The organism is Paenibacillus sp. RS8 (assembly GCF_041956825.1).
GTDB lineage: Bacteria > Bacillota > Bacilli > Paenibacillales > Paenibacillaceae > Paenibacillus_AQ.
Genome location: NZ_CP168131.1, coordinates 2,355,137 through 2,412,807, shown reverse-complemented (window position 1 = coordinate 2,412,807; position 57,671 = coordinate 2,355,137). Strand labels below are relative to the sequence as shown.

General features: G+C 40.9%; 40 protein-coding genes and 1 pseudogene (2 of these 41 running past the window's edge). 6 read left to right on the top strand and 35 right to left on the bottom strand.

Annotated elements, in window-relative coordinates; all coding sequences use genetic code 11:
* A protein-coding gene (locus ACDZ28_RS12125; RefSeq protein WP_042124149.1) for an ABC transporter ATP-binding protein crosses the window boundary here: on the bottom strand, positions 1-535 show its 5' portion. It extends 167 nt beyond the left edge of the window; only the first 535 of its 702 coding nucleotides appear in the window; its start codon is at positions 533-535; its stop codon lies off the left edge, out of view.
* A 238-nt stretch (positions 536-773) separates the two neighbouring features.
* On the opposite strand from ACDZ28_RS12125, the gene ACDZ28_RS12120 reads away from it, so the two are divergent.
* A complete protein-coding gene (locus ACDZ28_RS12120; protein ID WP_231574028.1) occupies positions 774-2,579 on the top strand; it encodes an ABC transporter ATP-binding protein in 1,806 nt (601 codons plus the stop codon).
* A complete protein-coding gene (locus ACDZ28_RS12115) occupies positions 2,566-4,341 on the top strand; it encodes an ABC transporter ATP-binding protein (RefSeq protein WP_375104783.1) in 1,776 nt (591 codons plus the stop codon). Before ACDZ28_RS12120 ends, ACDZ28_RS12115 begins: the two co-directional genes overlap by 14 nt.
* Positions 4,342-4,422: 81 nt before the next feature.
* Here the strand turns inward: ACDZ28_RS12115 and ACDZ28_RS12110 are convergent, their stop codons facing one another.
* The 18 genes from ACDZ28_RS12110 to ACDZ28_RS12025 all read right to left on the bottom strand — a co-directional run bounded on the left by ACDZ28_RS12110 (position 4,423) and on the right by ACDZ28_RS12025 (position 28,143).
* On the bottom strand, positions 4,423-7,788 hold the full coding sequence (locus tag ACDZ28_RS12110; RefSeq protein WP_375104782.1) for a HEAT repeat domain-containing protein: 3,366 nt from the start codon (positions 7,786-7,788) through the stop codon (positions 4,423-4,425).
* A 165-nt stretch (positions 7,789-7,953) separates the two neighbouring features.
* Positions 7,954-8,715, bottom strand: coding sequence for a peroxide stress protein YaaA (gene yaaA / locus ACDZ28_RS12105; protein WP_375104781.1), 762 nt, complete (start codon positions 8,713-8,715; stop codon positions 7,954-7,956).
* 102 nt (positions 8,716-8,817) lie between these two features.
* Positions 8,818-9,066: a hypothetical protein gene (locus tag ACDZ28_RS12100; protein WP_341110426.1), complete on the bottom strand. Its 249-nt coding sequence runs from the start codon at positions 9,064-9,066 to the stop codon at positions 8,818-8,820.
* Between the two features lie 31 nt (positions 9,067-9,097).
* A complete protein-coding gene (locus ACDZ28_RS12095) occupies positions 9,098-10,654 on the bottom strand; it encodes a glycosyltransferase family 39 protein (protein WP_375104780.1) in 1,557 nt (518 codons plus the stop codon).
* A 192-nt stretch (positions 10,655-10,846) separates the two neighbouring features.
* Positions 10,847-11,722: an aminoglycoside phosphotransferase family protein gene (locus ACDZ28_RS12090; protein WP_375104779.1), complete on the bottom strand. Its 876-nt coding sequence runs from the start codon at positions 11,720-11,722 to the stop codon at positions 10,847-10,849.
* A 35-nt stretch (positions 11,723-11,757) separates the two neighbouring features.
* Positions 11,758-12,144 carry a VOC family protein gene (locus tag ACDZ28_RS12085; RefSeq protein ID WP_076120119.1) on the bottom strand — a complete coding sequence of 129 codons (387 nt, stop codon included), beginning with the start codon at positions 12,142-12,144 and terminating at the stop codon, positions 11,758-11,760.
* A gap of 144 nt (positions 12,145-12,288) precedes the next feature.
* Positions 12,289-12,582: a hypothetical protein gene (locus ACDZ28_RS12080; RefSeq protein ID WP_042124136.1), complete on the bottom strand. Its 294-nt coding sequence runs from the start codon at positions 12,580-12,582 to the stop codon at positions 12,289-12,291.
* Positions 12,583-13,036: 454 nt separating this feature from the next.
* Positions 13,037-15,355: an FtsX-like permease family protein gene (locus ACDZ28_RS12075; protein ID WP_375104778.1), complete on the bottom strand. Its 2,319-nt coding sequence runs from the start codon at positions 15,353-15,355 to the stop codon at positions 13,037-13,039.
* Complete coding sequence (locus ACDZ28_RS12070) at positions 15,345-16,010, bottom strand: ABC transporter ATP-binding protein (RefSeq protein WP_094869983.1); 666 nt, start codon at positions 16,008-16,010, stop codon at positions 15,345-15,347. The genes ACDZ28_RS12075 and ACDZ28_RS12070 overlap by 11 nt, the downstream gene beginning before the upstream one ends.
* Entirely contained in the window at positions 16,007-17,251 is a 1,245-nt protein-coding gene (locus tag ACDZ28_RS12065; protein ID WP_339289214.1) for a hypothetical protein, read from the bottom strand. The genes ACDZ28_RS12070 and ACDZ28_RS12065 overlap by 4 nt, the downstream gene beginning before the upstream one ends.
* 5 nt (positions 17,252-17,256) lie before the next feature.
* On the bottom strand, positions 17,257-18,642 hold the full coding sequence (locus ACDZ28_RS12060; protein WP_375104777.1) for a radical SAM protein: 1,386 nt from the start codon (positions 18,640-18,642) through the stop codon (positions 17,257-17,259).
* A 195-nt stretch (positions 18,643-18,837) separates the two neighbouring features.
* A complete protein-coding gene (locus ACDZ28_RS12055) occupies positions 18,838-19,458 on the bottom strand; it encodes an ATP-binding protein (protein WP_339302271.1) in 621 nt (206 codons plus the stop codon).
* Positions 19,459-20,111: 653 nt separating this feature from the next.
* Entirely contained in the window at positions 20,112-20,840 is a 729-nt protein-coding gene (locus ACDZ28_RS12050; protein ID WP_375104776.1) for a LytR/AlgR family response regulator transcription factor, read from the bottom strand.
* 193 nt (positions 20,841-21,033) lie between these two features.
* Positions 21,034-21,795, bottom strand: a complete 762-nt coding sequence (locus ACDZ28_RS12045; protein WP_339289211.1) for a hypothetical protein — start codon at positions 21,793-21,795, stop codon at positions 21,034-21,036.
* Between the two features lie 209 nt (positions 21,796-22,004).
* Complete coding sequence (locus ACDZ28_RS12040; protein ID WP_339289210.1) at positions 22,005-23,615, bottom strand: Na/Pi cotransporter family protein; 1,611 nt, start codon at positions 23,613-23,615, stop codon at positions 22,005-22,007.
* Positions 23,616-23,790: 175 nt separating this feature from the next.
* Complete coding sequence (locus ACDZ28_RS12035) at positions 23,791-24,678, bottom strand: hypothetical protein (protein WP_375104775.1); 888 nt, start codon at positions 24,676-24,678, stop codon at positions 23,791-23,793.
* 270 nt (positions 24,679-24,948) lie between these two features.
* The gene (gene gnpA, locus ACDZ28_RS12030; RefSeq protein WP_375104774.1) at positions 24,949-27,111 is read right to left on the bottom strand and encodes a 1,3-beta-galactosyl-N-acetylhexosamine phosphorylase; all 2,163 of its coding nucleotides are present in this window, start codon (positions 27,109-27,111) and stop codon (positions 24,949-24,951) included.
* Between the two features lie 12 nt (positions 27,112-27,123).
* Positions 27,124-28,143 (bottom strand): glycoside hydrolase family 105 protein, encoded by a 1,020-nt coding sequence (locus ACDZ28_RS12025; RefSeq protein ID WP_375104773.1) that lies wholly within the window; start codon positions 28,141-28,143, stop codon positions 27,124-27,126.
* Between the two features lie 455 nt (positions 28,144-28,598).
* Here ACDZ28_RS12025 and ACDZ28_RS12020 point away from each other — a divergent pair, with 455 nt between their 5' ends.
* The gene (locus ACDZ28_RS12020) at positions 28,599-29,540 is read left to right on the top strand and encodes an AraC family transcriptional regulator (RefSeq protein WP_076120131.1); all 942 of its coding nucleotides are present in this window, start codon (positions 28,599-28,601) and stop codon (positions 29,538-29,540) included.
* A gap of 16 nt (positions 29,541-29,556) precedes the next feature.
* Here ACDZ28_RS12020 and ACDZ28_RS12015 read toward each other — a convergent pair whose 3' ends face one another.
* The 4 genes from ACDZ28_RS12015 to ACDZ28_RS12000 all read right to left on the bottom strand — a co-directional run bounded on the left by ACDZ28_RS12015 (position 29,557) and on the right by ACDZ28_RS12000 (position 34,980).
* A complete protein-coding gene (locus ACDZ28_RS12015) occupies positions 29,557-29,913 on the bottom strand; it encodes a hypothetical protein (protein ID WP_339289205.1) in 357 nt (118 codons plus the stop codon).
* 239 nt (positions 29,914-30,152) lie between these two features.
* A complete protein-coding gene (locus ACDZ28_RS12010; protein ID WP_375104772.1) occupies positions 30,153-32,072 on the bottom strand; it encodes a hypothetical protein in 1,920 nt (639 codons plus the stop codon).
* Positions 32,073-32,533: 461 nt separating this feature from the next.
* Positions 32,534-33,700, bottom strand: coding sequence for a DUF4317 domain-containing protein (locus tag ACDZ28_RS12005; protein ID WP_341110409.1), 1,167 nt, complete (start codon positions 33,698-33,700; stop codon positions 32,534-32,536).
* Between the two features lie 158 nt (positions 33,701-33,858).
* Positions 33,859-34,980: an NAD(P)/FAD-dependent oxidoreductase gene (locus ACDZ28_RS12000; protein WP_375104771.1), complete on the bottom strand. Its 1,122-nt coding sequence runs from the start codon at positions 34,978-34,980 to the stop codon at positions 33,859-33,861.
* A 218-nt stretch (positions 34,981-35,198) separates the two neighbouring features.
* On the opposite strand from ACDZ28_RS12000, the gene ACDZ28_RS11995 reads away from it, so the two are divergent.
* Both ACDZ28_RS11995 and ACDZ28_RS11990 read left to right on the top strand, forming a co-directional pair.
* Positions 35,199-36,386, top strand: coding sequence for a YhgE/Pip domain-containing protein (locus ACDZ28_RS11995; protein WP_375104770.1), 1,188 nt, complete (start codon positions 35,199-35,201; stop codon positions 36,384-36,386).
* A gap of 46 nt (positions 36,387-36,432) precedes the next feature.
* Positions 36,433-36,972 carry a helix-turn-helix transcriptional regulator gene (locus ACDZ28_RS11990; RefSeq protein ID WP_341050338.1) on the top strand — a complete coding sequence of 180 codons (540 nt, stop codon included), beginning with the start codon at positions 36,433-36,435 and terminating at the stop codon, positions 36,970-36,972.
* Between the two features lie 76 nt (positions 36,973-37,048).
* Here ACDZ28_RS11990 and ACDZ28_RS11985 read toward each other — a convergent pair whose 3' ends face one another.
* The 6 genes from ACDZ28_RS11985 to ACDZ28_RS11960 form a co-directional block, all read right to left on the bottom strand.
* Positions 37,049-37,909 (bottom strand): hypothetical protein, encoded by an 861-nt coding sequence (locus ACDZ28_RS11985; RefSeq protein WP_375104769.1) that lies wholly within the window; start codon positions 37,907-37,909, stop codon positions 37,049-37,051.
* Positions 37,902-38,480, bottom strand: coding sequence for a sigma-70 family RNA polymerase sigma factor (locus ACDZ28_RS11980; RefSeq protein WP_375104768.1), 579 nt, complete (start codon positions 38,478-38,480; stop codon positions 37,902-37,904). The genes ACDZ28_RS11985 and ACDZ28_RS11980 overlap by 8 nt, the downstream gene beginning before the upstream one ends.
* 477 nt (positions 38,481-38,957) lie before the next feature.
* Positions 38,958-41,372, bottom strand: a complete 2,415-nt coding sequence (locus ACDZ28_RS11975) for a DUF2357 domain-containing protein (protein WP_375104767.1) — start codon at positions 41,370-41,372, stop codon at positions 38,958-38,960.
* Complete coding sequence (locus ACDZ28_RS11970) at positions 41,344-43,533, bottom strand: McrB family protein (RefSeq protein ID WP_375104766.1); 2,190 nt, start codon at positions 43,531-43,533, stop codon at positions 41,344-41,346. The genes ACDZ28_RS11975 and ACDZ28_RS11970 overlap by 29 nt, the downstream gene beginning before the upstream one ends.
* A gap of 46 nt (positions 43,534-43,579) precedes the next feature.
* Positions 43,580-44,266: a nuclease-related domain-containing protein gene (locus ACDZ28_RS11965; RefSeq protein WP_375104765.1), complete on the bottom strand. Its 687-nt coding sequence runs from the start codon at positions 44,264-44,266 to the stop codon at positions 43,580-43,582.
* A gap of 248 nt (positions 44,267-44,514) precedes the next feature.
* Positions 44,515-45,012 carry a hypothetical protein gene (locus ACDZ28_RS11960; RefSeq protein WP_375104764.1) on the bottom strand — a complete coding sequence of 166 codons (498 nt, stop codon included), beginning with the start codon at positions 45,010-45,012 and terminating at the stop codon, positions 44,515-44,517.
* 151 nt (positions 45,013-45,163) lie between these two features.
* On the opposite strand from ACDZ28_RS11960, the gene ACDZ28_RS11955 reads away from it, so the two are divergent.
* Positions 45,164-45,409 (top strand): helix-turn-helix domain-containing protein, encoded by a 246-nt coding sequence (locus ACDZ28_RS11955; RefSeq protein WP_375104763.1) that lies wholly within the window; start codon positions 45,164-45,166, stop codon positions 45,407-45,409.
* Between the two features lie 411 nt (positions 45,410-45,820).
* Here ACDZ28_RS11955 and ACDZ28_RS11950 read toward each other — a convergent pair.
* The 6 genes and pseudogenes from ACDZ28_RS11950 to brxC all read right to left on the bottom strand — a co-directional run.
* Positions 45,821-46,939, bottom strand: a pseudogene (locus ACDZ28_RS11950) (IS256 family transposase).
* Positions 46,940-47,042: 103 nt separating this feature from the next.
* Positions 47,043-49,103: a protease Lon-related BREX system protein BrxL gene (gene brxL / locus ACDZ28_RS11945; protein WP_375104762.1), complete on the bottom strand. Its 2,061-nt coding sequence runs from the start codon at positions 49,101-49,103 to the stop codon at positions 47,043-47,045.
* 12 nt (positions 49,104-49,115) lie between these two features.
* Positions 49,116-51,638: a BREX-1 system phosphatase PglZ type A gene (gene pglZ, locus ACDZ28_RS11940; RefSeq protein ID WP_375104761.1), complete on the bottom strand. Its 2,523-nt coding sequence runs from the start codon at positions 51,636-51,638 to the stop codon at positions 49,116-49,118.
* Between the two features lie 14 nt (positions 51,639-51,652).
* Positions 51,653-51,991: a DUF4357 domain-containing protein gene (locus ACDZ28_RS11935; protein WP_375104760.1), complete on the bottom strand. Its 339-nt coding sequence runs from the start codon at positions 51,989-51,991 to the stop codon at positions 51,653-51,655.
* A 12-nt stretch (positions 51,992-52,003) separates the two neighbouring features.
* Positions 52,004-55,543 carry a BREX-1 system adenine-specific DNA-methyltransferase PglX gene (gene pglX / locus ACDZ28_RS11930; RefSeq protein ID WP_375104759.1) on the bottom strand — a complete coding sequence of 1,180 codons (3,540 nt, stop codon included), beginning with the start codon at positions 55,541-55,543 and terminating at the stop codon, positions 52,004-52,006.
* An 18-nt stretch (positions 55,544-55,561) separates the two neighbouring features.
* Positions 55,562-57,671 carry the 3' portion of a BREX system P-loop protein BrxC gene (gene brxC, locus ACDZ28_RS11925; protein ID WP_375104758.1) on the bottom strand. It continues 1,511 nt past the right edge of the window, so only the last 2,110 of its 3,621 coding nucleotides appear in the window; the start codon falls outside the window, past its right edge; it ends in the stop codon at positions 55,562-55,564.

Sequence of the window (57,671 nt, the reverse complement as noted above, 5' to 3'; positions counted from 1 at the left end):
TGAGCACTTGCTTGCCGGTATTGTAGTCTAGTGCACCTGTTGGCTCATCGCATAGGAGCAGCTTCGGCTGTTTAGCTAGCGCTCTGGCAATAGCGACACGTTGCTGCTCGCCACCAGACAGCTGAGCCGGAAAATTATCCAGCCGCGCGCCCAGTCCCACATCCTCCAGCACCTTACGCGCATCTAGTGCACGCGGGGAAATCTGAGAAGCAAGCTCAACATTCTCTAGCGTGGTAAGATTCGGCACTAAGTTGTAGAACTGGAACACAAAACCCACATCATTGCGGCGGTAGCCTGTCAACTCCTTGGCACTGAACTTGGCTATGTCCGTACCGTCCACAATGACCTGGCCTTCGTCGGCAGAATCCATCCCGCCAAGAATATTAAGCACCGTCGATTTACCTGCACCGCTGGGACCGACAATCACTGCAAACTCACCTTTATTTATCTCAAAATCAATTCCGTCGTTGGCAACAATCACACTTTCACCCATTTTGTAACGCTTGTACTCCCCTTTTACAGCAACAAAGCTCATTCCTCATCCTCCTGTCTCTATCCAAACCAAGCCTAATTACTTTACATTGTTTCAGTTTATCATAATTAGAACGCCCAAGCCCGAATGGCAAACCCTCATAACGCAAGGTAAAATTCACATCATTAATAAGTTCATTTTTTTGTAACAATAATGTAACAAGGAAATTTTTCCGTAAACGATACTTAGTCATTTGATAGTGTTATAATCACCTTGATTTATTCATTCTTTTCAGGCAAGAGTGAAAGAACAAACAGAAACAGGTGATCAGATGTTCGAACTGAAATGGCTTTGGCAGAACTTAGAGGGGAACCGGACACGGTATATTCTGGCGCTCTGCCTCTCGGTGGTGGGCTCAAGTCTTACGATCGTGAACCCGTACATCAGTCAGCGCATTGTCGATACGTTTATTGCGGGTGACAATGCCCTGCAGAATCTTACACAAGAACGGCAATTATTAATTATGCTCTGCCTAGGCATGATTGGATTTTCTCTACTGCGTACAGGACTTGCTTATTTTACAACCATGCAGTATGAAAAGTCCTCGCAAAACATGATGTACAATATCCGTATTTTTTTGTACAACAAGATTCAAGGACAGGACAGAGAATATTACGACCATAACCGAACCGGCGATCTCATGACCAAGATGACCGGGGATCTGGATATGGTTCGGCACTCGATGGCATGGATTTTCAAAACGATCATTGAATCGCTAACGATCTTCATCGCCGCTGTTATCTATTTTTTCACTATAGATGCTCAGCTGACGTTGTGGATGCTAATCCTGTCACCGCCCATTTTTATTGTGGCTTACATATTTGCTAAACGCGTTCGCCCTATGTATATCGACCTGCGTGAGCGGTTGTCCCAGCTTAACACGACAACTCAGGAGAATATTTCAGGAAACCGTGTGGTTAAGGCTTTTGCCCGCGAGGAGTTCGAGGTCCAAAAATTCACAGAGAAGAATGTCAACTATTCCACGGCGAACAAAAAGGCCGCCCTTGTATGGCTTGATTACTTTCCTTATCTGGAATCCTTCGCTCAGGGCTTCAACGTAATTCTTATGTTGGTGGGTGGTTTGTTCCTAATGAACGGCCGGATCACCTTCGGTGAATTCACGGCTTTCTCGTCACTGATCTGGGCTGTATCCAACCCTATGCGCAACATCGGTATTATTATCAACGATATTCAGCGCTTTTTTGCGAGCTTATCCAAAATTGTTGATATCTATTACGCCAAGCCAAATATTATAAATGAGCATAAATCCACTACTAAACGCCGTTACGAAGGCCGTATTGAGTTCGATCATGTTCGTTTCAAATATGACAGCGCTATCGTACTTGACGATGTTAGCTTTACCGTTGAACCTGGTGAAACTATAGCAATCATGGGCTCGACCGGATCAGGCAAAACAACAATCATCAATCTGATTCCTCGATTCTATGATGTAGCCGAGGGGCGCGTACTTGTCGACGGCGTTGATGTCCGAAAGCTAGAGCTCGATGAGCTCCGCGATAATATTGGTATGGCGACCCAAGATGTACTCTTGTTCTCTGATACTATTGATGGAAACATCGCCTATGGCGATCCTGATCTTCCGGAAGAAGATGCAAAAGGCTATGCCGAGCTCGCGGCCGCACACGACTTCATTACCAAAATGCCTGAAGGTTATGATACCGTTGTCGGGGAACGCGGAGTCGGTCTATCCGGAGGTCAAAAACAGCGTATCGCTTTAGCACGTGCCTTGGCCGTACGCCGTCCGATCCTGATTCTGGATGATACGACCTCTGCTGTCGATTTGGAGACGGAGGAACATATCCAGAAAAGTCTACGCGAGCTGGATTACCCTTGCACGAAGATTATTATCGCGCAGCGTGTATCTACGACCGCGCAGGCTGACCGCATTCTCATTCTGGATGGCGGGAAGCTGGTTGAAGAAGGTACCCACGCCGAACTACTGGCGAAACGGGGCTACTACTACGATGTGTTTAAACTGCAGAACGAGGGTATTGGAAGGCAGGTGACCGCAAGTGGCAAGGAATAAATTCGACGTCGATGAGAATCTGGAATCGCCGTTTAATATAAAACACTTCCGGCGTGCGATGGTATACATCAAACGTAAGAAAACGCCAATGATTGTTGCATTTATACTCAGTGCGCTTTCAGCGGCTATATCCCTATCGGCTCCACTGATCATGCAGCATGTGATCGACGTAACTATTCCGGCAAAAGCCAAGCTTGCGCTGCTGGGCTGGGCTGGACTGATGCTTCTGACCATTGTGGTCAGTGTTTATCTGGCTACTATACGATCACGCATCATGACGAGTGTTGGGCAGGATATTATTTTTGATATCCGTACAGATTTGTTTAAGCATCTGCAAGAGTTGCCCTTCAAATATTATGACGACCGGCCGCAGGGCAAGATTCTCATCCGGGTCGTAAACTATGTCAACGCCGTTTCCGATGTACTGTCCAACGGTATTATCAACTTTATTCTAGAAATCGTGAATTTGCTCTTTATTGCAGCCTTCATGTTCGCCGTTGACGTACGTCTATCATTTGTCATCCTTGCAGGACTGCCGGTATTCTTTGGCATCATGATGCTGATCAAAACTCGGCAACGCCGGGCTTGGCAAGCGGTATCCAATAAGAGCTCCAACCTGAACGCCTATTTGCAAGAAAGCATCAGCGGTATTGGTGTGACGCAAATGTTCTCCCGGGAACAACGTAACGAGGGAATCTTCACACGTCTGGCGGGTAATTTCCGTACAGAATGGATGAAGGCTCTACGTTACAACATGCTTATTCCATTCTCGGTAGACAACTTGTCTACGATCGTTACATCATTGATTTTCCTTGTAGGCCTACTAACACTTAGTCCACAAGACATGACCCTCGGTGTCATTCTGGCGATGAGCAGCTACGCTGTCCGCTTCTGGCAGCCGATTCTGAATCTTTCGAACCTGTACAATAACTTCATCAACGCCGTTGCCTATCTTGAGCGTATCTTCGAGACGCTGGATGAACCAGTTACCGTCAGTGATATTCCGGACGCGAAGACACTGCGACCTGTAGAGGGCCATGTCACTTTCGACGATGTGACCTTTGCCTATGACCCAGGACTCAATATTCTGGAGAATATCTCCTTTAAGATCAAAGCGGGAGAAAGCATCGCTCTGGTGGGACCAACAGGTGCAGGCAAAACTACGGTCGTCAATCTGATCTCGCGCTTCTATAATATTTCCAGCGGTAAGATTCTTATCGACGATCAGGATATCTCGCAGGTTACACTGAAGTCTCTGCGCAGCCAAATGGGAATTATGCTACAGGATAGTTTCATCTTCTCCGGTACGATCTTGGACAATATTCGTTACGGTAAACTCGATGCCACCGAGGAAGAAGTAATCGCCGCAGCGAAAGCCGTCTGTGCCGATGAATTCATCCGTGAATTCGATCAAGGCTACCTGACAGAGGTCAACGAGCGCGGCTCCAAGCTATCTCAAGGACAGCGGCAGCTCATCTCGTTCGCAAGAACGCTTTTGGCTGATCCGAGAATTCTCATACTAGATGAAGCCACTTCATCGATCGATGCGAAGACTGAGCGTTTGCTGCAAAAAGGTCTGAATGAGCTCCTTAAAGGACGTACCTCGTTCATTATCGCGCATCGCCTGTCCACCGTAAAAAACTGCGACCGTATTATGTATGTATCTAATAAAGGTATTGCGGAAAGCGGCTCACATGATGAGCTTATCGCACAAAAGGGGCTTTACTACCGCCTCTACACGGCACAGAAGATGGAAGCATAACTCAATAAACACCAAAAAAAGCTCAGGCTGTAAATCGCCCTGAGCTTTTTTGGTGTTTATATGTTCTTAAAAATATGAAAACTAATCTATCACTGTCCAAATATTTAGCGCCAGTGAGCGAATCGCAATATTCGTGTGATTTCTGTACACCCTCAAACGCTCTGCAGGCTCTGAACTCCAGAGTAGAGCACTTCCGGCAACCTCAAGCAACGAAAGTCCAATATACTGAGATTCGTAACTACCCTCAGACCCTAGCACATCTATAATTTCCAATAACGTCTCCGGACTCCAGTAGCCTGTGCTGTCTTTTAAATTATACGCAACCTGCTTGTAGGCATCGCTCAACAGCTGCGGTTGATATGAGGTACTGTTAACCATCTGATTCAGATACGTGGCGGATTCCTTCACATTATTCCAGTCTATTACTGCTATATAAAGCTTCATCACAACTTGCTGTAAAGTCTCCTCCGATGTTAGACACTCAATCAATCCCGTATACAAAGGTTTAAGGTGTACCCGGGTGATTGTTGGCAAAGCGTTCAGCTGGTTGATAAGTTTCAGGAGACGTTGCCGATGAGGCAAATCTCTACTGGTAGTTGCATTCCATTCATCGCTTATCGCCGCACTAGCTAATTTCTGACAAACGCCGATTACAACCTCATTGATCTTACCATCGCGGCAGGTTTGTATTAGCGTGTTCATGGCAAATTCCCATCTAGTGCTGTCTTTCAAATCCGTAATAGCCTGAGCAGTGGCAGCTGCAACAATGCCTTCATTTCCATTGGTCCACCAAATCATAGAACTGAAAGCATACTTGCCGACAAACCCATCCGGATGATTTCCGATTTCAATGATTAATTTTAAATAGCGAAGTCTATAGTCTAGCGGAAGATCATTAGGCTGTTGGGATAACAAGCTCCTTGCGATATCACTTTCTGATGAAGCGGCCATTGCACTTAAAATCTTCCAAGCGCGCTCATCATCTAAAAGCTGTTTCGCAGCATGCCCTATGGCAATGATTACATCCTTGTGTCCATTTGGTTTCTCGAACTCGTTTATCAATAGTGGAATGCTGTCATCGCTTCTATAAGCACCCAGTAAGCGGATGGCCTCTTTTCTGACAGTGATCTTCAGCTTATCCCGATTCAGCAGCTCTTTCAGCATGGATACCAGTAACACTGGATTCACTCTACGGATGCATCTGGGTATCGAGTACATGGCTACACGGGCCCGGTCCCCATCCAGATTCTCCAGCAGAACGGAAAGTGCCTTCTCCGGTTCTTCCATAAGTGAAAGGGCATGAAGTGCAGCTTCTACTACAGTTACTTCCTTATCCTGTAAAAGCTCAAGTAATCTATCCGGACCAAGATCAGGCATACTTGCCATGATCTTAATAACTCTCGAACGCTCCCAATGGTTACGCTTAGCATCGAATGCGATTTTTTCTAATAAGGAACTTAATGCTTGCTGCTGGCGCGGCAGCCACCTGTTGAATCCGTCCGTAGCTGGCACAAGATAGATCGTTTTACCTGATAAGAATTTACCTTTGATGGCAGCCCCCGAAATAAAGGGATCGAGCCATTCTTGACGTTTTTGATGCAGATGCTGGAATACTTCATGGATCGTAATATACGATTTATCCAAAGCTAATAGTTCCTTAACTCTGGCATCACGGGTTGTATGAGGCGAAAGCCAATGTCTGACTGCTTGTATAGCTGTAGAATCTGCCTTTGCTCTCGTTGCTTCCTTTAACAAATTTTGAAGTTTTACAATACCGTAGCCTCTTTTACCAAATGAGCTGGCCAGGCTAAGCACTAGATTGTAGTCTTCTCTTTTGTTGCCCTGTACAGCTAATGTATAGATTTCATCAAAGATGACCTCTTCCACTCCTTGGGGTAAATTCTTCTCCAATGATGGAAGTGAAAGCTGTCCGTTTTGCTGGGCCAGTTTCCGGATCGTATTTAAAGAGAACTTGAACAACTCACTGTGAGGATTTAATGCGTTATGCCGGAGAATAACAAATGCCAGTTGTTGAACGGAAAACTTCGTACCATATGAAGTATCTCTGGCATCTATAACACTATCAACAAGCCTAGTAAGTTCTTGTACATGGGCATCGGTGAACACAGACGCAGGACTTTCAGAAAGCTCCTTAAACACAAAACCTCGAACAGGATCCTGCTCATTTCTAATCCGGCTCAAAAATACCAAAGTCTCATGCATACCCTGTCTCGACAGAACCGTACTTCTTATCAGTTGCATAAGCGCCGTGGAACGTTCTTCTGAACTGGATACCTTTGTTGCTTGTTCAAGCCCCGCTCTTGAATGAAGAATAGAACGGCAAGCAGTGAGTCTGATTGTTCTCTCCCGGTCATCATTGATTTCACGAAGGCCAAGCATCCGGGTGGCTTCCTTGTCACGCAAGGCATGTGGTAATACATATAATAATCTTTCTGGAAAAACGCGTTCACGGCGCTTATCTTCTTCATACACGGCATCAAAAATCACTTTACGGTTGGAAGGTGCAATATTATGCAGCAACTTCGCTAAATGCATCGGGTGATCTGCGAGTAATTTCGCTATCTCAATCCATTGATCCATGGATAAATATTTTTTTCTTTTTAGTACCCCTTCAGGCACACCATAAGAAATCAGATCGCTCCGCGACTCCGTTCGTGTCAGCAGCTGATACACCTTATTCGGATTTTGGCGTACAAGCGTGCCAAGTTGCTCCTTTAACGCAGGATGTATGACACCCTCGGGTCCATGATTCATCGCACACGCAAGTACCAGATCCGCCTTCAGATTGCATAGGATCTCCATAGCTGATGAGAACCTCCACCAGACATATCCCTTTTCCCTGGGTGGTGTGCTTTCTAGCGTTGTTTCGAAGTATTTCGCTACTACGTCAAAATGCCGGCTGGATAATTTCTTCCAGTCTTTTATGGCATATCCGATATCAGCAAGCCATTTACTTACCGTTGCCGAATAACAGGCCTGCAATATAATCGCGGCTTCCTCCGCTCCCCACCGGGCATACACTACAGGTAATAAGCGTTCCGCTAATTCCTGACGGTTAATCTGTGAAATACTGTGCAGCAGCTTGCGGCGGCAATCATGGGATAAATGGGGGAGCTCACGTTCAATATCAGCATCTGAAGCCACCTTTGCCAAAAGACCCGCAGCCGTATTTCTGATACTTGCCATGGGATGCCGCAGTGCTGACAGAATAATAGGGGCATCATGTGTTGCAATCGCACCGATTAAAGCAAGACGTGCTTCATAAACGCCATCCTCCAGTAAAGAGGCTAGTAATTGGGAGTATTGTGCAGATCCAAGATGATCACGGCCTAATATCGCTACTTTTTTGACTCTGTCGGAATAGCCTAGTGAATCCAATTCTTTAAGTAAGCTCTGTTTGTCCAATGGATCTCTTTTAAAAATCATAAGCCCTCCTCTTTCACCTGTTCTTATTCCATCCGAACATTATTCTCTACACCGCAATCTTTCCCCTTCAACAATCCTAAAATTTAACAACTCGTTTGGTGAGCAAAAAATAAAGGTAACCCTGAAGCTGGTCGTTCAACCGTCTTCAAGATTACCCACCGTATACTACTTACTCTCTTCATTCTTTTTCTGTATAAACACATACGTACTCTCATCCGACAGCTCATCCGCATAGCTGAAATCAAACCCGTCGAAGCCTTTGATATCCTCCACACAGGTGATTTGCCGCTCAGCCATGAAGCGTACCATCTCACCTCTGGCCATCTTGACTAGAGTCGCTCTCTCAACGATCTTACCGCCGATTTCCTGCCCAAATACACAACTAATCATTCGAACGTTTCCGCCAACATACGGGGAGATGCACTTGTTGTATTCCTTGGAGGCCAGATTCAGAATGATGTCAGTTTCCGAAAATAGCTGATCTGCCAGCTTCCTGTTCCAGAACTCGTAGATAGATTTGAAACCTGGTCCGCTAAGCTTAGCCTGCATCTCCAGCCTGTACGGAACAACGCCGTCAAACGGCCGGACGATTCCATAGAACCCGGACAATATCCGTAAATGCTGCTGAAGATATTCGAGCTCCTCCATTTGAAGTACCCCAGGTGCCATGTACTGATACTGGATACCCTCATAAGAAAAGATAGCCGGTGTAAGATTCCGTGTTACATCCATCTCCCGAATCCGCTCTACATTTAACGTGGCGATGGCATCATTGCATTTCCATAGCGATTTGGCTTCTTCATAATTCAACTTTTGTAATAAGGCCAGAAGAGTCTGTGACTCGCTTATGAATTGCGGCAGCTGGCGGCAATCCATAAAATCCGTATCCATCTTCATCTTCTTGGCAGGCGATATAATGATTCTCATGATGCTCCCTTTTCTCTTTTCTTACCCCTGCGGGGAATTTATACGTAACTTTATCCTATCACACTTAATCTTCGTAGGCTTGGGGCAAGTTCATGAAATTTTTCACTGCCGCCCGCTTTGCCCGCTACCACCATCCGTACCCTGGCTGCCATTTCTTCTTGTCCCGCCATTCATACCGGGAGAGACACCTCCATCTTTACCCCGACCACCGTTAAAGCCCTGTCCCCCGTTCGCCCTCGAACCAGAATCTGTACTTGATATCTTCTGCGCGGTGATGGCATCGCAAGAGACGAGCACCATGGAACAACTTAGCACTGCTATGAGCAAAGCGAGATATCGCTTAATTCGCATCTTTGAACCCCCTCTTTCCGAGCAAAAATGGTCAACGTGAAAAATATCTTTTTAACATATAATCATATACATCTTTAAAGCCCATGTAGGATAACACGATCAGCAGCGGATACACCGGGTAAATATACCGAGACTTAATCTCCCATAGCAGATAGAATCCAATAAAGCCTAGCACCACAAGAATCAAAGAGGACTCCCCATATCTTTTCGCTCTTATTCCACCGATTAAACGAATAAGTATACAAACATACATCAGGAAATTTAGAACATACAGTAACCACAGCAGCCCGCTTCTGTAACTTGAGTCCGCCTTAAACAAATCTGTTGCAGCGTTAGTGTAGCTATAACGATCCATGACAAAGCCCATTCTTCCGCCGTTACTGGATGATCCGTCGTTTCCCAGCCCATATCGTTCCATCTGGTATGTGCCTTCCGTCCAGGTCCAAACGATCTTTTTATAATACATTTTCACTAAGTCGCTTAGGCTCGCCTCGGAGAGTTTATTACTGATTTCCTCTTTAAATAGCTCCGTACTTTCTGCATTATTATAATTTGCCTCCTGCTGATAGATCGTATAGCTCTGCCAGTTATCCCAGAACCCAAACGTCTCCAGATTGATCCCCATATTTAGCCACATATAGACAGGTGCGGAATTTGTAGTAATCGGTTCATCTACAACACTCGTCGCCTGCAACACAGCATTTTGCATCCAGCTCGGAGTATTGAACAATAAAATCGTGATAAACAAAGCGCTTAGAGCTTTTTTCACCCCGATCGCACGCATGTTGAACAAAAGACTGACCACCACAGCAATCAGAACAATAACACCGATGCTTCGGAAATAGTTGCCGACTGCCAGAAGGATGGCTGCGAAGAGGATATCCTTTATGGACTTTCTTTTTATAAATCTCACAGCGAAATATAAAGCACTTGTTAGAAAGGCTGTAGCAATCACATCGTTATAGATTAAATTACTCATAAACAAAGAAGGGATATAGGTTGCAGCAAACACGAGAATACCATAGTCACGATCCTTCGACTTCTCATTGAGCTCTTTATACAGCAGGTAAATCATTAACGAGGTTAAGAGTGTAAATAGAATATTGAATATTTTGATCACCAAATAATTATCCGGAAATAACTGTAGTAACGTTTTTAAATACACAACAATCGAGAAATTAAACGGGAACATATGCAAGTAACCCGTCGTGTCAAAAGATGAATAATCATTCCTGTACAGCATTTCGAGTGCCAGTGAAAGCACCGTCTGCGAATCATCCGTCGGCAAGCGAGGAAACAGAAAAATGATCACGATCTGAATGGCAAAAGAACACAGCAATGTGGCTGGAATGACGATTTTCCAACTGTACGGATTAAGCTTCAGGCATATTTTATACAAAATAACGCTTAACGCCAGCACCACCACAATCCCTAGAATAAAAAGGCCCAGCTGTTGCTTCTCCAAAACTGGCGTGTCCCCATATACGAAATAATTATATTTCGCTCGGATAAAAAAGGAGGAAGCGATAAACAGTCCAATGAAGAATGCAAAGATGAGATATAATGATTTTTGAATTGCCCTTACCATGGAAACCCTCCTTTTCACAGTCGAAGTCCTATACAAGAACATCCTCTGATTCATAAAAGCATTATAAATACCCAAACTGAATATTCAATGAAAATTGGGTATGCCGGGACCCCGCAGTGAACAAACGCAAATAGACCGCCCTCCATGCAAAGGGTTGCGGTCAGTATTGTTAAATATTCATTGCGGAAAAGATCATTCAAACCCTACGAATTCCAAATCCTTTAGGAATCGATTACTTCCTATTAAACTCTTTACCCTCTTCGTTACATTAGGTCCTTTAGGTGTACTACCACGTCTATTCAGCAAGATCCATCTAAGACAAGCCCATGCTTCAAAGACCTCAAGCTCTTCTTGCTCGATGTCATTCTCCAATAGATAAGCAGAACGAAACACACGGGCATAACGCTCAGATAGGTGGATTTTCAGCAGAATAAATGACCATGCAAAATCATATCTTGGGTCTCCCAACTGGCCGTTCGTCCAGTCAATGACGGTAAACTGCTCTTGTTCCTCAACTATATTTCCTAAGTGAAAATCTCCATGAATGATACGGTCCTGTTTCATTGGCGTTTGCTTTACTAGAGAAATCAGTGCTTGTTTAAGATCTGCGTGCTCACTCACTTCAGGAAAAAAGTAATCGACGAAGTCGTACTTAGGTAGTTGTATATGTTCAAGCTCAGCAATATCTATTTGATGAATTCTGGCTAAAATGCTCGCGAGCTTCTTCATTGTCTTATCATTCACTTTAAGAATTGGCGTTCCGTCAAAGCTTGTTAACAACACCTTATCCCCATCGGGATTAATCCCCCAGCCCACTGGCTTAGAGACGGCTACTCCTCGTTCGGACAGGACCTCCAATAATCGATATTGAAACTGAACATCTGGTTTGGAGATCTTACTCCATGTTTTCAAAACAAAGCTTTCCTGGCCTGAACTGATCTTTAGAACCTCAGCTTCAAAGCCATCATCCATCGGATAGGTGGTTAAAGTGGCTTCTTGAATGAGTAAGTCGTGCATGATGATTTCTTGGTGTTCTAACCAGTTTACGTTAGTTATTGGGGTTCTCAAAAGTGTCCCTCCTTTCGATCGGTTGTTCGCAGATATTAATTTTCTGGAATGCCCGCTACGATCTCAAGCAAATTGCCTTCTGGGTCAGCCACAACAGCTTCACGCAACCCGTAAGGCTGCGAAATAGGTTCTTTTATAGGCGTTGCACCGGCAGTCACCAGACGATCAAATTCCTTGTCGACCTCCTCAGGCGAGGGAACGCCAAATGAGACCTCCATTGTCCCATTCAACCCGTTAGGATAACCTAGCCCTGAGATACTAAGCGCATCCCGCTGGCATAAATTAAAGAACACACCACTCTTAAGCTGGACCCCGGTAAATACGCCGCCATCCCATTCCAAAGCCATGTTCATGACATCCCGATAGAATGTAACCATCTTTTCCATGTCTTTTACAATAAAAGTAATCGCACCGATTTCCATAAAACCCTCCTACGATTCAAAATTATTCCTTTTAGATCGTAGACATAGTAACATAGCCGGTAAAATAATGAAATGAACTATACAATAATAAAAAGCTCTGTAGAAACTCTACAGAGCACTCTCAGCTAAATCTAACTGTACTACTTATGTCACTGAATAAAATGCCAATCCGATACTTGAAAAGATAAGCAACAGAATGGTAATAAAAACCGCAGATCCTATATACTTATTCTTTATAGACTTACCCGTAATTGATATTCCTCTTTTTCCGATAAGCGAATATAAAATGAATCCCAATATGGGAGTGGTCGCAATCATTAATAATACCCAAATCCAAGGATTTATCCCTCGATACAAGCAATCGTTGTAGAGCCATAAACATGATAGCGTTATAGTCAACAAAGCAAATACAACAACTAATACAACTAATGGAATCATAACTTTCGCCCTCCTTACTTTTCACCCAAAAAAAATAATTAAGCAGGTTCAAGTTAACTCCCCTTGCTCCTGCTTAAAAGTACTAACATACTGCTTTCTTCATATTTCTAACTGGTTAATTACTTTGAACGAATATCACAACTATTGTTACCAAGAAAACCTAACCAGTTAGAAATATTTAGTTTAAATTAGAAACAGAAACAGAAGCATAGTGAGAAACAAATGGAGAAGCAGAAACAACCATACTCTTCTCTCGTTTCCAAATTTTCTACGGATTCATCAGTCCAAAGGGATTCTGTGGCGTTTAAAGAATGCATTTACCTTCCACTCCTTTCATTTTGAATTAGCGGAAACAATTGATGGCATAAATGAATTCACATATAACATTCATATTTATTTAGTTACTGTAGAAAAGTAACAATAGTTGTCGCAGTTGTCATATGAATAATTAGTTTCATTCTCTAATCACTTCTAAATCATTATATTTTCCACTGAAAAGAGATATATTTCCTACAAGTACAAACAAAACAGATATAACAATGATAAATACATACATACTTCCATCAATAATTGCATTTCCTTTAGAAATAGCTGAAACAGCAACGGATATAACTACAGAAAATAGAACCAATGACATCGTAAGCGAACATATTATGCTAATTATGGCTTTGATCATATATTGCTTCACAAGAATTTTCTTACCAATGCCTAAAGACCGGATGATTGCATACTCTTTTCTATTGAGATCATTCATTAAGCTAAGTAAATTAACGTTAAATATGACTGCTGCCACGATGAAAAGAAAACAGATATATTTAAAACTAGTTAAGAATGAATCCATTTTAGATAACAGGTAATCTCCAACTACATTCATGTTAGCAATATAGCTATCCTTCACTTCATTAAGGAATCCATCATCAATTGCTCTTACCAAATAAATTGTATCGCTATATTGATTTTCGGAAGCTTTCAACATCCAATTATTATTGATACCAGCAGAATCGTAGGTTCCCTTTACTCTATAATTCACAGTTTTCTCTTCGTTCGTAATTTCTAGGGTATTTCCAATATTGATTTTATAGGCGTCTGCATATGCTTTTGAGATGAGTATTTCTCTTGGATTTCCTTCAAAGACATCTTGCCCCTCGGTAATTTTAAATTTTGAGGTATAGTTCTTTTGGTCAATTTCATTGATACGAACTTGTTTGTTGGAGACCTCATCATTTTCTATCTTTGCATCCATATAGTGCATTATCGTGAATGTCTTTATATCACCGGAGTTAACCAACACCTGATTTAGAGCCTCTTCATCACTTGTCTTCATTAAATAGTTATAGGGTAAGGATTGTTGATACCCCATATCAACAGATTCCTTTAAGGTGTTTGCTAACCCAAAGCCTATTAGAATAAACCAAAGCATCATGGTTAAATTTAAAATCCCTATTACAAAAACGAGCTTATTTTTTTTAATTTCTTTAAATGTATATAAGGTACTACGATGATATTTCCATACTGGAAGTCTTGTAATCAGCTCAATGAGCAGTAATATCCCTATAAAAATAGCGCATAACGTAATTAATAAAATAAAGTTACTCGCCATGGATGTACCACTACCCAATAAAACTGCATATACGGAAAAGACAACTGGGAGAGATAGCATAATCCCAAAATTTCTTAGCCTATTCCTTTTAGGGAGACCATGATCTCCTTTGACAATAAGAACAGGATCTAGATTGACCATATACTTTAGTGCAATATTTCTGTACAAAAGGAATACAAAAATATTAAAGACTACAAATTTAAGAATATTTATCATATAAGCGGCTGTGTAATTAACACTAATATTTTCTGCAGCTAAAATCATTTTTGCGAGTGGAATGCTGAAAATAACGGACAAAATTAATGGGGTAAAGATCAAAATATTGATCTCTAATTTCATTGCCTTAATAATGTCCTTCATCTTGATAGGAATTAGCATTAACACAGCAATATCTTTTTGGCTTCTCACAATCAACATCGTAATCCCACTAATCAACACGGCGATTGCTAATAAGTACCCTACAGTACTAATCAAATTCAAAGCCATAATCTGTTTATCTAAGTCTGAGAATAATTCATTTCTTCTATCTTCAATTGTTTTGTATTTATAACCAGACTCCAGGGTTTGCAGTTCTTGTTTCAATAACTCTCCGGATTTACCGGAAATAAATACTAATCCAGCGTCAGAATGATAGGAGGATTCTAAATTGTTAGTCTTGATATAACCAGAAACCTGGGCATCATCCACAACATCAATAGGGAGATATTCTATTCTCGTGATCTTTAAAGCTTTATCTTGTTCCTTAATTCCTATTAGATGGATTGTATCTCCTACATTTAAATGCTGCTTGTTCGCCAATCCTTCAGAGATTACAACCTCATCCTCGGATAAATTTTCGTAACCGGATAGAAGATAGAGCATCATTTGGTTATTTTCATTTTTAAGATAGACAGGGGCTGAATGAACATAGGAGGTTTGAATTCCTTCCTGCTCATATGCGCTTATAGCTTTATCAAAGCTCTTAGAAGGAAAAGATTGTGTGACTACAAGATCAGCAGGGTTAGATTCTTGCATAGCCTGATTAATGTATTCCTGCTTACTTATTCTTATTTGAGGCAAAATAAGCGAAACGGTCATTGTAATTACGATTGAAAGGGCTATAAAAAACATTGACCATTTATTTTGGTTTAGGTTTTTAAGATTATAGAGTTTAAATAATTCTCTATATTTCATTTAACAACCCCTCATTCATTAAATATTGTCGTTTACCCAAGCTTCCAATGGAATGATCATGAGTAACTATCACTAATGCGCTGTTATAAGAAGCACTTACTTCTAGAAGGAAGTCCATTATGCTCTTGCCGGTGGCAGCGTCTAAAGCTCCTGTTGGTTCATCACATAGAATCATCTTGGGATTATTAATTAAGGCCCTCGCAATGGCGACTCTTTGCATTTCCCCACCAGAAAGTGTCGGTGTCTTATGACTATGTTTGCTTGTTAATCCCACTCTTTCTAGCATTTCCATTGCACGACTCTTTTTCTTTGCATACGATAAATTTTCATGAATAGCAATAATCAAATTTTCTAAGGGTGACAAACAAGGGATTAGATTTGAGTTTTGAAATACAAGTCCAATGTAATCTTGCCTGATCTGTTCGATCTCTTTTCTATTCTTGGTATCAATGGATCTTCCATCCACTAAGATCTGACCCTCTGTTACATCTGTTAACAATGAAATACAATTTAAAAAACTCGTTTTTCCACTTCCCGATTTCCCCATTATGGTAATGAAGTCGCCTTGCTCAATGGTTAAATCAATTCCCTTTAGAACATGCTGCACATTTTTATCAGTGCTAAAATCTTTTTTAACATTTACACACTCAATCATTGTGCCTTCAAGCCTCCTTTAATTTTCAAAGTGAGGTAAAGTCTTTTTAAGAAGGATGCCAACAGGCTAACAACAAAGATCACCGGTATAAACAGAATAAATAGGTTATTTAGATCAACTAAAACATTAGATATATTTCCATGTATTATATTTTGCTGTAAGGATATAAATTTGTTGATTAACAAATCATGATTTTGAATTAAGCCCATGACAGAGTACAGAAGAGACAGAATAATCAAACATGTAGTAAGTACATATACACTACTGTAAATACCATACACATATACAGACTTACTGATTGAATAGTGTTCATCCATTTTTCTTGCTCTCTTTGCATTTATTAATTCTACAGTCATCTCTTTGATTGACTTAAACGCTTTGACCTGAATATTTTGAACATTTAGATAATCCGACAACAGCCAGTATCCATCCATTCTTAAGAATGGTATAAGGTTCATCGCCGACGTCATTAGAATAAGAACAATGCCGATAAGTAAAGAAATATTATGTGATATCATATAACACACGAATATTGGAATTGTAGTGAGTACTTGAAAGTACATCCCACTGACATCATTGATAATTCTTTTGTTTTTATCTAAACGCCAAGTATTTGTCATATCAATAAAGAACACAAAATAGGTTAAATAAATTCCGATACCTATTTTTCCAACGTTAACATCGTACTTATAAGCTGCTGTTGCATGCCCCAGCTCATGAATAAACATGGAGAGATACACTAAAAAAATAACAAGAATAGTGTTCAGGTTATTAAAAATATCCGTTGGATATTTTGAAAGATGCATCACCGAAAATACTCCACAAATACTTACAATGATCAGCAATGGGATAACAACCCATCGACTATAAAGTAGATATTTCAGTATTGAATATAGTCCACGGAACTTCGATGACTCAATGATCGGAAGATGTAACCAAAGGTAGCTTTTTTTTTTCTCACCAGATTTGTTAGAGGAATTTGTCATCATATTTTTAGGAACAAGAAATTTTTTAATAAAATAATCAAATTCCTTATCTGTAATACTAATACCTTTTGCATTGAGATCATTAATAATCTCTTCATTACTGTTCGTTCCATCTAACTTATCAATGATTTCTTTTGCTCTAGGTGATACTTTGATATGGCTGGATTGATCAAACGATAATATATAAAAGCTATTGCCGTCTACATCAAGCTCTTGTCTAGTTTCATATTGCTTTACTTGTAGCAGCCCCTCCATGCTCATCACACCTTTTGTAGAATTTGATGCTTTCTTGTATTCACAAAAGCTTTCATTGTATCTTCAATATCACTGCATACAGGACAATCAATATCCTGGTTTATGTCTATGGCTGCTATAGGACAACCCCCACCACAAATCAGACCGTACTTGCATTCTTTGCATTGTGGAATTCGTAGTATAGTTCGATCTTTCCACATTCCCTCAAGATTTGGATCAAGCTTTACACTTTCGCCGTCATAGGATCCGATTTGATGATGCCCCTTACCGGCTAGCATTAAGCAAGTAGAAATATTTCCATCGGGAGAGAATACTAAATTACCACCAGAAGTAGCCTCACAATAATTTAGCTTCCAAGGTTTCATTTGATTATTTGAATCAAAGAACGATTGTAGGTAATTCACACATGGAGAAACAACCATTTTAATAATCGAATCTTCAGATCCTAATGTGGGTTCGATTTCAAGAACTCTGGAGTATAACTCACTTTCTTTCATAGAGTTGTTCGAACCGTCACAATACTCTAATACTGGTGCTACATAAGGATATACATAGCCTGATTCCACCCATTTCTTTTCCTTGATAAAATGGACCAAATCGCTTAAAGAATCGATATTATCTTGATTTATGTTTGTTCGCAAATGCGTTTTTATTTTCATTTCAGTCAGTAAATCAATACTTGATTCGATGAGATCAAAGGTTCCTCTCCCACTGACTCCAATTCGTCTGACATCATGAATAGACTTTGAACCATCCAAGGTGATCTGAATGATGACATTATCATACATTTTCAAAAGCTTACTGTAGTATTTTATTGTTGTTCCATTCGTTACAATTCTCACTTCGATGTCCCTTGCTTTTGCAAAATCAAGTGTCTTTTGTACAATTGGCATGTTTTGAGGTAACAAGGGCTCTCCTCCAAACAAGGAAATCGATGTTTTTGGCGTGTCAATCTCTGTTTGTGCAGTAATGCAAGTATCAATATAATTAAGGATTATAGTTAGTTGTTCTTCAGTCATTACTTTTTTATTACTTAGATTCTCGTCCCCCTCAAAGCAATAGGTACATCTTAAATTGCAACCCATCGTGGGACAAATGGTAAAGCTGCGAACCAGATTTTTCTCAATATACTTTTGGTGTATCTCAGCATACTTTCTTATGAACTCTTGTTCTTTCTCTTTTTGTTCAAACACGTAGCCCCTCTTAATTAAAGTTTGCATCAGTTCATCTTTATCATCAAAATTGGAATATCCCTTCTTCATTTCCTCAATCCGTTCATAAGTATCTGAATCAATAATGTCAAATGCACTAGAGATTGTATTTATTAATAAGATACTCTCATCATCAAGCTGGAAATCCATTACTCTATCCGTGAAATACAATTTTTCCATCCTCCTATTTCACTTTTCATTTTTTATTAGTGGGAACTATTCGTCACATTTCATTCCTTATGCTGAAATCATAAACCAATAATTTCTGTTTTTTTGTTGCTCGTTGTAATCGGCATAATACTCGTTGTAATCTGCATAACAAAAAGGCGATTTCCCATTCAATTATTATGAATGGGAAATCGCCGCCGTTTGTTCTTATGGAATTGGTAAAACTACGATTGAATTAAAATAGCCCTCATCGTATGAAAAGTCTGAGTATCCTTTTAACTTTTTGACTCGTTCATTGATACTGCTGATTCCAATGCCGTACCTATTTTTCCCTTTTTCAGAGATTAATCGTCCATAGGAGAAGTCCACATTCACATGATTCGACGAGTTTACAATGATTATGAATAATTTACCTTCACTAAACTTTATTTTAATTTCAATTTCCTTTTTTATTTCTTCTGTTAATCTAAGTACGGCTTCAACAGCATTATCTAAAAGATTCCCTAAAATGGCCGCTAGATCAATGGTATGTTCTATAAATAAGTCATGAGGAACTTGTAGGTCTAAAGTGCATTCTATATTATACTTCTTGGTTTGTTCTAACTTACTATTAAGAATGGCATCGATGGGTATACATCCGGTTAATAATCTATATGAGAATACATTGGTTTTTAATAACTCCTGTAGCTCCTCTTTTACCTCGTCTGTTTTTTTTCTCTCCAATCCATAGGCTATATTTAATAAAATATTTTTCAGATCATGTTTTAGCTTAGACATTTCCCTTTGATTCTCTAAGCTCTCTTCGTAATATTTATTTTGTGTCTCCATTATGGAGTACTTATGTATAAGAAAATTTTTCCCTTCTAAACTATTGTAGATCAGCATGATGCATACATTAATAATTAACAAGAAAATACAAGGAACGAATTGATTAATATCTTTATATTGGAAAATCCAATATATACTCAATAAGGATAGACAGGGAACAATGCTTAATAACAAACATTCCTTATTACTTAATCCGATCTCATTATCAGATCTAAAATAGAGCAGCAGCTTTGCTGACAACATTACAATTAACAACGATAAAAAGTTTGCACTAAAATATACGACAAGCATAATAAATAACTGGCCTTCAAATTTCTGATCATAATTATATGTAATGATAGACAGAGCTAAATCAGCAAGCGTAGTTATCAGCGTAAAAAAGATAATGTGGTAAATCTTCCGAGCCATTGATCCGTAGAATGAGTACAATATACAGATACTTAAAAGAACAACAAATAAAAGCAACCTGACCATAGCGTTTGTGTCACTAGACAATAATTTTATGATTCCCATAGAAAGAAAGGTTAAAGAATAGAATTTATACTTTGAGATTCTGAGGTTAAGAAATCCATTAAAATAAATTGAAATTGATGTCACCTGAACAAGCGTATAGAGAATAGCTAGAACCGCAATGCTTATAACCTCAACATGTCTCAAAAGCCAATCCTCCTTTTTATGAAATGGTTATAGGCATCTTTAACTATTTTCCTCTGCCCTCTACTAATTGCAAAACTTTCCTTATTGGTAAGAATAATATCAGTCCCTGAAACAATATGTATGTAATTTAAATTTATAATGGTGCCTTGATTTACTTTTATAAAGGATAATGGATCAAGCATTTCTTCAATCTCTTTTATCGTGCCATAGAATGAAAATTCGTCATTAACGGTTACCACATGTATAATCCTACCTTTCTCAGAGGAAATGGATAGAATCGTCTCGCTTTTAATTTGATAGTTAAGATTTTGAGTTTTGAAGAATAAGTACTGGTTATTCCTTCTGACCTCATCAATTGCGTGAAGTAATACTTTACTTATTTGTTCTTCTTGTATAGGTTTTAGTATGTATCGAAAAGGTGAAACTTCAAAGCTTTCCATAGTGTAATTGTCATAGCTGGTAACATAAATGATAATCATATTTTTGTCTATTTTTCTAATTTCCCTAGCGACCTCAATTCCATTTAGAATCCCCATTTCAATATCTAAGAATAATATTTGATACTCTTCGTTTCTAGCATTTAAGGCTTTCAATAATGATTTTCCGGATTCATAAATATCAATATCTAACTCTATGTTTTGATACAAGACCAGACTATCCATAATGATCTCCTCTAATTTGGAGCTATGTAATTGCTCGTCATCACAAATACAAATTCTTATCATTCCCCTAAACTCCCTCTGTTGAAATAAAATAAAGAAATTGAAATTTCAATATATGCCTATAGTTATGTAAATATTACCTTATTAGTATTAATTCAACAAAGTAGGTCTGAAGTCCTTGCAAAATAAAAAAGACGACCAAAGTCGTCTACTAAATACTTATTAAAACCAACGGTAAATCTGAAGCCGTACAGCTTCATCCTTCGGATTTGGGATTACAAAGTCCCTCATGAATAAACACCGTCTGCACTTCGAAACTTACAGGATCCATACAAAACACTTGGACCTCCAGCGCATCCATAAGCTTTTCCAAGTGCCTTCTTTCCCCATTACGAAGTTCTAACATCTCCTTATATTGTAAGGAATCTAAAACGATCAAAACCGCTTTCTTTATGCGATTAGGTGATCCAAAATCATTTGAATAACTCTCCAACAACTTGGGCTTTGACAGCACCTGATAATATGTCGCGATTTCAAGAACACATCTTAAGAGGGTTTCTCGATTTTCTTTAATTTTAAATTCGATCAGAACAATACAATCATCCACCAAAGAAATCAAATCAATCTTGCCTAATCCTTTATCTGCCCTACTATTTTTTAAAGGGACCTGATAGTCGATAATCCTTCCAATATGATCGAATATTGTACCACTTTGACTCAAGTTAAATAATTGGATGGCAACTCGCTCTTCTTTTCGATTAGAGTCCTCTTCCTTATGCCCGGTAGTAACAACCCCGTTATGCGTTGCCACGCGATACCCTTTCTCTCTTACTACTTCATTAATCTCCTTCAGTCGATTTTTTATATCCAGTCTCAGCAATTCTTCAGCAATTACTTCTGTGCAGAATTGGCCATCTGCTGTCTTACCTCTGCGATTAATGATGCTGGATGTATACAATTGATCGATTGTATTAATGAGAACACCCACCTCATTTAGAATGGTCATCTTTGAGAGCATAATTTTCCCTCCTCTTGCGTGTCTGCTTATTTCGAATAATCGATTTTCATAATATCGTTATTGTATGTCATGGAAGGGAAACTCAGTATCTATCAATATAAGATCAAGTTTCTTCTATCCCTTACTGACCACAAAAAAAACACCTCTCAGAATTTTATCGGACAACCCAGAAGAGGTTATCCAATGTCTATTCTTAGAGGTGCATTTTATTACTCGTGCAAAACGAACTGCGCAATATTCTTACTATGATCACCAATTCGCTCCAGATTGGTCAGCAGGTCAAGATAAATGGACCCCGTTCCGACAGAGCACAAATCCTTATGCAAACGCTGAATATGATTCTTACGGTACTCTATTTCCAGATCATCCAGCTTTAATTCAAGTTTAAGCACCTCTTTAGCTATATCCTTGTCATTATGTTCAAGAGCAACTAGTGCTTTATTCACAGCCTGATTCGCAACCTCAATCATTTCCTTAAGCTCAGCGGCCGCTTCGGCTGATAGCTCCAGCTTGTTCGTCATTCTGAATTCGCCTAGTTCCACTATATTCTCAGCGTGGTCGCCGATTCGTTCCAGATCACTTACGGTTTGGAACCAGCCTGTTGCCTTCTCAGATTCTCCCGGCGAAAGACCCTTTTGGTGAATTTTCACGATATAATCGGTGATTTTACGGTTCAGCTCATTTACTAGCTCTTCCTTCTGAAGTGCCAACTCTGCAGATTTAGTATCCTTATTGAAAAAGAACCCTGTTGCATCCTGAAGGGATTCGTATGCATATTGTCCCATCCGTACAATCTCATGCTGAGCTTGTCCAAGAGCCATAGCAGGTGTCGCAAGAAAACGTTCATCCAGATAAATTGCCTTGAACTGAATCTCCTGCATTTGGCCTGGAATAGCCTTTGTTACGATCCAAGCCAGCACTGGAATAAGAGGCAGGAAGATCAATGTATTTGTAACGTTGAATAAACCATGAGCATAAGCAATCTGCATACGGATATTCACACCTTCTCCAAGCCACAGGACAATGTTATACACGACCGGTAACAGGATCGTGAAAAGAATTGCCCCAACAATATTAAAAATAACGTGTACGAGAGCCGTACGTTTAGCAGCCACCGTCGCACCGATCGATGCAAGCACCGCCGTTATTGTTGTTCCGATATTGTCACCGAACAAGATCGGTAAAGCTCCCCGCAAACTAATCATGCCTTCGTCAGCTATCGTCTGTAGAATACCAATCGTTGCGCTCGAACTCTGAACAATCATTGTAAATACCGTTCCGACAATCAAGCCCAAGACGGGCTGGTGAGACAGCTCAATCATAAAATCTGTAAATGCAGGCAATTCCCGAAGTGGTTTAAGTCCCCCTCCCATCGTACCAAGGCCAAGGAACAAGGTACCAAAGCCAAAGATAATCTGTCCAATATACTGGTATCGCTTTTTGTGAATGAAGAACAAGAAGAAAGCACCTACTGCAATAATGGGAAGGGCATACTCTTCAATCTTGATCCCTACAATAAACGCTGTCATTGTTGTTCCGATATTGGCGCCCATGACTACACCAATAGCTTGACGCAAAGTCATCAGTCCCACATTTACAAGCCCGATCGCCAAAACCGTTGTCCCCGTAGAAGATTGTATCAATACGGTTACGCTAATACCGACAAGAACACCCAAAATCGGATTGGATGTATACTTCTCAAGCAGGCCACGCATTTTATCCCCAGCGGATTTCTGAAGCCCGTCCGACATATATTTAATACCAAACAGAAAAATCCCAAGTCCACCAACGAATTTAAATATTAAATCCTGCCAATCCAAGGGAAAGCCTCCTCCACATGTATAAAATAAACAGATTCAACACATAGCATGATCTAAATTCGGGACGTCTAACCCGGTTTACCGTACAAAACTTCAAAATATAGCAAGGGTCAATCGGTGCAACACAGCAAAAAAGCTCAAGCATCCGCAGATAACCGCAGGCTTGAGCTTCTTTTTATAAATAACATAAAATAGATTGTTCTATCCAATACGTAAATACAGTATCAGGGCTTTCTTTTTCGAATTTTTTCATTTTTAAATACATGTCTATTCCATCCGAAACATCATGCCATAAATCGGTAAATACAAAATCATAGTTTCCTTTAGACATATATTTTTGAGCATATTCGAAGGCATCTGCTTTGATAATCTTAATCTTGTGAGCATTTTTGAATTGTGGCAATACGTAGTTATTAAACAACTGAATGACATCTTCATTCATTTCAACAACCGTAATGCTTTCGACATTAACTCTTTCAGATACCATATATGCATAGTAGCCAAGCCCCAGTCCAAAAGTAAGGACATTCCCAAACGCTTGATCCACTGCTTCTTTCATCGTTTCTATTTCATTAGGCGTAATCGTCATCCAGATCCTATCGTTTTCTAATACTGCGGGAAAGCTAAATTCCGTTTCAAAAAAGCCGATTTGAGGAATTTGTCTTCCCTCTGCAGTCCGCATGATATCATTACATACAAACCCTTCAAAAGGTTTATAGGTTTCATATTTCAATTCACTATTACCAATCTTTATAGTTGGTATCTTGATATTCTTATAATACGGATTGTCATAAAATTCATTTGCATCAAGCTTATGAAGCATATTGTTAAAATATTTGTTGAACAATTCCTTATCCTCAGCATTATCAACCGTGTCCATCCCAAAAGCAGAAGCCAATAGTAGACCAAAAGCGTATTCATAAGTTACGCCACACTTTACGATCTCTCCAATTTCATCTTCGTGAATAAAGTCTGGTGAATGATTTAAATACTGGCTAAGCAAAGCGAATACTTTGTAGTTATCTTCTTTTATTTGATCTGTTATTCCTTTGTTACCTACCATTTCCTCACCTGTCTATTTAAAAATTATATAGTAAAGCACTGTTATCCCGATCTCTTTTCAACCATTCCTCATTTTATCAGTCTTTATTCAATTTATCATGAGGGGAAGCATAGTTTTTTTTCGTTGGTTACAATTTTTCTTAAGGTAGGTAAGAGCGAATGGTTTATCGCTGCAAAAAAAAGCCCAAGCATCCGCAGACTGACTGCCGTAGGCTTGAGCTTTTAAGTCTTATACTCGTGGATCGCTTTTCCGTTCCTACATCGATTTTTACTAGTCGCCAATTGTTCTAATCATCGTGTCATACGGATCTAATGTCATGGTTTGTTGCCCATACTCCGTTTGAATCGTAGTGCTTTGAAGTTCATCGCTATTGTTAATCACCACGAGGATTTTACTTGCCGGATAATAAGCACACTCTGTATATAAGTTATCTGTAATGTACTTTGCTTCTGTGAACTCATTACCCGCAAAACGAATCAAATTCAGCAGCAATCTTGTATTCTCAAAGCTGAAGGTGAAAGAAGGTAGATAGATCCCCTTTCCTTTACCGAAAGCATGAGTAGACAGTGTTATTAGACCATCCGTTTCATTCACAACTGCTGCCGATCCATCGGTAAGATTAAGGTTGTTTTTGGGCTTAATGGTAGTCCCAGCAGGAACTAAACCAAGTTCATCCTTCACTTCGTATGTCCATTTTCCATGCGCTACTCTGGAGCCTGTATCCTCATCCACACCGAGAACATGTGCCATTCTGAAAAAGCTGTCATACCCTTCAAGCGCCGAAGGCTGATTCACACCTATAAAAGTACCACCTTCATACACCCACTCTGTCAGTAAGTCCACGCACTTGCTGTCCCTCCAGTGTTCTCCACCACTCCATGCTGAACCAGCAGAGCCGGCGTTGATCACTACATCATAATCTTTTAAAATTCCCTGACGGATATCCTCAAAATCAATAAACTGTACTTCAATCGGCAATCCAGATAAAGCCTCATTGATATGAATCAGATCATGCATATACGTTTCATGGAAATGCCCGGACAAGGTCCAAGATCGCAATTTGCCCCAAGCATGCAGAATGGCTACCTTAGTCTTGATATGATACGGTTTGCCTTTATGATGCAGGTCTTTTATTTCTCTGAATTCACCTGCAATCTTTTCGATGTAATCACAAAAATCCGGGTAAGGCTCTACAAGATGCAAGTATCCGCCCAATCCAATTCGATCTATAGGCTCTCTGAGTAGAGCACGCCGGATATTGATCCAATATTTTTTGGCATCTAGTGTAGGGTTACCTCCCTCCATAAAAGTAGGAAGCCCTCCCAATCCAACCGGAAATAAGTAGGGATGCAGCCGAATCTCATGGGTATCTACTTTTACACCTGAACACATTCTTGCCTCGAACCCTGAGAACACACATTTAATCATTCCGTCGAAGCCAAACTCCTCAAAGCGATCATTGTAAGGCTCCATACCAACCCAACTATCATCATAGAAAACATACGCCAGCTTGTCGTGCTTATGCACTATATCAATTAACTGCTTACTAAATCCGATGACAAAATCATTGATAAATGCCATCCAGTCCAGCTTGCGCTGATGCGCCGGGATATGACTGACTCGATATTTTCCACCATTCACAAAATCCTCGGCCGTGAGCGAATACCCATATTTCCGAGCAAACAGATCAAGCGCTCTTGAGCTTACCGTAAAATCGTATGAACCCCAGTCTGAGAACAAATGGCGATTGCGCTCATTGCTGCCCCAGATCCAGGCGAAATTATAAAAGAGTGAGGTAAACCGAACCACTGTTGTTTCCTTATGCTTATGACACCAATCTTCTATCCAATGGAGTAAATATTTTTGCGTTTCAACATAGATGGGATCAATCTGCATCAAATGCTCTTTTTCCCAATGATTCGTGGTGTGATTGTACATGGAGATCTCTTCCCAAATCCGGTAGACCATGAAGCTGACAGTATACTTATGCCAAGGCGCAATGCCAGTAATGACCACATTTCCTGATTCCCGCTCATAATTCCACTGATCTCTTGGAATCTCTTCACCTGTAGTTCGGTCATAAACCTGCCAGTACTTAAACGCCTCTTTGGAATCATTTACTCGAAATTGCTCAGCGAAAAAGTCCTCCATCAAATAGATGGATACATAATCTTCGACCGCTACCTTCGGATTGGTAATTAAAAAGCTCTGCTGCAGCTTATCAGGGTTCTGGGATGCCCATTCGTTATGATCTCTGATGATACAGATTGTAGAATAAATGCCGTATCCTGCGTTGATAATCTCATCAGATAACTGCGTACCGTCACTGTCACGGATGACATCGGCACCCCACCGTTCAGCTAACTCTAAGGTCAGTGCCTCATAACCGGATTCGCCCGGCAGTGTAAAGGCCCCGGTTGTTTGCTTGGACAACTTGGATCCCTCCTATTTAAGCATATCGGATAGAAAAGAGAGTGCTAAGCCTTGACCCCAGCCTTGAATCCAGTCTTTTGGAATATTGCGATAACCTTCCCGGTCCTTCATAACCGCTGTTCCACCGGATACTCCCAGTACTCGTCCATCCTCGCTGATATTGCTTAGGACACCCTTCAGGGCCTTTTGTACACATTTAGTATGCAGCGGATTGCCGTTATTGATCATTGCAGCCGCTATCCCGCAAGAGGCAGATACTTCTTCATAAGATTCTTCGTCATCAAGCACTGTCCGCCACAGGCCGTTCTCCGTTTGCACAAGCTTGAGTGCCGCCAATTGATCGCGCAGCGAACACTCCACGTCCATACACGCCGGATACAAATACCATTCTTTCAAAAGCTTTTTGACTTGCGACATGGTATATGCGCCCCAAGCATTTGCTCTGCCCCAATATAGTCCGGACATATGATCCTGCTTCACATTATTGTAGCCATGGTACCAGAACCCGCTGCTAGGGTCTTGCAGGTATTTGATATGCCAGTAATATTGATTCAGGGCATCCTGGATCATTTCCTGATCGTTTAATTTACTTCCTACTCTGAGTAGAAAAAATGCCGCCATAAACAACGTATCTGCCCATGCCTGCTCTGGAAAATCATTAGAGACGGATACGGTATGCTGCAGCACATGATCTCCGAATCTGAGCGCATGGTTCTGCAGATAATCCACCTTGCTCATTACAATATCCCAATATTTCTGATTGCCTGTTTCTTCATATAATGTGATCAGCATATGCCCCATGGCACAGGTGTTTACCGTCCAGTCCGGCAGGCCCAGCTCAATATATTCATCTGCCCACTGGACAAGCATATCCAAATACTCTTTATTACCTGTCGTTTTATAAGCTCTGGATACCCCATAATAAGCCACACCACAAGGCCAGTCCCATGTTAAATCCATCGTCATTGTTTTTCTAACTACTTTGTCGATGACGCTTAGAATCTCTTCTCTGTCATAAGTTAATTGAAGCATCTTGATTCTCCTCTCTTTCGCACACGCCCTCATTGGCGCTTGAGAGCTGCCGTACTATGTAAACGCTTTACTAACTCTATTGTAAGGAGTAAAATAGTCTGATTCTAAGCATATTCATAACTAAACTGTGCAATTTCGATCATTAACTAGTGGTTCTTATATTTCGGGATTGGCCGTGACTACAGAGAATTTTTGGACTTCCGGTCGCTGTTGTCTGCAGATTTCTTGATTTTATACCGCTCTTCGCGGTGGAAATCTGCAGACTGCTTATGCTTCCGAAGCGAGCTTTCCTATGGAAAGCTTTCAGGCGGACGCTAACGCTCCTACAGTTCCAAACTTCTCCTCCGCCACTTTTTTCCCAAATTGTATAATATCAAGTTCTCTTTATACAGTTGAACTTGAAAGCTCTTTCACCTATAATCTACACAAATCAACGGAACGGGAGTATTGAGATTATGCCCAGAAAAAAGAAACCCGTCATTGAATACCGCCACTACAGCTTGCCGATAAACTTCCCAATTTTACTGTTAAGCGGTGAACGTTGGAAGATTTCCGATATTAAAAGTGAACATCTCCATTTTCATAACCATTTAGAGATTGGCATTTGTCATTCGGATAGCGGCATTATGGAGATCAAAGGGGAATCTGTACCTTTTAAAGCCGGAGATGTAACCTTCATCCCTAGATATCTTCCTCACACAACGTATAGTTCGCCAAATGAGGCTAGTCTTTGGTCTTATATCTTCTTTTCCCCTGAGGATCTCTTTCAGCATTCATTCAAAAGCGCTTACAGCGACTTCGAACCAAATTTATGGGCGATCAAGGGGATGAACTGTATTTTGAACAAGGAGGAACATCCCAAGGTTTATACCCTTGCGACATCGGTCGTAGAGGAATTGAAGCACAAAAATCCTTTTTATCAAGAAAGTGCCTACGGCTTATTATTATCGCTTTATATAGAACTGCTTAGAATCCATTCCCGGAATGAACCCTTGGCAGAGCAAGAAATAGAGCATAACCTGAAAGGCGATTTTGTCATCTCTCCGGTTCTGGAATACATCACTAAAAACTATATGACACCTATCACCATCGCTGACCTGGCTGATCTGTGTCATCTAAGCACCACTCATTTTCGAAGAAAATTTCACGAGATCATGGGAACTGCACCTCTCGATTTTCTAAACAGCACCCGTATTGAAGAGGCCTGCAAGCAGTTAAAAAGCACGGATGCTTCCATCCTCTCCATCTCCGAACAAGTCGGATTTCAGTCCATTTCCAGCTTCAACCGATGCTTCTCGAAGCTTATGGGCGAATCACCCAAACAATGGCGAAAAGGTGCACATTCCGAAGCTCAATCTGCAAAAGCATCTATATTGGAGTTTACAGGGTGGGTATAGGGAAAGGAGTCCCTGTTTACTTCACTTCACAAAATCTACTTAGCACATGTATGATTTGCTCTTTGCTCATAGGGGCGTCGTGTCCTGGGATATACGTAGTAAATGAAAGAGTTGTTAAAAACTCAACATATTCCTTCATTTTTATGGGATCAATCTTACCTTCTCCATGATAATAATCTCCACTATGTGCATCACCTGCAAATAAAACCTCTGCTTCTTTAACATATACAACACAAGAGTCTGCTTCATGCGGCCCTCCTACCTTGAGAATTTGGCAAGTGATGCCCCCTAAATCCAACGTTAAAGAATCCTCGAAAATAATCGATCCTGTGCTGACCGAAATCTTATCGAATGTATCATATTCTTTTTTCATACAGTTATAGGCGAATTCTATTTCTCCTTTGGTCTCTAGACGTTGTATAACGGATGCTTCATCCCAATCCCACGCCTTGAATCGCTTAAGTAGACTTATTGTGCAAGGGAGAGTTTAGTTTTAGACGTCCTCACCAGGTACATAAGTTAATCCAACTAAAAACACAAAAAAGAGTCCCTCAGTAACCACTTATTTATGGTTATCTGGAAACTCTCTCATTGTTAGTTTTTGCTATAAGATTATTTAGATTTCTTCACAGTCGTCGATTTAACTTGAAATGCTCCATTTTTGTAAGCAAGAACAGAGGTTTCTTCGCCTTTTACTACGGAAGTAGCTCCACCGTGAATCATTTTTGTTGCAACAATTTCATAGACTCCGTTTTTGTCTACATCAGAAGCCCTCATTGTATTGTAGAGCGAACGTTTGCCATTCACTTTCACGTACTCGTTAAGAAGAACTTTAACACTACTGTCTTTGAAGGATACTACGTAAGCATTGGTGCTGCCGCTGTTACCACCAGAGTATACAGTAATCATGACATCTTTAGATTTATCTCCGTTAAAATCTCCAATGAAGTTGATTTTTGGTTGGTAACCCTCGAAGCCTTTGATATTACTGTTAATCACTTTTTTAGTTTTACCTTCGAGTACGACGATGTTGATATCTGTAACCAAGCCACCATTTGTGGCATCCTTGTTACCAATCAGTAATACGTTATCTGAAACGCCATTACCTGTTACATCCATTGTTTGTTTCGCTAGCAAAATTGTTTTTGCTGTCGTTGGAATTCCCTTAAGCTCAAAGCGTTTGCCAACGGTGTATTCACTTGTTGTAGTTGTAGCTGGTGTAGTCACTGGCTTGCTATCGGATTTAATGGTTTCTGTATCCACAACCTTGAAGGCACCATCTTTGAAGGTGAAGGTTGTTTTTTCCTCGCCTAGAACGATGGCTTCAGCGTTACCGCGAATTTTTCTAGTCCCTACCAAATCATATACACCATCTTTATTAAGATCCACTTGCTCTAAAGTGTTGAAAAATGCTGTTTTACCATCCACAACAGGCTTTACACTCAAAAGTGGCTGTACCTTATCACCTGCGAAAGACAATATGTAAGCATCGGTCGTACCGTTGTTACCACCGGAGAATGCTGTAAACATGACATCATTTGCTTTGTCGCCGTTGAAATCACCAATCCATTGAATTTCTGGCTTAAAGCCATCGAAACCACTGATTTTTGCATCCTTCACTGTGTTTGTTTTGCCATCCACAACCACCAGGTTGATGTTGGTTACATAACCAAGCTCATCAGCTTTGTCACCGATCAGATAGATTTTATCATTAACACCGTCTTTGTTTACATCGTTGACTTGTTTACGGATAAGAACCGATTTATCTGTTGTTTTAACACCTTGCAATGCGAAAGGTTGTCCAACAGTCAGTTCACCAAGTGCAGGTTGCTTGAATGGATCTTCTTTGGTAGTTTCACTTTTGGTAGCTGCGAATTCGCCATTTTTGTATGCGAACCATACTTTTTCATAGCCTGTTACCACTGAAGTAGCTTCGCCATGGAGGATTCTGATTCCAAGCAGCTCGTTCACGCCATCATTTTCCACATCAACCGCTTCTAATGTTCTGAATAGTGCCCGTTCGCCCTTCACCTTCAAATCCCCGCCCAGAATAATAGAAGGGGTATCATTCTTAAAAGTTACGATTCTAGCATTGGTAGAACCTTGGTTGCCACCGGAGTACGCAGTAATCATCACATCAAGTGCATGGTCATTATTGAAATCACTCACATAGCTGATTTTCGCGTTCAAACCACCGAAGTCTTTAATCCCTGCGTTTAACACTTTGTTTGTTTTGCCGTTTACAACGATGAGATTAATGTTGTCGAAATCAGGAGATTCATTTTTGTCGCCGATGAGATATAACGTATCTTTAACTCCATCCAAATTAATATCCGTAGTTTGTGTTGCAATCAATACTGTGTTTGCATTTGTTTGGACACCAGCTAGTGTAAACTTTTGTCCTACTTGATTAACAGATGGCGCTACTGTTGCGCTTGTTGGCGTTGCGACAGGATTTGCCATTGCTTGAGATGAGAAAGATGCGACAGCTGCTACACATAATGCAACGGATAATGTTTTCTTAATTTTCATTGTGTTTCCTCCGATGGTTTATAAAGGTTGGTGTCGAATACAGACTTATTATATTCCTAGCAACCTAGGACAGTGTTACGGTGAGGTAACATTATCCTATTGAAATAAAACAATATATAAATAAAATATCCAATTCAGAGGAATATCAGGTGCTAAATAATGCCAACTCATTTTTAGGAGAGCGGTTACAAAATTACTAGGAACACTTTCATTGGCTCTACCAAGGGATTTGAACAACCCTACTTTTTTTAATAGTTTGATAACAATTCTGTAAATCAGTTTGATCCAAACGATGCGCAACCTATTTCAAGGCTACAGCTCCATACCAGTGATGAAGAAATTAATACTAGCGCAAAAGAATATATCAACTATATCTTTAAGCACCGTAATTGATCCAAATACAAAAAGGGCTATCCCAAGTCTGATCAAAGACTTTAAGGATAGCCCGCTGTTAAAAGAGTCTAAAGCGTCTCTGTAGTAAGTGTAAATCCTTCGATCACGGCATCTTCGTCGACCTCAATCAAGATACAACGTCTCCCATGATGATTTACCTGTTTCACATATTTTAAATCCTGCGGACTGACCGAAATTGTAGCTACTTTTGTTTCGATCTTTATCGATTTGGTAGTGAATTTCGGCATCACGCTACTTGCCTTCATCTCATAATGCTTATCGTCAACGATCGTTTCAAACGCCCGTTCCACTTTTTCCGTTGTCACGTTCTCTACGCCGCTTACCGTCAGTACGCGTTCCAGATCTCTATAATCGAGCTTTGGAGGTTCTTCCTTATCGTCGTTGGTTTCGATGACCTGATGGATCTCCTCGTACACCTGTGCGAGGGTGGTTGCGTCAAGCTGTTCGCCCGCCACTTCCTTCACGATGTCTTCGAATATCGCTCTCTCTTCCAGTGCCGTCATGGATCTTTCGGCATTCAAGACCTCTCCGACGAAATGCGGATCCGGGAAGTTCGATTTACCTGTACAATACAGAATGCGGTTCACATCGGAATAATTGTCCGTCACACTCGGGTAAAAGAAGCCCTGCTCCGGTGTACTTAGCTTGACGATCGGATCTACAATGACATTGTACTTGAATTCCCGCTCCACATAATCAAATAAGAGAGCTTTCCGCTGCTTCTCCGTGGAATTCACGCTGCATAGAATAAACGGATGCGCGAATAGTTCGTTTTTCTCACTTTCCTCGGCTTCATCGTTTCTATCTTTAGTCGGGCGATAATACTGTCCACGAACGAAGGTGATCACCGTATCGCGTTCATAATGAGTATCCGCCATCATTCTGTCCACGAGCAGCAGCATCAGGTCCTGCCATTCATCTGGATCCCCTGTCACCAAAGCTTGGTGAAGCATCACCTGCGCTGGTTCCTCCGCTTCCGCCTGAAACTTCAACTCGAACAGTTTCTGATCTAACTCGCCTGTCAGCAGTTTTTTGAAATTGCCCATATACAGCTCCTGCTTTTCTCTGTCCACCATTCCAAATGGCAGGCGCTCCCAATGATAGATCTCGTTGCTTTCCTTCATAATATACACGTTGAGAATATCGTAAATATTCATTAAATCATGATCCAGCTTAAATTGCTTGCGTATATGCGCGACTTCTTTCTTTATCATGGTTCGTTAGACAACTCCTAGGAAGATAAATTGGTCTTTTCAGTATAAAGGATAAAAAAAACCTTCGCTATATTAGTTGAACTTAAGATTGCTCTATTAAGGTAAGTGCGTGACTGCGGTGAATGTTTGGACTTCCCCTCCATACGTGCTCGTTCTAATCAATTTATCGCATGCTCTAATGCATAGTCTTCAAGGGGAATATCTACCTGTTGATTCATGGCTAGCTTGGCCAGCTGCTCACCAAGAAAGGGTCCCATCGTTAATCCGGATGACCCTAGTCCATTAGCAACAATTAGTTTATTCCAGCCTTGAACCCTGCCTAACACGGGAAGAAAATCTGCTGTAAATGGACGGAACCCTACTCTTATCTCCTTTAGGCTGCAATCTGCAAGACCAGAAGCCGTTTGAAGCCCTTTATTTAAAATCTCTTGCATGCCACCTGCGGTTACAGCCGTATCATAACCTACTACATCATTTTCATGAGTAGCACCTGCCACGATATTTTGATCCGCAAATGCAAGGATATATTGATCCGTAGGCGGCATTACCACAGGCCATTGCTCTGTATTTGTCCCTTGAGCAAGCTTCAAGTGCATAATTTGAGCTTTTTGATAACGTACTTGGAGCATAATCCCAAGCGGATGAAGCAAAGCGTTGGACCAAGCCCCTGCACACACAATCACTTCATCCGCTGTGAATGTCTGTTCTCCTACACTAACCCCTTTAATTTCATGATCATCATGCTCTAAAATAGCATCTCCTTCAATCATTTGCGCACCGTTACGCTGTGCCGCTCTTAGCAAAGCATCACGTAATTCACGTCCGTCCACTCTTGCTGCACCCGATACATGAAGCGCATGATAGCCTTCCGATAATAATGGAAACTTCTCTTGCGCTTCAAGATCCGTCAGCATCGTAAGTTCCCCTATTTCAGGGGCGTCCTCTCTGCGCAGTTCCGCTCTTTCTTTCATCGCGAGTAATTTTTTCAAATCATCATGAATACAGATCGCTCCTACTTTTGCGTATCCAGTCTCGGTTTCTCCAGCCTCTTGAAGCTCTTGAATAAGTGCTGGATAAAAGCTTGCTCCCGCTTTAGCAAGACGATACCATGCTTTGTTTCTACGTTGAGACAACCATGGACAAATAATCCCTGCTGCTGCATCCGTTGCTTGTCCAACATCTTTACGATCTATAATGATGACCTCAGCACCTAACTTACTGATCTGATAGGCCGCTGAAGCCCCTAATATCCCTGCACCAATTACAATAACCTTTTTCATGTCTGAAATCCTTTCAGTTATCACTTTTAATCAATACATTAACACATCTACTATGTATCAATGTAACAACAAGAATGATAATTCATTTACTACTTACCCATTGTATCTTAAATTTGACATTTCTAATGAATTATCGTACTATAAACCTCACTCAGTTAAAAGTACTTTAATTGAAGTACTAGAATAAAAGTGTTATTCAGAAGAAAGAAGGTATACAGTTGAAGTTTTCACAGTTTTTGAAGTCCAAAGGGGCAATCGGTTCTATTTTTATGGGTGTGTTCTATGCCATTGCTATGCTTGGTATTTTCTTACCAGGGTATACAGCACTTCCAGGGAACATGGATGATCTAAAAGTTGCTATCATCAATGATGATGCAGGTCAATACGGGGCTCAGATTTCGGGTCAGTTATCGGAGAGCTTACCATTCAAAACGATAAAAACCGATATATCGAATAAAAAGGCAACGGATGAATTAGAGCATAATAAGTTAGCTCTAGTTGTCCATATTCCAGAAGAATTCTCCGCCAACGTTCAAAGCGGTAAGGTATCCGCAAGTATTGATTTCACAGTCAACGAGGCTTCTGCCACCATGGTATCTTCAGCGATGTCTTCCGTTGTAGGAGAGATTAACAAACAATTAAGTGCCAACTTCTCAGAGCAAACCGCAAAAGGTGTGTTAATGAACTTTAACGTACCAGAAGAACAAGCCACCGCAATGGCTGCACAAATTGAAAATAGTTATGTCGGAAATTATGTTGTCATCAATGACGTTCCGAACGGTATGCACAACAACATGTTACCGATGTTCTTAACTATGGCTGGTTATGTTGGGGCAATGATTGCCTCCATGCAATTGGTTGCTTCATTTAAAGCGAACCGCGGGAAAGCAAGCAAGACGAAACTGTTTATGTTCGTTCAATTCACAGCTTTATTAATCGCTGTATTATCGACAGTCGCCGCTTTAGCCATTGCATTTTCTATTGCAGATGTCGACCTATCCTTACTATTACCAGTTGCTGCTCAGCAAATTCTAATGTATATGGCTGCATTTAATGTGTGTGCGATTATGGTCTTCCTAGTTGGCGAAGGCGGTATGATCTTAAATATTCCAATCCTGCTCATGCAAACCATCGCCAATGGTGCTACCATGCCTCGTGATATGATGTACACACCATACGATTGGTTCGGCCGCATCACACCGATGTATTATTCTGTACAAGCTTATTTGGCACAAATGTTTGGTTCAATCAGTCCAGCACCCTTCTTATGGGGATTAGCAGGCGTATTTGCCGGGGCTATGATGATTAACATTGTAATCGTCCGGTTTGTTCATAAACCTGTACCTCTGACTAAAGAAGCTATACTGCCCGTTGAAATTAAAAATACAGCTGAAATAACCGCCTAGGTTTGGTAAGATAGAGTTTAGCCAACAATTAGGAGTGGGTTCTGTGATGTCAATTCAAATTTATATCTTAAGTAAGTTAATGGATGAAAATAATTATCCTTATAAATTAAAAAAAGAACTATCCACCCCTATTCCTTTTGATAAATTGCTCAATCTATCTGAAAGCAAACTATATTATCACTTTGAATCTCTTTCGAAACAGGGCTTAGTTGAACAGGTAGAGATTATCAAAGAAGAACATCGCCCAGACAAACAGGTGTTTTCCATTACTGATAAAGGGCGCAAGCAGCTCCCGCTCAAAATTTATCAGGTAATAGAAAATGCAGAATCTATTTCAGATATGATTGTCGCTCTTGTGAATCTTCGTTTTGTAGAGACTGACAAAGTGATCCCGATTATCGAGAAGAAAATTGAACAGTCACTGATAAAAAAAGATCATTTAAATCAAATTTACCATCAAATAGATGTGAAAAGCTCCTCTCGTGAAGTCGTAGATTTCATGGAAAGCTACTACGCTTCTCAACTAGAGCAATCTATTCACTGGTGGAAGGTTCTTTTAGAAAAGCTGAAAACGAAAACGATATAAAGAAGACGCTCAGGGAAATCCCCCTCGCGTCTTCTTTATGTGTATCTATGGGCATCGCTACCCTTAGTAGAGCATCTTATTTTGAATCTACAACCGGAACCGAAGCTGGAGCTGCAACTACCCCTTCATTCTTCTGCAAATTCTCTTTCACTTCTTCAGTCCCTAAGGACTTCACAGGAGCACCGATGCTAAAACTGTCGATGATCTTCCCAAGAGTAGCTTGGTCAAAGTCTTCTTGAGCGTAAAGTTCAACGGTAAAGCCATCTTTTTCCCAAATCACAATTCCATTTGCAAAATAAACCTTAGTTCCGTTGATTACTTCTGTTTTCACTTCTTCCGTAGTGCTGATCCCGTTGTCTCCACCCTTGGAGATTAGAAAATTGACAGCTTTATCTCCGGAGTTATACTGCACTTCAACCATGCTGGTCCCCTGAAGAACAACATTCACAAACTCATAGTCTGCCATCCAGGTTGGTGCCGGGAAGTTCATTCCAAGCTCCGCACGTGCTTCATCCAGGCTCAACTTGGCTGCAACCGGCAATTCAATGGCAACATTCTCCCCGCCTTTAGTCTCTTCAGATGGAGTCATTGACTGTCCAGCCGAAGGGATTTCCTTATCGTATTGCGTGATTTCGAGATTTCCTACTTCAAACTTTGCCATGATCGATTGGAACATATCCTGTGCATAGGAGGTTGCAGAGAATGCTCCACCTAGACAAATTACTGCACTACCTATCACTATTGCATTTCTCCAGCTGCTTTTTTTCATCGTTATCCCGTCCTTTTTCTCTGATTTGAGTTCAAGAGCTCCATGGTCCAGCTTGTATACTAAACGGTTATAAATTCTTTCCTTGGCGGCAGTGTTATCCTGTTCGACATTCTCAAGCAGTTCTATGGTTTTGCTGAATTTTGTGAGATCATCATTTTTCTTATTCATGGTTGAATCCTCCTGCTTTTAAGGAAATATGCAGTTTCTTCAGACTTCTATGCAATACGACACCAATATTGGACTCACTGACGCCCATGATCTGTGCGACTTCGGAATTTTTCAGCCCAGCCCCATATTTCATTGCAATGATATTACGTTCCTTCTCACGTAGCTTGGAGAGCGCCTTGAACAGTGCTTGATTATTATCCTCACGAATCGCCAGTTCCTCCGAAGACGGCTTGGGAAATATGAGCTCCAGCAAAGAATCTAGTGAGGTGTAGCTTCTTTTCTTCTGCCCCCGGAAGTAATCCGTCACAGCGTTCCTTACAATGGCAAACAGCCAAACCTCAAAATTCGATTTTTCTTCTGAAAAGCTATAATACTTACACATCACCGTCTCAAACACCTGACTGCAAATGTCCTCTGACACGTGGTGGTTATTAATACGATAACTAATATATTTGTAAACACGTTTGTAGTACGTATCGTACATCCGGGTAAATTCCTCTTTTGACATCATGGCACCACGTGATCTTTCGATATTCTTGTAACGGTCCGCAGTACCCTGGATAACTTCCATCTTCACCCTCCTTCCACCTCACCTTCATCGAAAAGCTAAACAAATTGCGCAATTTGTTGTGAAGAAACTTACATAAGTTAATACGTAGAAAAGCCCAAACCATTAACAAATGTTTTGATAATTGTGGGATGGTGGGAAAAGGGTGAAAGATCACAATCCGTAAAAGCGGCGATACTTGAGTTGCGGGGTGGATATTTGTGTGGGAGAGAAGGGGAAAAGCTCAGCGCTATAATTCAATGATTTCATAGTTATGTACTTCAAGACTTTCAGAATCTATACAAAACACTTGTACATCCAGTGCATCCATAAGCTTTTCTAGGTGATCTCTTTCTATATAACTGTTATCATAACATGCTCATTCCAAGTATTGTCTATTAACAGGTTGTTTTGTATTTGCCCAATTTAAAAATCCTGCCATTATCCAGCGGGATGCTTGATAAATGGCAGGACAATAACCTTACTTCATTTTCACTAACTTTAAATATTCCGAACTTCCACAACCTTTCCTAAATCCACAAACTGCTCATGATCGACCTTCACCTTCACTCTGCCCTTTCGGCGTTTCTCACGCCATTCACGAAGATCTTCCTCCGTTTCTAAGCGAAGCTCCGCAATCTCTAAGGCGCGATCCAGAATATATTTACTCGTATAGAGCACCGTTTGTATTCTTTGACCACCTAGCATGATAGGAGACGTAATTGCTTTCCATTCCTCAACCGTAAATCGTACATAAAGATCCTCTTCAGTACCTGGACGACAAGGAACCTCCTTAATCTCCTTACGCCGCAGTACCTCCCAATCAGCCACTTTACCTACCCAATGAATGCCCGTTTTTGCAGGATTAATAAATTTTTTGCGGGATTGGCACATCGCTACGTATTCAATTTGCGTTAGTATCTTCTGGTTTGCAAGATTCCTTAACGGCATATGATAAAAAGATCTCTGCAGCGCCACCTCCACTTGTTTGGGTCCCCGGACAGAACCAACAAGCATATTTTTGCCCGCAAGTTGGTTGGCATAGTATTCTTTCGTACCGCGTGGACGAGTAGATCGTTCATAAGCCTTTTCCGGACTATCCTGAATAATCTCATCCAAGAATTGCTCCACCAGGCTTGTAGAATTCGGTAGGAACGGCAAAGCGCCTATATTCAATAGCTCGATGCTTTTGTAAAATTGGTGGGTCTTATACCGCTCCTCATCCGGATAAGGAAATAACACATAGGCGCCGAACATGCTTCGTTCGTATTCCCCCGAACCTTTCTCCTGATACACAATGGCGTCCCGGTAGCGGTGCATCGTGTTGATGTCATCCTCTTCCGGTCCAGGTTGTCCATATTTCTGATGATAGGAAGTACTCTCATAAGCAGGATTTAACCGGTACTTTGCATCAAAAACATACTTATACTCTTTGATTTTGCCAGCATCCTTCTTCTTGAGTGTCAGTACATTATCCGGACGCTGATTGAGCGTCGGTGTCTTATCCGAGCCAGGAATCGTATTATAATGCAGGATGAACTGCTCTTTGTTCATTGGATTCTCGTACACCATATTAGCACTCTGCGAGCGGTCAAGCGTAACAAAAATGCCATTCCGTTTGACCTTAATGATATCCTGCTTCACAAGCTTATATTTCTGACCCAGAAGCTGATTCAACTTGAGGAAGCACCAGTACTCATAGAGCTGTGCAACATCCTTCATAGATAGGCGCAACAGATCGCCTTGGATAGACAAGCCTTTAAGCAACATGAGATAACAGCGATAGACTTCGCGGTATCCAGGGGCCATCTGCAGCACCAGCGTAACGGACATCTGCTTCAGCACACCAGCCTCACGCAAGAAATCCATCTTGAGCACCCTCTCTAGCTGAGTGAGCATGGTGTCTAACTTTTTTATAATTAATGGATCTGGGGTTCGGTTTCTCGTCTTCCAGCGATTCTTAAGCTCTTTCAGCTTTCCATGAATGCGTTCCAGCATCCAGCGGATGAACCGGTTCTCAGTAGTATCATAGGCGAGACGTCTTCGTGTCTCCATTAAATGTGTGGCTGTGTAATTTCGGCTGCCGATGGTCAAGAATCCATGGTTCATGTCTTCTCTTAATCGTTCGGGATGCTTCGCAAGCTCGCGGATGTTCTCTCTTCCTGCCTTTTTGACCCGATTAGCATCCACTAGTCGGCGGTCCTGGAGCAGAGCGTAATTAGGATTCTTGTTAATCCGCTCAACGGCATCCAAGAGCTGTCTAAAGACATGCTGTAGTATGGTAAAAAACTCCGTCAGACTCTGGTGCTGCGTCTCCCGCAGGCCTGTTAATTGGTAGGTTTTACGCAAAAAATCAAAGGATAAATTATAAATCTGCTCATTCACTTCATTCAGGATATTCTGGTAATCTAGCTTGTAATCCATTTTAGAGGGGAAAATCTCCATCTCTACCCGCATCAAAGCCTTCCCATTACTTCGGATCTCCCATTCCGTCAAACCGACCTCATTCCCAAAGTTCAGCACACCCGCAAGAATAGACTCACCTAGGGGCTTAATCGCCTGCCGAAGCAGCACATTTTCATGATAAAAAGAGAGGTTAGCAGCACTCTTCTTCTGAATCACCAGCTCATACGATTGTGTCTCATAAAAACAAGGAAAAACAGACTCCCCCGGCTGCCAGTCCACCATCCCGTGGGCTTCAGGGGAAAACACTTTAATCTGAACACCACCAAGCCGTTCGGAGCAAACAAGCCCAAGCTGCGCATTCACCCATTCCTGACTAGAAGAACGATGAAGCTGCAACGTCTCTACCGTAGGATGATAAGGCCGTCCTTGAAGAAAAAGCGTAAAAAGCTCCGTTTCTACACGGAGCAATTCTACCGTCTGATTAAGAGAGCCAGTATGAGGTGAATCCATCTTCCTCTAGCCTCCTAAGCATAAAAGCCAATTTACGGGCACTTTGTGGATGTTTGGCCGTAGGTGGAGTTTGACCAGCAGCCCATCTCATATACAGCGGAGTAGCATCATCCATAAGAGCTGGGATGTCTAGTGTAACACCAGATCCGGTACCAAGAGCCCCTTTCATCAATTTCAATAATACTCGACGAACCGAAGAATGGCTCCCTTGAATGCGCGGCAGTATCTTTTGCAGCAGTTGCCAGTCAAAAGCTTCTTCCTCACTCATCAGCTTGTACCGTTCGTTATAGATCATATAGAAGCAAATCGCATCCCGTACCCGAAAACCTACATGAGCGTGGATATCCTCAAGCAAGGCATTGATCTTAACCAATCTCTCTGTCGTCCGTACAACAAGCTCTTTGTTGGTATCATAGGCATCCACTAGCTGCAAATAATCAGAACGAAGAAATAAATGATTTAGTTTGCTGGCGTCAGAACTATCATTGTTCTCTACCTGCTCACCCAAATCCGGATACTGTTGCAGATTGATGTAATTGAATTCTAGTGTGTTGGCTCGGTCTAGTACCTTTTTGCTAAAAGGATGTGTCGTTTCGTCCATGTTCACAGTCCCGATTAAGAACACATTCTCCGGGATACCCAGGCTGCCAAACTTCACTTGATCCTCAGGCGCTTCCAGCATAGTAGAAGATATGAGATCCTGTGTTTGGATCCTCCCCTCCTGCCAGTCCTGTGTTTCCAGCACACTTAATAGGTCACTGAAATAATGCTCTACCCGCGCGAGATTCATCTCATCCATGCAGATAAAATAAGGCTTATGCTGATTCTCCGGATTCCGCGCCTCTACTAATACTTCCGTGAGCGGACCCGGTTTGAACCTGCCCGAAAGATCCTTGTACCCCAGCAGATCCGCAGGATCACTCCAATCTGGCCGCACTGGGATCAAGGTAAACTGGCCGTTATTCCCCGTTGCACCAAGAGCCTCAGCAAACAGCTTCACCAACCGAGTCTTCCCTGTTCCCGATATGCCTGCCAGAATGACAAAAGGCTTTGTCTTTAACGAGAGGTAAAAGTTTTCAATAAGGTGCTCAGGGAAGAAGAAGCCTTTGCAGCGGATGTGGGATTGGATTTGGTGGAGCAATGTTGTAATACTAGAATCTGATGGCGGTAGAATAGGAATCACCTCATGCGGGCTCTCCGTATTGGAGGCAGCCTTATCTTGATCTAGAATGGTAAAATCTGGCCAAGTGACCTCTGGAGTTAGCGATTGAAGCACTTGAAGTCCTTGTCTTGAAAAGCGAAACAAATATCCTTGATTAACTCCGCCTCCAGAATGAAGCGGACCTTGGGTTAAGTTCACTTGCATAATTTGCTGATTAAACTGTTGTAGCATAATGGGCGGAATGAGTTCCACATACTCCGTTCGCACCAAACGACCATCCTCTTGCCAGTTCGTATTGGCCATAGAGCCTGGCTTGGGTGCTTCAACCGCAGCATCTGTTACCTGGCTTACATAACGAATAGCTTTATTTGAATAATGGAGGATGATATCTCCTTGTTTAACTTCCTTCATCGTCTCCCAATGATATATCTTTCTTCCTTGTGGATTCACCTGTGGAGCCCAAAGAATCCCCTCTTCCTTCTCTTGCTTAAGGGTACCTCCCTGATTCACCCACCAAACATTTGGCTTCGACTTATATGTTATAAACTCTAAACGGTATTCGAAAGGAACTCCTGTGGCAAAGAAATCTATGTATTCAGCTTGATCTTCAGGAACAACAACCTGAGGTCTCTTCGCATCATCTGCTTGTTGGTTCGTTCTCTCTTGCATAATGTAGGAATATGAATGCGAGAAGGTTTCAATTAACAAATTCTTTAACGTTTGATTTCCGTTATAGCGGAGTTGAAGGGCTTCCCGACCAGCAGATACTTGATCAATTTTAAATAATGTGGCTTCATAGTTCCGATCTTCATGGATCAGCTTAACTTTTCGCCCATCACCTAAACTAGGCTGTTGACCTTGATTAGCTTCCAAAAAATCCGGATGAAACTCAACAGGAATATGTGTGCCGTCACGAAAGATGGAAAAGTCCACTTTTTTCCGACCGATTAGGTTAGAGATCTCTGTATCCTTCCACCAGCTTCTTAGTTGTTTGATCATTTATGTTAACTCCCTTAGTACAATGATAGGTAAATTACAGGTAATTCTAGTTTTTTTGCTTTATTCTCTGTACGTGAAGCTTGCGAATTTCGGCATCTGTGATATTAGCCTGAACCAAATGATCGTATATGGTTTGGGCCTGCGCCGCAGAAATAGAAGGTTCAGGAGTTCCTGTTTTTAAACTGATCAGCTTCCTAGAGATAAACTCACTTAGTTCCACATCATAGACAACCAGTTCGTCCGAGTGGATTTTCCGAAGATCCGGATCAATACTGAACCGACATCTCATCGTGAATGAAACCATAGAGATAAATTTCACTGCAGCTATAACTTGTATCAGGCTCTCGATGGCCTTAATATGTCCATAGTTTTGCTTCAGCGGATTATACATCTTGTAACGATTGCTCACTGACCATTGTTGATCCGTTCGCCTACCTTTAATTTCTCCATTGTAATTTTTCGTTTCAATGACAAATAAGCAATACGGGGAAATAACGATATGATCAATCTGGGTGTAACCTGTTCGAGAATTGGGATTAGGGAGCATTAGATCGCTTAACGATTTACACTCCTTAGGTAACTGGTCGAGTTGAATATTGATTTTATGCTCACCTAACTCTCCAATTCGTGTGGAAGCAACCTTCGGTTTCGACTTTGGAGTTTGTGCTTTACGCACTGCCTGTAGTGGCTTAGTGTCGGATTTTTTAAAGATAGACAATAGCGCTTTAAACATAGCAAAACCTCATCTGATATAGATTTACAATATGTATGGTTATTCGACAATATGGGAAGATATCCCTTTATTCAAATCATGAATGGAGCTCTGCCCTCTTTTTGGATGAAAAGCATCTAAAAAAACAAAAATCCCAAATATATATAAAGAAAAGAAGACTGTCGCATTGACAGTCCGAAGATAAGATATGCGTATATCCCCTTTGGTTCCGATACCTATGTGCTTTTCCGCTACCCACAGGGCATGTCTTAGTCCGAGAGAACTGAAGGGGCAGTAAGGGCATTTGCAAGCTGCATGCCATCCTTTAGTCCTTGAAGATATAGACGTTCATAAAGAACGGCTTGCTTCGATTGAAGCTTATCCTCCCAGTGCTCTAACTCTGGCATACGTGCAATGTCCATGGAGTCAAACAACGCTTGAAAAGCTTTGCGCTCTTCTTCAAAAACATATCTAGGCTCGGATTGATGTTCAATCTGTGCAGTCACCTCATCCAATCGACCTTGAATCGTCTGTAAAAACCATGCCGGAAAGCCCACCATATCCCCTCCAAGATAGAAACTCAAACGAAACGACGCTGCATGTCCGTTTTTTTCTTGGTACATCCGATTAATGAGTTCGTCAACCTTACGACTCTGGGCCTGAACCGCTTCATTGCTGCTTAACGGAATTCCCTGCTCCAGTGATTGCTGTCCGAGTTCATTCAGCTTGCGCTTTTCCTCCTCATATTTGCGCATCAGAAGTTGCATTGCACCCCCACCTTCCTGGAAAAGCTATGTCCGTAGACGATGTATAGAAATTTTAATGCGTTTATCGGTTTATTTTATTTTAATTCGATATTCGCATTAAAACAACCGTTACCTCGCATACAATTTGGTTAAATTGTGAGGTGACAAGGCAATGAGACATCGCAAAGAGCCCCCAGGTGACAAAAACATCATCGGGACCCGAGTTATAGCTATTCGAAAAGCTAAGCGAATGAAGCAAAAAGACTTCCTCGCCAAGTTACAAACTTTCGGTTTAGACATCAGCCCAACCAGTTTATCTCGATTGGAAGGTCAACATAGGCTCGTGCAGGATTATGAGGTGGTTGCCATTGCAAAAGCCCTGGATGTTTCTGTTGGGGAGTTGTTGGGGGAAAACTAACAAGTGGAGTAGACAAGAGCAAGTAAATTATTTTGTGGAAATTTCTAAACCCAGTTAAACAAACAAAAGAAATGTACCGATTGTGAAAACATTTACTCCGCTACTCTCTTGAACATACTGGCTTTTATTCAGGAAAAAATGTATATGAGATTCCCTTCTAACGACAAGTAAGTATGTTATTATATTTTCTTAATTAATGGAGTGTAACAGGTAACATGCCATTCTAGGGAAGTGATGTGGCTTTTCAGGCAAAAATAAAGACGCTCTGAATGTGATAACTTAGCGTCTTCTTTCTTCCTCTTGGAGTTATAGTTATGTATTGATTAGACTTAATTAGCATATAATTTGGGTCTGTCAATAATTTTTTGTAAACTCTTTTGAGCAGTGATTCCCCCGAGGGGGAGTCGCGATTCATCGCAATTGTTGACCGACTCGATCTGGGAAAAATGCCGAAAACTGAAGGATCATTTGCCCCCAGTTTTGAATACGACCTGTCCATTTCCGAGTCACATCGACGGTGGCGAGATAGAGCATTTTAAGCAGCGCCTCATCCGTGGGGAAGATACTCTTCCCCTCCGTCACTTTACGTAGCTGGCGGTGGTAACTCTCATTCATGCTTGTCGTGTAGATGAGTTTTCGGATCTCAGGTGGGTACTTGAAAAAGGTAGCTAACTCGTCCCAATTATTCCGCCAGGAACGGAGGATAAGTAGATAGTTGGCTCCCCACATCTCTTCAAAACGGTCGAGTTCAAGCAAGGCTCCTTCTTCTGTAGCTGCCTTGTAAATGGGCTTTAAATCGGCAGTGACCTTCTTCAGATCCTTGTACGAAACGTACCGTGTGGAGCTGCGGATTTGGTGAATAATACACTTCTAGATTTCCGTTTGAGGGTAGCAGGTTGCAATCGCTTGAGAGAACCCAGACAGGTTGTCCACACAGGTGATGAGGATGTCCTGAACCCCGCGATTCTTCAATTCATTCAGCACGCTAAGCCAGAACTTGGAGGACTCGTTCTCGCCGATCCACATGCCCAGTACATCCTTGTTTCCATCCAGTTAGACTACGACGTAAACTCCTTGTAAAGGGCGATTCTGCCACTCTTTAATGAGAGGAACAATCTTGTTGGTGACATTGGAAATGAGTGTAGGCGAGACCTCAAACCCGTACATATTCTGTAGATGATCTTGGATATCCCTCGTACTGATCCCTTTGGCGTACAGCGCTACAATCTGCTCCTCGATGCCCGTTACATTCGATTGATGCTTCTTGACGACCAAAGGCTCAAACTGGCCCAAACGATCTCGAGGGATAACGATTTCCTGCTCACCGTACTCACTGACTACTGTTTTGCGACTCTTTCCATTGCGACTGTTTGGGGTGAGTTTCGCCTTCACTTCATGCTTTCCATAGCCGAAATGGGTATCCATTTCGGCTTCTAGCATCTCTTGAATCGTCTCGGCTAATAAATCCTTTAAGGTATTCTGTGCATCCTTTGCGCTGACTAAGTTGTTTTCCTTAATAAACTCCCGCAGTTGCTATTTTGTCCAAATTTGTTCTCCCCAACCTTTCTCTTACTTCCATTTTAATGGGTTTGAGAGTCTACACAATATATTTTACAGACTCTAGCTGTTCGTATTATTCAACGCCAAGAGCCTTAAAAACAGCGTCCTCGGCACTTTGATAAAAGATAATATTGAAACATCCAATCAGTTCAGAGGGAACAGTTGCAAGATCAACTGCAGATGTAATAGGAATCAAAACCTTTTTTGCTCCACTGTCTAAGCATACCTGTAAAGTATTCGCGAGTTCCTCAACTTTCATTATAGTGCCACCAATGCTTAAATCTCCTAATATCACAACACTGCTTTGAGCAGGTTTGCTCATTGCTATAGAACAAATTGCTACTACAACAGGTAAAGTTAGATATTTTGTCATCCCAATCCCATTCAAATCCTGAACATGAACTAAATAATCCTTGGTAGCTGTGCTGAATGAACCGCTTATATTTTTCCCATTAGCTTTCAGATAGCGATATGCCGTTTCGACTGCTTCTTTGGCTTCCCGATCAGAGCCTAGACCTGTTTTTTCAAACCTACCAGACCCCGTAGTCATCTGCATTTCCAATTTATATACACCAATCATACCAGATTTACTATGAGATACTGTGTAGATATGTCCTGGTTTGCACATACCTTCAGGGATCAACTTACCACCACCTTGTTCCGGTACAGGCACATACTCTTCTTCAAAGCTTTCATTATCAATATATGAGAAGTTCACATCATAGAACTCCATTCCGCCGATCTTTTTCAACTGTTCCTTTACCCTGCGTCTCAATTCTAATGCAAACCTTAATATCTCTTCCACATTCTCTTTGGTGAAGCGACCATCAGGATGGAGCAGCTTGACTAGACCTGACACCGTTTTTTTTACTGCAATTACATCACGCTGGTTAAGGTTACTGCCAAACTTGAAGTATTTTTGAAAAGCATCTGCATAGGAGATCTTCCGCAGTTCTCTCATAATTTCCGAGAAATAATCTGTAATAAAACCATAACCATTAGTGAAATATTCAGGATGATACTTCGGAATCTCCCAACCTGGGATGTAGCAATGCATTCGGTCCAGGAAAGCAGTGTCATTGGCTATTGCATCAGGAAATGGATCGAACAGGTGTGAAGTTTTCAAAACTACATCGACACTTTGATTAATATTACCGACAAAGACCATTGAAGCATAAGCGTTCTTTTCTTCCTTCCCTCTTGCAAAGGAGCCAGAAGCCATGTAATCCTTCATGATCTGTACGCCATCCTGATCTTTGAACTTGATACCCGCAACTTCATCAAATGCTACACAATCCCACATGCCCACTAACCCAACGGTCTTGTTAGCCATGTTATAAAACAGATTGGCAACTGTAGTCTGACCACCGGAAATTAGAATACTGTTAGGACTAATTTCTTTGTAAATATGGGATTTCCCCGTACCTCTCGGTCCAAGCTCACACAAATTATAGTTATTTTCGATTAGAGGAAGCAGTCGAGCTAAGTGTAGCCATTTTACCCGCTTATCAAACTGTGAAGGCTCCATACCAGTGCTTCTCAGAACAAGATCTATCCATTCATCATCGGTGAAGTTTGCTCTGGCAGCCCTAACCTCTTCAATATCCAGGCTTGGCATTTGAATCGGAGTCAGCTTACGAATAATAAACGGACAATGATTTTTATCTGCTTCATCATAGAAATACTCCATCTGTACAATGCACCAGATACCTCCAGCTAGTAAACGTTCAAAATCAGAAACATATTTTTCAGCGATCGGTACATTTTTGATCCCAAGATTGGAGAACTCTGACTCATAAACGTCATTTTTATAATTCAGCCTGACGGAAATCTTGTCGATGACTGTATAACTGCCTCGCTCACGAAGCTTGGAAATAATCTTCTGTGCTTCATCTGGACGTACATAATTCTCCGCCAGAATCTGCTTGACGTTCACCACTCCAGCCTCAATCTCCTCTTCATCCATAGAAGAACAGTACATTCCTAATAGATATTCCAGTACATAGACCGGTACATTTGCACCCTCTTTAATATTTTTGGTGAGGTCTTTTCGTACGATTTTTCCGGAGAAGAATGTCTTGAGCTTATCAAGCAGTTCAAATTCGCTATCTCCCATCTGCCGATCCTCTCTCATGTGTTCACCACCCTACAAATTGAATCCGAAGTCATTCGAAAAGGCCAGATCCATAACTACAGGATAACGAAGGATTTCTAAATCATTTTTTTCATCATAGGCCACCAAGTAATAACGTTTTGACTTATCATAATGTTTATTTTTGAAGTTGAAGCGCAGACGGAACATTCTTTTTTGCGGCTCATTATGTTTCTTGTCAGCGACATAAATATTGTCGTTAGAGATTTTCTCGTTATCCTCTGACACAAAGAATATTCTATAACTGGTTCCCTTAACTACATCAGTTACAGGTTCCGTCTGAATAAAATCAAGATTAGCGATCAAATTGGTAATTTTCTGAACTGTACTAACCATGGTTATCTGGACCGTTCGGGTTTCTTTGCGTCCCTTCTCCGTCTTAACATCTAGTACCGGAATAATCATTTCTTGAGGAGAGGAACCCCCATGGACATAGTTCTGCCCTCCTCCCGCCACCTTGAATACACTGGACCCGGTAGGAAAAGATACTATTTTGGATTCCTCATTTCCAAGTATTTTGCTCATTAAAACAGAAGTAATCCCATCTTCCTGCAATGCTTGTTCAGATACTATGAAACGACGGTTTACATAGGACCCCTTTTCAGAGAGATTCGCAATCTTATCGCTTTCTTGCAGCTTATCTCGTTTATAAATAAAACCATGATCTGCGGTAACTACGTAATGTGTAGCACTTACATCTTCCGTAAGTTTCTTGATTAAAGTAAATATTTCTTCAATGGCCTCTTCACAAGCTACAAATACTTCATTCTCTGTATTCTGCTTATCACCACGGGCATCAATCTGGTTATGATAGACATAAACAACATCCATCCCGGCGAACATCTGACGAATAACATCACGCTTCATTAATTTAATGTCATCAAATTGAATACAACGGCTATTCGGCACATAGCTTTGAAGTAACGCTTCACGCTGCTTCAGATCATCACGCGTTGTCCCATCAGCCATAACACGATAATCATCTGTCAACGTCAAGGTTCTGTGGGGAAGAAGCGCTGCCATACCAAGCTTCGTGTACGATGGAAGAACACCTAGCATGGATTCAAGTGTAGCAGAGCATTTCTTGTCGTCCTGCAACTTCGTCCAAAGAGATCGTCCAACTTCATAACGCATGGCATCCGACACAATAACTATGACTCGTTCCTTACGTTCATAAATGTATTTGGAATAGAATTCACGTTGCAACGGAAGTACTGTGAGAGCATTTTCATTTAACAATCCCTGATTCCATTTGGAGGTCACTTCGGCCAAATAGTTATTCGTATATATATTCTCCACAAGATCACGAAGATTTTCAAAACCCGTATTGTCTGATATCCGATCGAAATAATAATAAAAATATCGATAATGGGTGTCCATTAAGTAATCCGAATTAATATATTGATCAACCAGGCCTTCGAAATCATCCGGGCAGCTATAGCCAACGTTCTGAATAAGTGAGTAGGCATGTTCAAGTAACTGATATTGCAGCTTATAGGTATCTCCGAAGTGCATCTTGCTTCGTGTCTGGCAAATTAGAGGAATACTCATCGCTTTCAGCTTCGCACCGATATCTTCAGCCAATAACCGTGCATTGATCCAGTGGATAATTACCTGATCGATCAACGCAAATGTATCGCAATCCACTAGTGCTTCCGTTGCGTAGTCTTCAAAGATTACTGTTGCATTTATTTGGGATGCCACATACTCAGAAAGCTCGTTATATCGATTACGGTAGAGCAAGTTATTCATCAGGTTATCAAGAAAAGCAATAATGTTGCCGGACTTGTAGGAGATATAGTTTTGCCATGCTTTGGGGAGGTCGCTATGAATATAACGTGCTGTGTAGGTCACAAATAAGGTGATTACCAACTTCTCCAACGTTGGATTCACATCGGCATAACCAAACTGTTCTTCGCAAAACCGCCAAAAGGCGGAAAGAAGGTTATATTTATCAAAATCAGCAAGAAACACGTTTTCTTCCAAACTGGCATCAGTCAGAACAACGCGAACCACTTCCTCAAAGGAAGCGGTTCGCGTCTTGCATAATACGCTCATCAGAGCAATTTCAATTGTATCTTTGGTGAAATTCTCAATCTCCAAATCATAAAATCGCTGTGTTCTGTCTTTGGCTCCAAAGAATTTGATGTATTTCTGGATCACGGGTCTATACTTCTCCTTAATCCCAAGATCTAGAGTAAGTAAAGAAGCACGATCCGCAAAAAATTCTTTGGAATACCTAATCATATCGGCCAGATGATTGTCTTGGACTGGTGGTTTAGGAAACGGCGCATAGATTAAATAGTTAGTAGTACGATCCAACCGCTCCAAGAAATATTTGGTATAAAACTGGTTATCCGATTCCAACCGGTAGAGCTTGGCATGGGTCAGTTCCAAGGTTTCAACATCATCAACAAACTCTGCGTTGACATCATACCAAAATACAAGTTTTCGGGTATCCCCGTTGAATTCAGCATTTAATTTGTCTTTAATTTGATTTAAATTTAATTCCGACATGGCTAACCTCTCTTTTAAGTGTCATAGACGTTTTCTCCATTTAAATAGCTCTTCAATGTTTGACCTGCATTAGTTCTCCATACTCTTAATCCATTCGAGATATTACTGGTTACAAATTGAGCAGCAAGTGATGAGCTTGTGAACTCTACATCTTTTTTCAGAATCATATCTGAACCAACAACATGTTTATCATTTCTATTTACAGCAACAAGTTTAGAAAATTTTTTTTCAGTTGTGTTAATAGCAATCTTGCTCCCAGCCAGAACAATCACTTTCCCATCTACATACAAAGCTTTTGCATAATAATGATTTGAGCGTCCTTTAGTGTAAAGTTCAATTTTCAATTTATCCATTTCCCTCTCCCTTTATATCTTTGCCAATATATCATGTTTCTTGCCATCCACTGCTGTCTGTACCTTCTCATAATTGAATTTCACGCCGTCATCTAAATCAATAGAAATACGAGCTAGGGCAAGATGGGCGATTTTCTCATCGTACTCTTTAGTCTCTTTCAATTGTTTAATCAGTTTTTCTTTCCGCTTTGTTGCAGAGGCCACATCACGAGCATTACTACTATTATCAATCGTTTCCTGCATTCGGGAAATCTCACTGTCATAAACTCGTTGCATCCTATGGAGATAATCAATACGCAGGTTGCCGATGGTATTCTCACTGTACCGATGAATATAGACCAACGCCTTAAATCCATCTTCTTTACCGCTGTCAAAAAGCCAGTAGATCGGTCGTTTCTGAAAAATTTTACAGTGGTCCTTGAAGAACTCTTTAAGAAAGTAATTACGAATAACATTACGAGATGTATTCCCTTTATTCCCCAAAGCTTTTGCAATAAAATTTAAATTTTCTTCAAAACTTTCTGTGCCAAAAGATTTCCTGAGAAATGTACAGAATATTCCAACAATATCATCTTCGAAATATTCTTCATCAGTAATTGGAATCACATTATCTTGGTTAGGAAGAAAAGTCCGATATTGACTTAATACCCACTCACCTCCAGCATAGGTAAGCCCATCGACATCAAGGCTGTAGCGACCAAATATACAACCTACGGCATAGGAAATGAAGGAGCGAACATCCCTGGTAAGATCGGCTTTGCGAATTGGAATATCTCGATCTTCAAAATCCAGTTTAATTTCTTGTAAGTTATATAACTCTGCAAAAACCTGATTTACTTTTAGTTCATTAGCAAAGATAATATTCGAATCATTCTCTTGATCCCTTTTCCAACCATCAAATGCTTGTTCTATATATATAGTATTTTGTGAAAGGAACGGATGCTTTTCAAAACCATAACTCGTTTCAAAAGAGTCCCAATCATGTCGAGCCAACTTTAAGGTTTCTCTTGTAAGATTTGTAACAATATCCTCCTTAGGCAACAAGATTGGTAATGCCTTTACATCCTTTACTTGTAAATTTATTGATGGGTTAAAAACATTAAAATATAACTCAGCAACTTTAGAATTTAGAAGGGCGAGAATCTCAAGTGAGTGTGAACTTATAGAAATTGATGGTCCTCCCTTATCAAAAATACAATCAGGTGGAAGGTACCTAAATCCTGTTCCACGGCTAGTAACAGCGGAATATGTTATACCTTCTTTGAACCAAAAATGTTCACTCAATAAATTCGAAGTTTTATTTGTTTGATAAAACTGTCTTGCAGGAGCCGACCAATCAATAACTATGTCCAAGTTGCCATAGTATTTTCTATAATCTCCACCTTTAGCATAGAATACCCAGTACTTTGATTGAATTTTATTAGAATCAACTTCCCAAAAGAATCTTAGATACTTATCATTGTTTCCGGTAATATTTTGTGATCCAGTAAACTCACCCAAAGAATCAATTTTCAAACCACGCTTGAAGTTTTCAATAAATGGTGAAGATACCCAATACGCAATAGGAGATCCAGGAATATCATTAAATAACTTACACTGGATATACTTGCAGTTTTCTTTCCTTAAAAAAGCTTGTTCTTTCAGCTTTGCATCCTTAAAATCAACTAATCTGAAAAAAGTCGAAACATAATCCGATACTTTATAATTTCTGATCACAAACGCGCATGTTTGCACTACATCGTTTCCAATCTCTTCAAACGCCTTTATACCAAAATGCAATAAACTTACAATATCATGTTTAGATATATTCCATCTTAGTTTTTCATAACTGCCCAAAAACATCCAACTGTGTTGAGTAATCATGGCGTGAAAGCGATTATCACGAGTTAAATTTTTACATTTTTCCATAAAAACAGCAAACATATCCACTTTACTATCAGGATATGTTTCTTTTATAAATTCCGAAAGTATGGGCCCTGTACCGCTACTACCCATATATGGAGGATTAGTTACTACAACATCATATTTCTGTGCCAATATAGTTGCAATTTCCACCAACCGTCTTAATTGTCGTTGATTATCATCCAGACCAATCATTTCAGACGTAACTTGACCTTCAAGCTCTCGATTATCAACAAACTTGTATACAAGCTCCCAGTTCAAGCTCTTTATATTCAAAATTGAACCGTACTCTTCAGCATTATACATAGTATCCAGCAGATACTCCAGCTGACTCAGGGCAGTGTTTTGCTCCATGTCATTCATACCTACACCAAAATACTTCAGTTGCTCCCGGTTTATCCCGTTACTCTCCTGAATTGCATAAACATTGCAACGTGTCTCACCATTCAATATCCGGCGATTGTATTGTCTTGCTTTCATCATCACCGCAAAATAGGCCAGTTGGTAAGCGCGATTGTCAATGTCCAGTCCATATAAATTATTCTCAACAATACTCTTGGCAGCATCACGCTGGCTGTAACCATAGCTTTCATATATCTGCAATAGTACATCGAAAGCATATACAAGAATATGGCCACTTCCCATACAAGGGTCAATCACTTTGATATCCTCAGGTTTGATACTCTTATATTCTTCCCGGATGGCATCCAGTTGTATTTGAACCTCGGTTTCCTGCTCAGCTTCATCCAGATAATACTTCCAGTCTGCTTTCAGATCATCATTAGGATGACCTTCAATCCATAAGCGGCCAAGACTGTTTTCCACCATGTAGCGCACGATCCAGTCTGGAGTAAACAATTGAGTCGCCGCAGGAATACGCTCTTTAGTAATTTTGACATTCTTCTTCAGCAAAGCAAAAGTTTCATCCTTCGGCTCTGTATTGTAATACTGATACATCCAGCCAATGATCTCAACCTGACCTTCTTTCTCCACATTGAAGTCATCCTCTGAAATATCATGAACCAGATGATAAACCACGCCATCCTTATCCGTGAAGGATACGTTCAGCAATAGTTCTGTATAGTCATTCGTCTTCTCAAACAGCTCCGGCAGAACGGCGTTCAGGGCATTGCATTGTTTGATAAAAAGCATACGAAACAATGCATCCAACTGATTTTCATTTTTCAATTGCAGGATATGCTCTTTTTCAGACAGTGTAAAGTCCAGTTCCGTATCAAACGGGGAAGTAACCAAATCAGGTTCGATCTTGGCGGGACTTTCCGAAGACAGTGCTCTATTTCGGGACGGAAGGTAATCATTCACTTCCATAAAGCGTACAGCAATAAGACGGTTAAACCAGGTATAGGCCACTTCTTCAATGACACTATTACGGGCAGTCTGATAATCTGTTTGCCCTGTTTTATTCGCAATAACTTCGGCAAGATTACGCCGCTGTTCGATCTCAATCCCAGTAATCGAATAAGGCTCCCTTGTACCTATATCAAAAAATTGAACACCACTTGTAGACTGCGGCAGGGGACTTTTGATCTCTTTATCGGTAATACCCAACAATCCTGCCTTATAGGTGATATCTGCGATAAGCTTGTTTCTAGCCCATATCGCAAAATTTTTAATCGCTATTTTGTTCATTCTCTGCTTCTTTCTCCTTTAGAATTCAATATTAATAATGGAATCCCCATCCAGCTCTTGTAGAATTCGTTCTCTTAGAACAGCCATATACTTATCCACATCCTCCGGTGTTTCTACCTGCCAGGAGGAAGAATGGTTAACCATCTTAATACTAATATTTCTTCTTCTCTTGATCTTAGGCAGTGGTATATGCTCCTGCTTCTGACTTTCATCTGTAGTGTATGATTGCTGTTTTTCCTTCACTACTTCAAGAACAAGCTGTTCATCTTTTCGATCCAGCTCATTAAGCAGCCGAACTTTCAAAGTATCTGCCTCAACCTTAACATTTTGCAAGGTTGCGACATTACTACAAGATCTGGCCTTATCCACAATCTCGTCAAACAGTCTGCGGAATCGGAGCATGAATTGCTCCTTATAGACCTTGCTGTCCAGAACAGCAAACACCCTTTCCCGAGCATCTTCAATTGCCGTGATTACCGGGCCCTCCAGCTCATCCAACAGCTTGGAGTACAACTCATTGAAGTCATTCAACAGTGTCGGTAGCTTCGAAATATCACTATACGGCTTATCCTTCTTTAGAATGAATTTCATCTCATTCACAACCTGCTCAATTTCTTCATTCACGATAAAGGTTTTGCTATCCTCAAATATTGCTATAGATCGTAAAGCTTTTTCATAGAAAGTTTTCTGCTCGCCTTTAAAGAACAGTTTAACCGGATCATAGTCTTCGGCAAAATCCAGATAAGCATCCCGTTCGGCATAAATTTTCTTAAAGAAATCAACTGGTGATTGGATTTGAACGATTGCCCGCAGCAGGTTTTTTCCAGATGTTACTACTCGCTGTCCTGGCAGAGACTTGCTGTGATACATGATTTCCAGCTTCTCCAGTTCATTGATCAGGTCGCGACTGTAATTCTTAAAACTGTTCATTACAGCATCTTCATCCTCGACTCCACCAGAAGTGCCAAACAATTCTTTCATGACCTCTCGAGCAACCTTTTTCTGGTTGTCACTGGCTTTCTCTCTTCTTTCGGTCAGCAGCTTCTCGACATATTCCCGCTTGGTCATATAGCGAATGATTTCCTCAACCGTTTTATTCTGCAGAGTCACTCCAGTTCCATTTACGGTAAAAGAGATTTCTCCATTTTTAAAGAGCTTGGCCACGAGCCATTTCACATCATCTTCAACAAAGCCGTAAGGAGCTTTCATGAAACGATCCATAAGACTCTTCATAGAAGTCTTCTGATGCAGCGAGGAATTACCGGCTATATATTGGAGCATATCATTCAAGGCATGAATATTAGGTTCTGCATTCTCTCCTAGGTCAAATACGGACTGATGAGAAGGCTTGAACAGTTCCCGGATATTGCCCTCCCCCATGCCCTCATTAATGTAAGTAAGTTTATGATAGACGGTAGACACAAGGCGACCTAGCGCATCGTTGATTCTAGACGACACTTCCTTTGAGCCAATTGCCGCCTTATCACCATTCACATAAATATTTGCATTCTTCATGGATTCGATCAAAAACAGTCTCGCATTGCCTTGTCTTTCGCGCATTTCAACATTTTTCTGTTCTTTAATCTGCTCAAACTTAGCCAACGTACTGGAGGTAGTAAGCCGCAAATACTTCTCTATCTTCAATGCTCTCCTGATTTCATCCAGAAAGGCCGAATCATCGGGAAGCACAATTAGAACTTCTTTTCCCTGCCCCGACATCATACGCAAAGTAATTTCATCATATTCGTAATCCGAATTTGGAGTAATTATACTTACTCCGATATCGTGATTTTGATTCCCCTTATACGGACGGTTGTCCACAATTTGATTAAAGGCAAAGCTATAACGTCCATTTAATGCAGGATACCGATACTTTTTATCTATGAAAATATCTTCAAAAATTAGTTCAGAAACTTTATTTCCAACCTCTGTAACCTCTACATTCTGGCTGTCAATTTCGCGATTGATTTCTTGTTCCTCATCTGTCAGAAACACATAAATTTCACCATGCTTCTGTATCAGTGTCTGACTGGATAACGTTCTGAGAGCTTCTTCTACATTCTTCTTCAATTCAATTCGATCCATATCCAGACTGGAGATCATCAAACTGGTGATATTGTCAATATTA

Excerpts from the sequence above, each read along its gene's own strand:
- ACDZ28_RS11990 (WP_341050338.1), top strand. The coding sequence starts at position 36,433 with ATGTCAATTCAAATTTATATCTTAAGTAAGTTAATGGATGAAAATAAT.
- ACDZ28_RS12010 (WP_375104772.1), bottom strand. The coding sequence starts at position 32,072 with ATGAAAATTAAGAAAACATTATCCGTTGCATTATGTGTAGCAGCTGTC.
- ACDZ28_RS11955 (WP_375104763.1), top strand. The coding sequence starts at position 45,164 with ATGAGACATCGCAAAGAGCCCCCAGGTGACAAAAACATCATCGGGACC.
- ACDZ28_RS12005 (WP_341110409.1), bottom strand. The coding sequence starts at position 33,700 with ATGATAAAGAAAGAAGTCGCGCATATACGCAAGCAATTTAAGCTGGAT.
- ACDZ28_RS12110 (WP_375104782.1), bottom strand. The coding sequence starts at position 7,788 with ATGATTTTTAAAAGAGATCCATTGGACAAACAGAGCTTACTTAAAGAA.
- ACDZ28_RS12020 (WP_076120131.1), top strand. The coding sequence starts at position 28,599 with ATGCCCAGAAAAAAGAAACCCGTCATTGAATACCGCCACTACAGCTTG.
- pglX (WP_375104759.1), bottom strand. The coding sequence starts at position 55,543 with ATGAACAAAATAGCGATTAAAAATTTTGCGATATGGGCTAGAAACAAG.
- ACDZ28_RS12085 (WP_076120119.1), bottom strand. The coding sequence starts at position 12,144 with ATGGAAATCGGTGCGATTACTTTTATTGTAAAAGACATGGAAAAGATG.
- yaaA (WP_375104781.1), bottom strand. The coding sequence starts at position 8,715 with ATGAGAATCATTATATCGCCTGCCAAGAAGATGAAGATGGATACGGAT.
- ACDZ28_RS12070 (WP_094869983.1), bottom strand. The coding sequence starts at position 16,010 with ATGATTGAGTGTGTAAATGTTAAAAAAGATTTTAGCACTGATAAAAAT.
- ACDZ28_RS11960 (WP_375104764.1), bottom strand. The coding sequence starts at position 45,012 with ATGCAACTTCTGATGCGCAAATATGAGGAGGAAAAGCGCAAGCTGAAT.
- brxL (WP_375104762.1), bottom strand. The coding sequence starts at position 49,103 with ATGAGAGAGGATCGGCAGATGGGAGATAGCGAATTTGAACTGCTTGAT.
- ACDZ28_RS12060 (WP_375104777.1), bottom strand. The coding sequence starts at position 18,642 with ATGGAAAAATTGTATTTCACGGATAGAGTAATGGATTTCCAGCTTGAT.
- ACDZ28_RS11965 (WP_375104765.1), bottom strand. The coding sequence starts at position 44,266 with ATGTTTAAAGCGCTATTGTCTATCTTTAAAAAATCCGACACTAAGCCA.
- ACDZ28_RS12045 (WP_339289211.1), bottom strand. The coding sequence starts at position 21,795 with ATGCTCTCAAAGATGACCATTCTAAATGAGGTGGGTGTTCTCATTAAT.
- ACDZ28_RS12000 (WP_375104771.1), bottom strand. The coding sequence starts at position 34,980 with ATGAAAAAGGTTATTGTAATTGGTGCAGGGATATTAGGGGCTTCAGCG.
- ACDZ28_RS12050 (WP_375104776.1), bottom strand. The coding sequence starts at position 20,840 with ATGATAAGAATTTGTATTTGTGATGACGAGCAATTACATAGCTCCAAA.
- ACDZ28_RS12025 (WP_375104773.1), bottom strand. The coding sequence starts at position 28,143 with ATGCTTCAATTAACTTATGACAGAGAAGAGATTCTAAGCGTCATCGAC.
- ACDZ28_RS12080 (WP_042124136.1), bottom strand. The coding sequence starts at position 12,582 with ATGATTCCATTAGTTGTATTAGTTGTTGTATTTGCTTTGTTGACTATA.
- ACDZ28_RS11970 (WP_375104766.1), bottom strand. The coding sequence starts at position 43,533 with ATGATCAAACAACTAAGAAGCTGGTGGAAGGATACAGAGATCTCTAAC.
- ACDZ28_RS11935 (WP_375104760.1), bottom strand. The coding sequence starts at position 51,991 with ATGGATAAATTGAAAATTGAACTTTACACTAAAGGACGCTCAAATCAT.
- ACDZ28_RS11985 (WP_375104769.1), bottom strand. The coding sequence starts at position 37,909 with ATGAATAAGAAAAATGATGATCTCACAAAATTCAGCAAAACCATAGAA.
- ACDZ28_RS11980 (WP_375104768.1), bottom strand. The coding sequence starts at position 38,480 with ATGGAAGTTATCCAGGGTACTGCGGACCGTTACAAGAATATCGAAAGA.
- ACDZ28_RS12095 (WP_375104780.1), bottom strand. The coding sequence starts at position 10,654 with ATGGTAAGGGCAATTCAAAAATCATTATATCTCATCTTTGCATTCTTC.
- ACDZ28_RS12075 (WP_375104778.1), bottom strand. The coding sequence starts at position 15,355 with ATGAAATATAGAGAATTATTTAAACTCTATAATCTTAAAAACCTAAAC.
- ACDZ28_RS11975 (WP_375104767.1), bottom strand. The coding sequence starts at position 41,372 with ATGGATTCACCTCATACTGGCTCTCTTAATCAGACGGTAGAATTGCTC.
- pglZ (WP_375104761.1), bottom strand. The coding sequence starts at position 51,638 with ATGTCGGAATTAAATTTAAATCAAATTAAAGACAAATTAAATGCTGAA.
- ACDZ28_RS12100 (WP_341110426.1), bottom strand. The coding sequence starts at position 9,066 with ATGCGAATTAAGCGATATCTCGCTTTGCTCATAGCAGTGCTAAGTTGT.
- ACDZ28_RS12015 (WP_339289205.1), bottom strand. The coding sequence starts at position 29,913 with ATGAAAAAAGAATATGATACATTCGATAAGATTTCGGTCAGCACAGGA.
- ACDZ28_RS12035 (WP_375104775.1), bottom strand. The coding sequence starts at position 24,678 with ATGGTAGGTAACAAAGGAATAACAGATCAAATAAAAGAAGATAACTAC.
- ACDZ28_RS12055 (WP_339302271.1), bottom strand. The coding sequence starts at position 19,458 with ATGGAGACACAAAATAAATATTACGAAGAGAGCTTAGAGAATCAAAGG.
- ACDZ28_RS12065 (WP_339289214.1), bottom strand. The coding sequence starts at position 17,251 with ATGGAGGGGCTGCTACAAGTAAAGCAATATGAAACTAGACAAGAGCTT.